Origin of the sequence: Deinococcus marmoris DSM 12784, assembly GCF_000701405.1 — a bacterium.
Taxonomy (GTDB): Bacteria; Deinococcota; Deinococci; order Deinococcales; family Deinococcaceae; genus Deinococcus; species Deinococcus marmoris.
Map to the genome: position 1 here is coordinate 1 of NZ_JNIV01000013.1, position 55,171 is coordinate 55,171.

A 55,171-nucleotide genomic window follows, 5' to 3' on the forward strand; every position below is an offset into this window, starting at 1 on the left:
GCTTTGTCGATCCAGTCGGTCAATGTCCGCTCATCCACCTTGAAAGCGGCCACCACGGCAGGAATCGGACAACCGAAGATCAGCAGGGTCAAGATGATGAACACCACATGGACATCAGTTTTGAGGCCATACAGTGGCGTCCCATACGTCTGGGTGAAGGTTTTCTTGCACTGGTGGCAGCGGTAGCGTTGATCTGCCTTGGAGTGAACGCCAACTTTGGTTGGCGTCGGGCAGAACGGGCAGGGCGGCGTACATTGAGCGGGCCGGGCGGCTTTGGTTGTCTTCACACACTCCAGATACCAGCCCGGCCCTCTTTTTGGCTACTCCACGCTGTCCTGTGGCCCTACCTGCCACCGGGTCTGACCCTTTATAAACGCGCTCTTAGACCCTTTGACCCTCAGACCCTTAGACTTCTCCCCATGCCCACCCTCTGGATCATTGAAAGCCGTTACACCAAGTCTGGCGACGAGCTGGCCGCCGTCACGCCCCGCCACCGCGAATGGCTGGATCAGCATTACCGTTCGGGCGTGTTCCTGACCTCCGGGCGCAAGCTGGACAATACCGGCGGCGTGCTGGTGGCGCAGGCCGAGAGCGAGGAACAACTCCGCGACATCTTCAGGGACGATCCCTTCGTGCTGGAAGGCTGTTCGGAGTACGCCTTCACGCCATTCACGCCTGTCAAGCGCGGGCGGGCGCTGGAGCTTGAGGGCGTGGCTTTGGTGGAGTGAATGGAGGACGCACAGTTTACGCTTGGTCCACTGAGTTTGAACGTCCATGCCTATCAATTTCAGGATGCTACCGACTACTGGGATGCCAACTGGGTCATTGTTACCGCTGAGGTCAATCTTCATGGTCAATCCTGGGTTCGCGCGCGTGGACCATTCTTGATGACTGCGGAGCTAGCTCGCTTTCGTGATGAATTGCGAATGGTATATGACTGTTTGGACGCTGAGGCTGGACTCTGGACCATTGAACCTGAACTCAAAGTTCGTATTGAAGCGAAGGCCACAGGAGCCATTGTTGTAGAGATTGAGCTTACTCCAGATCACATGACGCAGGAACATCATTTCTATCTGGAGTTAGATCAGACTTATCTTCCGCTGGCGATAACACAACTCAGTTCAATCCTCAATCAATTTCCCGTACGGGGGCAGCCCGATTAGTCAAGGAGTCTAACCATGAAATTCGGAGTCATCGGAGCAGGGCAGATGGGCGGCGGCATCGCGCAGGTGGCCGCGCAGACTGGATTTGACGTGATCGTTCAGGACGTTCAGCAGGAATATCTGGACCGGGGCAGGGCCGTCATTGAAAAGAGCCTCACCAAGTTGCACGAGAAGGGCAAGCTGAGCGACGCGCCCGCCGACGTGCTGGGCCGCATCAAATTCACCACGCATATGCAGGATTTTGCCGACTGCGATCTGGTGGTGGAAGCCATCGTGGAAAACCAGGCGGTCAAGAACGCCCTGTTTGAGCAGCTCGGCGGGATCGTCAAGCCAGAAGGCATCCTCGCCAGCAACACCAGTTCTATTCCGATCACGGCGCTGGCCTCGGCGTCGGGCCGCCCGGACCGTTTTATTGGCATGCACTTCATGAACCCGGTGCCGCTGATGGCGCTGGTGGAAGTGATTCGCGGCTACGCCACCAGCGACGAGACGGCGCAGTTCGTGATTCAGACTGCCGAGCAGATGGGCAAAACGCCCCTGACCTGTAACGACTTTCCCGGTTTCGTCTCCAACCGCATCCTGATGCCCATGCTCAACGAGGCCATCCAGTGTGTCATGGAAGGCGTGGCCGAGCCGGAAGCCATCGACGGCATCATGAAACTGGGCATGAACCACCCGATGGGACCTCTGACGCTGGCGGATTTCATCGGTCTGGACACCTGCCTGAGCATCATGGAAGTGCTGCATATGGGCCTGGGAGACGACAAATACCGCCCCTCGCCGCTGTTGCGGAAGATGGTGCAGGCGGGGCTGCTGGGCCGCAAGAGCGGGGAAGGGTTTTATAAGTATTGAGATAAAGTGCGGTGGTTGGTTCTGCCCTGCCCGTATCTAAAGGTCTCATCATTTCAGGTGATGAAACGGTCAGGCCGCCCGGCCTATGCTGCGGTATGAACGTTACCCGCCACTTCAGCGACACGCGGACAGACCAGGGCCGCGTAAGGTTTCTCCTGGCCTCTGGCCGCGCCTGTCTGATGGCGGAGGGGCCAGGGTGGACGCACCGCAGCGCCCACGACTCTCTCACCGACGCCGCAACTTTCCTGGCGGTGCTGCCGCGTCTGGACGGTGGCCTCTACCGCCAGTCGCTGGATGATCTGGAGCATCAACTGGAGTTCGAGCGCAGCTACCCCGGCGCAGCATAAAGTCAGAACAGTGATCGTCCATTTCTTCATCCGTCATCCATGCGACGGATGTTTTCTTTGATGCCCCTTATGATCGGTCCATGACAGGAATCGCGCGGCAAGTGACGCTGGTGCTGGCAACAGTGCTGACCCTGGTGATGAATTACCTCAGCAACGCGCTGCCGCTGTTTGGCAACACCAATGGTGGCATCAGCGACTCGTTGCCCAACGCGTTTACGCCTGCCGGGCTAACCTTCGCGGTGTGGGGGCCGATCTTCCTGGGGCTGGCGGTGTTCGCGGTGTATCAGGCTTTGCCCGCCCAGCGTGGCCCGCGCTATGACCGCCTGTTCTGGCCGTTCCTGCTGGGAAACCTGCTGAACGTGGCGTGGCTGTTCGCCTTTCAGAGCCTTAACTTTGGCATCAGCGTGGTCATCATGTTGCTGCTGCTAGGCAGCCTGATCTCGCTGTATCTGACTGTGCGCGGCCTGCAACCCCTGAGCGGCGAATTCTGGGCCTTGCAGGTTCCAGCCAGCCTGTATCTGGCCTGGATCAGCGTGGCGACGATGGCGAACATCACCGCCTTCCTGGTTAGCCAGGGGGTCACGGGCGGTTTGCTGGGCATCGGCGCGCAACTGTGGTCGGCGCTGCTGGTGGTGATCGCGGGTCTGGTAGGCACCTTCTTCCTGCTGCGCTACCGCGATTACGCCTTTGCCGCCGTGCTGCTGTGGGCCTTTCTGGGCGTGTATCTGGCCCGCCCGGACACGCTGCTGGTGGCGGTGGGCGTGATCGCCGGGGCGGTGCTGGTTGTGCTGGCTGGCGTGCGCGCCCTGCGTCAGGGAAGAATGGCCCTGTAGTCTGCTGTCGTCCGGGTCCGGCCCGCCGCGTCCGGCACCCACACATTGCTACACTGACCACAATGCAAGCGTCTGACACGCCCCTGGCCCTGATCGGCTACCCAGCCCCCGCCGCCCGCGCCCTGCGGGAGCTGGGGCTGGTGGCACTTTCTACCCCCACGGATCATCTGAAAGAGGTCATGGACGCCTGCATGACGCTGGGCTTCAGCGGCGCGCTGGTCCACCGCAGTCAGGAGGCCCGCGCCCTGGACGCCACCCAGGCAGACGCTGGCGCGCGGCGGGTGGGCCGCGTGGACGCGGTGGCCTTCACAGCGGGCGCGCACGGCACCTTTGCCCTGGCCGACGCGCTGGGAGACACGCTGGAGGCCAGCGGTTACGCCTCGCGCGGGGCCAGCGCCCTGCTGCTGGGAACAGACGTGCATGATCTGGCGCTGGCCCTGCCCCTGACCCGCATGGGCTTCTCGGCGGTGGGCGTGGCGGCGGCCAGCACCCCGGACGCCGAACGGGCGGCCCGTGACCTCCCGGCAGGTGTGCGCGCCTTCCCCGTCAGTCGTCAGGATTCGGCCCTAGTGGGTTTGGCCGAACGCGCGGACCTGCTGGTGCTGACCGGGGGCCACTTTCCAGCGGGTCTGGCCCAGCCGTACCACACCATCATCGATCTGACCGGCCAGCTTGGGACCGTTGCCGGCGGGGCTACCCTGCTGGATATGACCGAACTGCACGCCCGCCGTCTGGCCCGTCAACTGGCCCACGCCACCGGCCAGCGCTTCCACGCCGAGGAACTGAAAGCAGCCGTGGCCGCACTGAAATAACTAAAAGACCCCTCTCCGCAGGGGGAGAGGGGCCTTGCAAAGCAAGGGGGTGAGGTGGTCTCTTACTGCGTGCTGCGCGGGTCCAGCACGTCCCGCAGGCCGTCGCCCAGCAGGTTGAAGCCCAGCACGCTCAGGAAGATGGCGAGACCGGGGAAGATCATGGTCCACGGGTAATCGACGTAGTACGAGCGCGAGTCGCTGATCATGGTGCCCCATTCGGGCAGCGGAGGCTGCGCGCCGATGCCCAGGAAGCCCAGCGCGGCCACCTCAATGGTGGCGGTGGCAATACTTAGCGCGCCCTGCACGATCAGAGGCGAGAGGCTGTTGGGCAGCACATGCCGGAAAATCATGCGCCACTGAGACGCGCCCAGTGCGCTGGCGGCCTGCACGAACTCGCGCTCTCGCACGCTGAGGACCACGGCGCGGGCCAGACGCAGGTACACCGGAATCTGCACCAGCGACACCGCCAGCATGGCCGTGACCAGTTGCGGACTGTTGAGCGCAAATAATCGGTCCATCGCGGCTATCAAGATCGGCGGATTGTCCACGCTGAAGATGCTGGCAAAGCCAATGGCGAGCAGAATACTGGGGAAGGCCAGCATCACGTCGCTCAGGTAGCCCAGAATGTTGTCCAGCCAGCCGCCAAAGTACCCGGCCAGGACGCCCAGCAGCGAACCGATGACCAGCGCCAGCACCGTGGACACCACGCCCACCTTCAGCGAGATGCGGGTGCCGTGCAGCACGCGGGCGAATACGTCTCGCCCCAGATTGTCCGTCCCGAAGGGCGCGGTCCAGAGATTGACCTTGCCCGTCACGGCGTCGGTGTAGGTCTCTTTCGCCTCCGGGTTCCACAGCGCCGTGATGCTGGGGGGCTTGAGGTTCAGGCGGTAGTTGCGGTCCGTGGTGGGATCGTAGGGCCGCAAGACCTGCGCGAACACGGCCAGCAGTACGAACAGGATCACGACGATTCCGCCGATCTTGCCCGGCGTGCTTTTGCGGAACCTCCGCCAGAAGATGCTCTCCGACTTCCTGGCGGGCGCGGCGGTGGAGGGTGAAGTGGTGGTCATGAATTGGCCCTCCTGATCGTTGTGCCTGGATTCGTTGTCGGTGGATTGCAGTGTTCCATCAGCCGTACTGAATCCTGGGATCGAGGGCGGCGTAACTTAAATCCACCAGCAGGTTGACCACGCTGACCACTAGGGCCGCGAAGATCACGCCGCCCTGAATGATCGGGTAATCGCGCTGGGCGATGGCCTCATAGACCCAGGAGCCGATGCCCGGCCACGAGAAAATGGTCTCGGTCAGCACCGCGCCGCCCAGCAGAGCGCCCGCTTGCAGGCCGATCACGGTGACCACCGGCAGCAGCGCGTTTCGCAGCGCATGCTTGATGGTCACGGCGTTGGCGGCCAGTCCCTTGGCGCGGGCGGTACGGACATAATCCTGTCCCAGCACGTCCAGCAGGCTGCTGCGCGTGATGCGCGAGATGATCGCCAGCGGAATGCTGCCGAGTGCGATGGCCGGCAGGATCAGGTGTTTCAGGGCGTCCCAGAAGGCCCCGGCATTGCCCCGCAGCACCGAGTCGATCAGGTAGAAGCCGGTGATGGGTTCGATGTTGTATTCGTAGCCCAGGCGGGCGCTGGGGGGCAGCCAGCCCAGCTTGACGGCAAAGAAGTACGACAGCAGTAGCCCCAGCCAGAAGACTGGCATGCTGACGCCCACCAGACTGATGCCGGTGGCCAGATTGTCCCAGCCGCTGTTGCGCCGCAGGGCCGCCAGAATCCCGGCGGGCATCCCCACGACCAGCGCGAACAGCAGCGCGGCGATGCTCAGCTCGGCGGTGGCCGGGAAGCGCGATCTGAGTTCGCTGAGCACCGGGATATTGCTTTTCAGGCCCGCTCCCAGATCCCCCTGAAGGAGTGCGCCCATGTATTTGGGATATTGCGCGTCCAGCGGATTGGCCGGATTGAAAAACCACGGTTTGTTCAGGCCCAGTTGCTCGCGCAGGGCCGCCGCCGCCGCCGGGGTGGCCCGCTCGCCCAGCATGGCGACGGCAGGATCACCGGGAATGGAGCGCACGAAGACGAAGACCACCACGCTGATGCCCAGCATGACCAGCACGGTCCGCAGAATGCGGCGGATCAGGTAACTGCCCAAAGCAGACCTCCTTGGCTTCGCGTATGGGGGCGAAACCGGAATAAAGACGAAATCGGGAAGAAGCGTGTCAGCCCGTCGGTTCTGGCGTGGGCGCAGTGTATCCCGTGCCACAGGGCGGTGGGGGTTTTGCCGGGGGCACAGCAAAGGGGCAGACCTCCCAGTGGAAATCTGCCCCCTCCCGGCCCAGCGGGGTCCGTGTGTTACTTCTTGCCTGGAATGGTGATGGTGTTGAAGGCTTCGCTGCCCAGGGGGCTGGGCACCCAGCCCTTGAGGTAGCTGCGAGCGGCGGCCAGCGGCTGGCTGTGCGCGATGGGCACGCGGTAGTTCGCGTTGTAAGTTAGCTCATGAAGCTGGGCGTAGACCTTGGCCTTGGCGGCCTGGGTGGTCGCGGCGCGGCCCTGCTCCAGCAGCTTCTGGACTTCGGGCGGGTTCCAGTTGATGTCGCTGCTGCCGTTGGCACCGTAGTACGCGCCGTAGAAGTTGTCGGGATCGCCGTAGTCGCCGGTCCAGCCGATCATGTACATGTCGAAGCCGGGTTCGGCGTTGCGGTCCACGAGGTACTTGGCCCAGTCCTCGGTCTTCAGGGTCACCTTGACGCCGATGGCGCTCAGGTCAGCGGCAAGCGCCTCGGCAATCGGCTTGGGGTTGGGGAAGTACGGACGGCTGACCGGCATGTACCACAGGTCAATGGAGATACCGTTGGGGTAGCCGGCGTCGGCCAGCATCTTCTTGGCGGCGGCGGGGTCGAACTTGTAGTCGGCGGGCACCTTGCTGCTGTTGGCCCAGGCCAGCACCGGCGGCACGAAGCTGGCGTTGCTGACGGCCAGGCCATTCCAGAACGCGTCCACGATAGCCTTCTTGTTCATGGCCATGCTCAGGGCCTGACGCACCTTGTCGTTTTTCAGATACTCGTTTTTGTTGTTCATGCTGACAAAGCCCACGTTGAAGCTGGGGCGCTTGACGGCCACCAGGTTCTTATCGGCCTGCACGCTCTTGAGGCTGTCGGGGGTCAGGTCGTTGGCGAAGTCGATGGTGCCGGCCTTCAGCTCGTTCAGGCGCTGGCTGGCGTCTTTGATGTTGCGGATCACCAGTTCGTCGACCTTGGCCTTCTCGCCCCAGTACGTCTTGTTGGGGGTCAGGACCACGCGGTCCCCGGTGCGCCAGCTCTGGAAGATGAAGGGGCCGGTGCCGATGGCCTTGCTGGCCGGGGTGCCGTACTTCGCTCCGTCCTTCTTGATGGCGGTTGGGGAGGCAATGCCGAAGTAGCCGGCGGCCAGCACGTTGGGCAGCACGCTGCTGGACTTGGTCAGGTCCACGCGCACGGTCAGGTTGTCCACCTTGACGATGTCCTTGATGACGGCGGTGGGGTCACCCTTGTAGCCGCCCAGCAGGTCGCCGACGATCTCGAAGGTGCGGCCCTGGTCGCGGAAACCGTAGGGATCGGCCTTGTCCCACCAGCGGCGCAGGTTGAACACGATGGCGTCGGCGTTCATGGCGGTGCCGTCGTGGAACTTGACGTTCGGGCGCAGCTTGAACGTCCATGCGGTGGCGTTGGCATTGCTGGTCCAGGAGGTGGCCAGACCGGGGGTCAGGTCGGTGGTGCCGTTCTTGAAGTCGATCAGGGTGTCGTAGATCTGGCGCTGCACCAGAATGCTGATGCCGTCGGTGATGTTGCCGGATTCCAGGCTGATGGGTTCGCCGTTGCCGCCGAAAACCAGGGTGGCCGCAGTGGCCGAGGTGGTGGTGGCGAAGGCCGTAAGCAGGGCGGTCAGGATCAATTTCTTCATGAAACCTCCGGGGCCGGACATCCTAGTGGCGTTGTGACGCGCCGCTGGGGGATGAGGGCCGTGAGAAAAAGTGAACGTCCGCACAGGTTAGGGTTGGGAACAGGGGGTGTCAAGCTGTCTAGTCACTGAAAATTTCAAATGTTCGTGCAGTGGCTCACTGACCGCCGATCAGGGTCAGGCCGATCAGCGCTGGATTGGCGTTTTTGCCCTCGCTGACCAGCGTGACGCTCCTGATTGCCACTGTAGGTCTGGGGTTCTTCCATTCCAGGACGGGCACGTTGACTTCCAGTCCGTCTGCCGTCTGTCCGGCCCAGCCGGGAGCCGGGATCATGGAAGTGGGCAAGGTGTCGGTCCACGCGCGGATGTGCCGCCCGTATTCCAGCGGCTGCACCAGCTTGCTGCCGTCGGCGTACTCGATCTCGTAGCGCCCGATGTTCTCGCGCGCCACGGCGGACGGCCAGCCGGTGGTGTGCAGGAAAGCGAGGGCGTCGGCCCTGCGCCCGATCTCGATCCTGACTTTCGTGGGCAGATCGCTGACCGCTCCGCGCTGGCCTTTGAGCATCACTGCGCCGGAAACCTCGAACCTGTACGCGCCGATCTGCTGGACGCCCGTTTTCAGGTTCCGCAGGTCGATCTCCGGCCCCTTGCCGATCCAGCCTTTCTCGTCATCGTCGGTCAGGCTGCGCGTCGCCAGCGCCCTCAGGCTGACGGTTGCGCCCGCTGTGGCTTTGTATGCGGCAGGCGCGTACAGGTCACGGTAAAGCGCCTCGGCATTCGCCACGGCCTTTGCCTCCGGGTTCCAGAACGCGCCCGCCGCCCGCACGTAGGCCACGCCCTGCTGCGCCTGCCCGTCCCAGATGCTGGGGTTGCCGAAATACCCGGTCCAGCGCGTCTGGATCATGCCCAGCGCCCCCGACTTCTGCACGGCCTTCGCCACCCCCTCGGCATTGCCCGGCTCGTCCCAGGACGCGCCCAGCGCCGGAAATCCCAATTTGGCGATCTGTCCGACGATGGGATAGTCCGTGCCCGGCGCGTAATTCCAGTACGCCACCCGAATGTCTTTGGGCAGTTTGGCGGGCAGGCTGCCGATCACCGAATCTGAGAACGCCGAGTCGTGCCAGATCATGGTATTCACACCCAGAGTTTTCAGGTAATCGTGAATCTTGACCGTGTCGTCCACAAACAGCTTTTCAAACCCCACCGCCTTACCGTTGGCCCGCGCCGGGAAACGGTCCCGGTTGCGGACCTCGTCATGGCCGATGTGAATCGTCCTGGCCCCAAAGACTTCTGCCGCCTCCTTGAAAATGGGGAAGAGGACGCGGCTGTACGTGGCCGGGTTAAGGGTGTCGTAGGCGAAGGGATTCTGGCTCTCGGGGTCCTGATACAGATCCCTGTTCGCGCCGCCGTAATACATCCACTGCACATGCCCCAGCGTCTCGATCAATGGAATGACTTCCAGGCCGTGTTCGCGGGCCAGCGCCGCTACCCGCCGTGCCTCGGCCTTGCTCGCGCCGCCGGGATGGGCGTAGCCGCCAGTCCTGGCCGTATCCCACTGCACGTAATTGCTCATGACCAGCACCGTGTTGTATTTCAGTGCCGCCAGCAGGGGAATCAGCGCGTCGTTCACGCCCTTGCTGTACTGATCGAGGTAGATCATCGCCACCCTTTCCTTCAGCGTGGGCGAGTCGCTGATTTTCGCAAAGCGCAACCCCGCAGGCATCAGCAGTTGCCGCAGCGTCTGTGCGCCCAGGTACGCGCCTTTTGCGTCCGCGCCCACGACATATGCGCCGCCCGCATCCACCCACAGCGCGTAGCCCTCGGCGGCGGTGGTGGTCAGGCCCGCTGCCTTCGCTTTTGCGGCCAGATCAGCGTCGGCCAGTGTGCCGATCACGATGGCCGACTTGCCCGCCGAGGCATCCGGTAACGTCGCGCCCAGCCGCGTTTTCCACTCGGCACGCAGGTCACGGGCGGCCCAGCCCAGTTCGGGAGCCTTGCCCACGGTGCGGATGCCCAGACCCGCTAACGCCAGCGTCCCAGCCGGAAACTCCGCCCGCTTTGGCTGCGGCACAAGCTGGGAAGAAGGAACCTGGGCGCGGGCGTCGGGGATGGGGGTGATCTGGGCTTGGGCGCTGGCTAGGGCGAGAAGACTCAGGAGGAGAAGGGTTTTGGGCATGGTGGATGTCCTTTTGGAGATTGGAGGCTGGGGTTGTGGGTGGCTGCCACGGTTTAACCCCTCCGCCCCTACGGGGCACCTCCCCTTAGAAGGGAGGCAAGAGTCTCGGAATTGCTGAGCCAGTCGCGCTCCTTGGCTCCCTTTTGAGGGGAGCTGGCAGCGAAGCTGACTGAGGGGTTTCTTTTCGCCCTGCACTTGTCTCACTCCCCCAAATAAAAGCCGGGAGCATCCGGGCCACCCCGAACACCCCCGCCCACTTTCACAACGCTCAGAGGCTGGCGTTCCAGGCTTTCACGATGTCGTCCAGCGCAGCCTTGGCGGTTTTCTGTCCGGCCATCGCCGCCTCGATGTTGTCCTTGAAGACCTTGTTCAGCTTGCTGGCGTCGGGGTAGTTCAGGGTCAGGTCCTTGGCCTTTTTTAGCTCGGTGCTGGCCACCAGTTTGCCCTGATCGATGGCCGAGTCGCCGCCCTGCTTGAAAAACTTGTCTGTGCTGGACTTGACCGTGCTGGGAAAGGTGGTCTTGGTGACCTTGCTGAATTGCAATTGGTTGGCGTCGTTGGTCAGGAACAGCGCCAGCTTCTGCGCCAGCGCCTTGTCCCTGGTGCCCTTGGGCACGGTAAAGCCCATCAGCGGCGTGTGGATCACGTTCCCGGCCAGGTTGATCGGGTACGGCGCAACTTTGGTCAGGTTGTAGATGGCCTTGTTGTCGTTCTCCACGCGGATGATGAATTGCGGCCCGGTGATCAGCATGCCCAGCTTGCCGGAGGAATACAGTTCGGTGGCGGCGGTGTAGCCCCGGCGCATGGTGTCTTCCGGGATGTAGCCCGCCTTGAACAGATCGACATACTGCTGCACCAGTTTGATGTGTTCGGGGCTGTTGAACACGGCCTTGTTGCCACTCTTGTCCAGGATGGGCAGGCCCGCCTCCTGAAACAGATACAGCATATTGATGCCGCCGATGTTGGGCATGAAACCGTAATTGCCAGTCTTGTCCTTGATCTGTTTGGCGGCGGCGATGATGGTCTGGATGGTGCGCGGCGGGTTGTTGGGGTCCAGTCCGGCCTTTTTGAAGATGTCGGTGTTGTACGCCACCACCTTGGGTGCCCAGTACCACGGCACGCCCATCACCTTGCCATCGAAGGTGAAGGTGTTCAGGGGCGACTCGAAGTAGGTCTTCCTGGCTGCCGCGTCCAGCGTCAGCGGCTCCAGTGCGCCCTGCTGCACCAGCTTCACGGCCATATCCGAGGACAGGTTCACGGCGGCGGGCGGGCGGCCCGAGGCGACGGCGGCCAGCAGCTTTTGTTCCATCGCGTTGCTGGGCACGTCCACCCATTTCAGCGACACGTTGGGGTTTTCCTTCTCGAACTGCGTCACCAGCCGGTTCATCTCGTCGTTGAACAACGGCGCAAGGCTGATGGTCCAGAATTCCAACTGGGTCTTTTGCGCGTTTGCCATGCCAGCAGAAGCGGTGGCGAGCAGGGCGGCGGTCAGCAGGGCGGAACGTGCGGGCAGTTTTTTCATGGGTTGGCTCCTGGGCAAACGAAGAGGATGGATTGGGGTTTGATGCGGTGAATCTAGCGCCCCGTCAAGCCACTTGCCTGAGAAGTTGTCTGGCTTCCTCATCTGCGCCCCGTGGGTGTCCGTGCGCGTTACCCTGCGGTCCATGACTGCCCAACCTCTTCCCGGCGCATTTGCGATGGTGGATATTCCCGGCCCTGTGCTAGACGCCGACACCGCCGCACATCTTAAAAAGTACGGCGTCCGCAGCGTGTGCCTGTTCGGCAAGAACATCGAATCGTCCCAGCAGTTGCGCCAGTTGTGCGCCGACTTGCGCGAGGTGCTGGGGGAGGACGCCCTCATCGCTCTGGACCACGAGGGTGGCGCGATCCTTCGCCCCGAATTCTGGCCCTTCGCCCCCTCTGCGATGGGTCTGGGTGCGGCGAACGACACGGCATTGACGCAGGAGGTTTCAGCGGCTCTGGCCCGTCAACTCCGCAGTGTGGGCATCAACTGGAACTTTGCGCCCGTGCTGGACGTGAATGTCAGTCCGGCCAATCCGGTGATCGGTGAGCGGGCGTTTGGCGGGGATCCGGCGTTGGTCACTCGGCACGGGCGGGCGGCGCTGGCTGGCTATGCGGCGGCGGGGGTGGCCGCCTGTGTCAAACACTTTCCGGGCCACGGCGACACGCGCGTGGACAGCCATCTGGCCCTGCCGCGCGTGGACAGGACCCGTGCCGAACTGGACGCCACCGAACTGGCCCCCTTCCGTGACCTGCTGCCCCAGACCCCCGCCGTCATGACTGCCCACATCATTTATCCCGCGCTGGACGAGCAGTATCCGGCCACCCTTTCCCGCCGGATTCTGACCGGAGTGCTGCGGCAGGAATGGGGATTCGAGGGCGTGACTGTCACCGACAGCATGGGCATGAAGGCCATCGACGACAACTACGGGCGCGGCGAGGCCGGGGTGCTGGCGCTGGAGGCTGGCGCTGATCTGGTGATGGCCCTGGGCCGCCGTGAAGCGCAGGTGGCAACGCTGGAGGCCATTGGCGCGGCGCTGGAGGGCCGCTTGAACCGCCCGCAAATGGAGGCCAGTCTGGAGCGGTTGCACAGGCTGGCGCGGCAGTATCCGGCAGGGGCAGACAACTCGCTGAACCCACAGGATGACGCAGACCTTTTTCGCCATGGCTGGGCGAAAGGGTTAACCGCCTATCGCAACCCCGTGGCCCCACAGCCTGGTTCCCACATCACCCTGATCGCTCATCGCCAGCCCATGCGCGAAACCGTCAGCGAGGCCGGAGCGGACGCCGAAACGCTGGCCCGCGAACTGGGGCAGGTCTACGAGGTCACCCTCATGCCCTTCGAGACGCCGGATGAGATTGACTGGCAGGCGGCGCGTGCCACGGGCAACCCGGTGATGCTCGCCACTACCGCCCGCCACCGTCACCCGGCCCTGATCGGCGCGCAGCCGGACCTTCACCTGTCCTTCTACAACCCCTATGCCGTGCTGGACGTAAATGCGCCCGCATTGCTGGCCTACGGCTTTCGCCCCGAGGCCCGCGCCGCCGTGCTGGGGTGGCTGAAAGGGGAGACGGTAGCAGGTGGAATGCTCCCATTTGGTCCGTCCTGAATCCGGCAGATTACTGGTTTTCCCGTTCCCAGGGCCACTTTCCAGGCGCTGCCGCCACGCCCAGCGCACGTGGCCCGGTGTGGACATTCAACACCGGATTGATGCCCACTGCGCCGGACCACACGATGGGATGCCTTCCCTTCAGTTGTTCCAGTAGCACGTCGGCGTCCTCGCGCACGCTGCCGAACAGCAGGCCCACGCGCAGGGGCGTGCCCTCACCGTAGGTCCGGGTGACCTGCTGGCCCACCGCCTCGATACCGCCCTTGTAGCTGCGGGCGCGGCTGACGTTGGTGTACGCCCCCGTCGCCTTGTCCACGGTGATCACCGGTTTAAGGTTCAGCAGCCCGCCCAGCGTGGCCTGCACCCGCCCGATGCGTCCGCCCCGGCGCAGGTATTCCAGCGTTTCGATGGTGAAATACAGTTCGGTTTCCTTCTGCACGGCCCGCGCCCACTCCAGCGCCGTTTCCATCGTCTCGCCCTGCATTGCGGCGGTTTGCACGGCATGCACCTGAAACGCCTGCGCCGCGCTGAGGGTGCCGGAGTCGTGCAGGCGAACGTCTATTCCTTCCAGCACGCTTTTGGCCTGATCGGCAGCGTTATAGCTGCCGCTGAGGCCCGCGCTGATGGTCACGGCCAGCACCTGCGGCGAGTCTGCTTCCCGAATGGCATCGGCCCATTCCTGCGGCGTCGGCTGGCTGCTGGTGGGGTGCTGGGGATTGGTTTCCAGCTCCTTGAACAGATCGGCGCGTGAAATCTCGTTGGTGCGGAAGCTCTTATCTCCGAAGTTGACTGAGAAGGGGGCGACGGGGACGGCGTTGTTCAGACCCTCGAAGGCGTCCAGACCTCCATCGGTGGCGACGGCGAAGTGTTGTTTCTGGGCTGACTTTCCGGTTTGCTGTGTCATTTGATCTCCTGTCCGTTCATTTGCTCCACCAGTTTCAGCAGGGCGGTGTGGTCTTCATCTGGGCCGATCATCCGCGCGGCGGCGCGGGTCAGGGCGTCCACCTGCGCCAGTACGGGGGCGCTGCCCTTGACCGCGTGGACCACGTCCAGCGCAATGCCCGTATCTTTGGCCAGCAGCCCCAGCCCGAAAGTGGGCGGAAAGGCGCGGGTCAGCACGCGGGCGGGGATCAGGTTCTCGGTGGCGTTGCTGCGCCCGCTGCTGGCGTTGATGACCTCCAGCGCCGCGCCCAGATCCACCCCGCCCTTGCCCAGGACGGCCAGCCCCTCGCCCGCCGCCCACAGGTTGACGGCCAGCAGCGCGTTGTTGATGGCCTTGACCGCGAAGCCCGCCCCGGTATCCCCCACATGCACGATCTTGCCCGCGAAGGCCAGTTCGCCGCGCACCGCTTCCACCTCGTCTGCCGGGCCGCCGAGCATCACGGTCAGCTTGGCCGCCACCGCGCCGTTCACGCCGCCGCTGACCGGGGCATCCAGAAATTTCACGCCGCGTTCCAGCAGGCGCGCGCGCTGTGCATGTGCCGCGTCCGGGTGGCCGCTGGTGCAGTCCACCCAGACCGTGCCGCGTTTGAGGTGCGTCTCCAGTTGCCCGATCACCTCGTCCACGTCCGGGCTGGTGGGCAGGCAGGTCAAGATCAGCGTGGCCTGCCCGAGTTCCTCCAGGGTGGCGGCCTGCGTGCCGTACTCGGCGGCGTGGGCATGGGCCTTTTGCATATGGCGGTTCCAGACCAGCACACGGCCCCCGGTTTCGGCGGCGCGGCGGGCCAGCGCGGCGGCCATCGGCACGCCCATCTCGCCCAGGCCCAGAAATGCGGCAGTCTTCATTCTCTACAGGCTAGCGGCAGCGGGGGGATGGGCGGCTGAAATTGAACGCGGTGCAATCTTTAGAGGCGGGGCTGATATGCCTTCGCTCCCATGACTCCCCATTCTTTCGCCTGCCCGGAGCGGTAGGCTGGGGCATGACGGCGGAGCAATTTTGATGGAGGCCATCGCCTGGATCGTCCACCCGGCGGCGGGAATGGCGCTGGCGCTGTTCGCCACGGTGCTGTTTTCCAAACGTGGGCGGCAGTGGGAGGCGGTGGCGTTCGCCTCGGCCCTGCTGTTGCTGCTGGCGGTGCTGGGTGCCGACTGGGACGTGCATCCGGCGGCGGGGATGCTGCTGGGCTATTTCGGGTCCACGGCTTACGGCAACTGGCGCAGGCGCTGGCCCGCCCTGCTGGCGGCGCTGGTGGCCTCAGGACTGTTCATGCTGGGCGGCGCGGGCTGGATGATTTACCCGCTGGCTGTGATGGGTCTGATCTGGCTGTTCACCGCCGCCTTCTCGTTCGCTGGACGGGGCGAAAAGAACACAGACGACTCCAGGACGCCCGCCGAACTGCCGGAACACGCCGGGGGCTTTTCCTTCGGCCCATGGTTTGGCGAAAAGGAGAAAGAAGCGGTTCCGATGACTCAGACTCAGGGCAAAGTTCCACTGTCCAGAATCGCCACTCCTGTCCCCGATGCCTACGCCGACTGGATGCGCGACAGCCGCCTGCCCGGCGAGGCCCGCGCCCAGTTAATTGCGCTGAACCTGCGGACCAAAGAAGCACTGACGCATCTGCATGGGCTGGGCCAGCAGGGCAGCGAATCTGAATACCTGGCCCGCGCCATCCGCGAGGAATACGTTTCCACCGCCGTCAACGCCTACCTGAAGCTGCCGCGCACCCGTGCCGACACGGCCATCATCGAGGACGGCAAGACGGGCCGCGATCTGCTGCGCGAACAGCTCGATCTGCTGTTGGACGCGGTGCAGGGCATCATCGACACCACGCTGCTGGCGGGCGGGCGCGAGATGCTGACCCACAAGCGCTTTCTGGAAGACCGTTTCGGAAAATCGGCGGACGCCCGGAACGCGGACGATCTCAAGGTCTGATGCTGCCCGTCGTTCGCCCCGCCACCCGCTCCGACGTTCCCGCCACGCTAGAGATCTACAACCACGCCGTGCTGCACACCACTGCCTCGTATGACTTAGAACCCGTTTCACTGGCCACCCGGCTGGCGTGGTTTGACCACAAGCAGGCAGCGGGCTGGCCGATTCTCGTTTTAGAACAGTCAGACGAGATCATCGGCTGGGCCACCTACGGCCCCTTCCGCGAGAAGCCCGGTTACGGGGGCACGGTGGAACACAGCGTCTACATCCGTGACGGTCTGCGCGGCGCGGGTCTGGGAACACTCCTGATGGACGCACTGATCGCGGATGCCACGGCCAGGAACTTTCACGTCATGGTGGGCGGTGTGGCCGCCGACAACGCGGGCAGTCTGGCCTTTCATACGCGTCTGGGCTTTGTACAGGTGGCGCATTTCCGGCAGGTGGGGCGCAAGTTCGGGCGCTGGCTTGATCTGGCCTTCCTGCAACTGGTCCTGAACGGTGAAACAGATCAGCGGATAAACCACACGATCAAACGGCTGGCCTGCCCGGCGTCCTCCAGTGCCCGTGCGAAGGCGTCCCAGGCATTGATTCGGCCTTGTAACTCCGGCAGGGCGTGGGGAATCATCAGCGTAAGATCGGGGCGGGTCAGCCAGGTTTCCCCGGTGATGTCGCCGTCCTCGAACAGCAGATCGGCGCTGACCAGGGTACTCAGTTGCGGCGGGTGTGGGCGGCCCGCCACGCCGGAGACCTCGAGCAGTTCCAGCAATTCGTCGGCGTTGCTGACCATAAAGCGGGCCTCGGCCTGCCAGGGACTGGGGTGTTCCGGGATCAGCAGTTCCCCGGCTTCGGCAGCAGGCTGTTCCGGGTAAGACGGCGAATCCTCCTGCGCTCCGGCTGGACCACTCTCACAGATCACGACGGCCAGCGCCAGCATTCCCTAACCAGCCGCCCCGACGGCGCGCGCTTCTTCGGGATTGGCCGAGCCGTCTGGACCACGCTGTCGGCCCAGTGCGGCCTGCACGTCCGGCCATTCGATGATCTCGAAGCGGCTGTTGCGGATGGCCGGGGTGAATCCGGCGTCCACCGCGATCCGCACCAGTTCGCGCACGGTGGCCTTGTGGCGTCCGCCGCCCCCCGCCGCCGAGACCACGTTTTCCTCCAGCATGGTGGACCCCAGATCGTTGGCACCGTAATACAGCGCGGCCTGCGCCACCTTGAAGCCCTGCGCGGGCCACGACGCCTGGATGTTGGCGAAGTTGTCCAGCGCGATGCGGGCCACGGCGAGCTGTTGCAGGTATTCGTGCGCGGTTGCGCCGGGGGCCTTGCCGTGCAGCCGGGTGTGTTCGGTTTGCAGCGTCCACATGGCAAAGCCGGAAAAGCCGTTCCCGTCGTAATCGTGGTTGGCCTTGTCCTGCTGCTCACGGAGCTTGAGCAGGTGGCTGGTGCGCTGGGCGAAGGTTTCACCGAAGCCGATCACCATCGTGGCAATCGTGTACAGCCCCTTGCTCTGGGCCGCGTCGATAATGCGGAACCAGTCCTCGCTGCGGATGCGGGCGGGGGCGGCGCGGGCGCGCACGTCGTCTTCCAGAATCTCGCCGCCCGCGCCGGGCAACCCGTCCAGCCCCGCCTCGATCAGCGTATCCAGCAGCGCGTCCAGTGTCATGCCGAAGTTCTTTTCCATGAACAGCACTTCTTCCGGCGAGAAGGCGTCGATGCGGATGGTGGGGTGGTTGGCCTTGATGTGCCGCAGCAGGCCAAGGTAATAATCCAGCCCCAGCTCCGGGTTCACGCCGCCTTGCATCAGGATGCGGGTGCCGCCCACCTCCTCAAGTTCCACGATCTTGGCGCTGATTTCCTGGTAGTCCAGCGTGTAACTGTCTTTCTGGCGCTTGGTGCGGTAAAAGGCGCAGAAGTTGCAGCCCACGTTGCAGACGTTGGTGTAGTTGATGTTGCGGTCGATCAGGAAGGTCACGGTGTCCGGGTCACGGCGGTCCAGGCGCAGGGCGTTGGCGACTCCGGCGACTTCGGGCAGCGGCAGCCCGTACAGCGCCTCGATCTCGGCGGCGTTCAGTCGCTCGCCGCGCGCGGCCCTGTCCAGCATCTGCGTTTCGCCCAGGATCTGTGTTTCGTCCAGCACCTGTGTTTCGTCCAGCACCTGTGTTTCCGGCGTGTGGGCAGGCGGAGTGGGAGAGGCGGTCATGCGGTCAACTTATCACTCCGGGGTATGGGCTAATGCCCTTCTAAACACGCTCGGCAGCGGTGGGCACGCCGCACAGGGCGCAATGAAGATCGTCCCAAGTTTCTCTCAAGAAAGGCCGCGCGTATCATGCTTGCTGAAAAGTGAGAACAATGCCGGAAACCGCTGGAGAAGATTTGTGGAAGCGGTTCCCACACCCGGAAATAACACTCTGTCGGAGGTAACGCTATGAAAATGGGAATGATCGGTCTGGGCAAGATGGGCGGCAACATGGTCCTGCGCCTGACGCGCGGCGGCCAGGAAGTAATCGGCTATGACCGCAGCGAGGACAGCGTCGCCCTGATCGAGAAGCAGGGCGCGAAGGGCGCACGCACGGTGGACGAATTGATCGCGGCTCTGGGCGAACCCGGCAGCCGGGCCGTGTGGGTCATGGTGCCCTCGGGCAAGATCACGCAGTCGGTGATCGACGATCTGGCGGGCCGTCTGGCCCCCGGTGACATCGTGGTGGACGGCGGCAACTCCAACTTCAAGGACACCATGCGCCGCGCCGAGGAACTGGGCGCTAAAGGCATCCATATGGTGGACGTGGGCACCTCCGGCGGGGTCTGGGGTCTGTCCGAGGGCTACGCCATGATGGTGGGCGGCACCGAGGAAGCGGTGGCACGGATGCGCCCGGTGCTGGAAGTGCTGGCCCCCGCGCCCACCCAGGGCTGGGGCCGCATGGGGCCTTCGGGGTCCGGCCACTACGTCAAGATGGTCCACAACGGCATTGAGTACGGCATGATGCAGTCTTACGCCGAGGGCTTTGAACTGATGCGCCACAAGGAAGAATTCGGTCTGGACATGGCCCAGATCGCCGAGTTGTGGCGCTACGGCTCGGTCATCCGTTCGTGGCTGCTGGACCTGACCGCCGAGGCCCTCAAGAACTCGGCGGACTTCGATCAGCTCTCGGACTACGTGGCCGACAGCGGCGAGGGACGCTGGACCATCATCGACAGTATCGAGCAGGGGGTGCCGACCCCGGTGATGACGCTGGCGACGCAGATGCGCTTCCGCAGCCAGCAGGAGACCAGCTACGCCGGACAGATGCTCTCGGCTATGCGCCGGGCCTTTGGCGGTCACGCGGTCAAGACCCTGGAAACCCCCAAGAAAGAAGGCTTCGTGCCGGAAGTGGAGCCGGGGCAGCACCCCAGCGCGGCTGCGCCGGAAAACATCCCTTCCTCCAAAGGTAAAAATCAGGGTGACGGTTCCATGAAGGAGCAACTGGGTGAAACCGGACACGGACGCGTCAAGGGCGACGAATGACCGCGAAGCGCGGCAAGAAGGCGGTGGAGACTGACAAGGCCGCTCAACCGGCTTCCAGGGGGGCCACGCCCAAAAAGCCCGTCGCCAAAAAAGTGTCTGCCTCCACCACCAAAAAGGCCGTCAAGGAAAAAGTCGCCTCCCAGAAGGTGGGGGTCTCGCAGCCCGCACCATCGGCGGCAAAGACCCATGAAACTCCAGCACAGTCGCGCAAGCGCACGCCGGGTAAGCCTGGCGCGGACGGTCAGAATCCCTTCCGCGCCACCATGCGCCGCAGCCGCGCCCCGGAACCGGCCACGATGGTCATCTTCGGTGTGACTGGCGATCTGTCGCGCCGCAAGCTGCTGCCCGCCATCTTCGGGCTGTGGCAGGACGGGCTGCTGGGAAGTGCTTTCAACATCGTGGGTGTGGGCCGTCAGGAGATGACCGACGAGCAGTTCAAGGACTACGCCATCAAGGCCCTTCAGGACAGCAAGGAAACCGACGCGATCCAGCCGGGCAGCCTGGAGAAATTCCGCGAACTGCTGTACTACGAATTCGGTGAATTTGGCGAGGACAGCGTCTATGATCTGGTCGGCAAGGAACTGGACCGCGCCCAGGAAGCGCACGGCGGACGCAAGAACGCGCTGTTCTACCTGTCCACGCCGCCCAGCCTGTTCGAGCCGATCAGCAACGGCCTGGGCCGCCTGGGGCTGGCCGATCAGTCGGAAGGCTGGCGCAGGCTGGTGATCGAGAAGCCTTTCGGACGCGATCTGGACAGCGCCCGCGAGCTGAATGCCGCCATCCACGACACCTGGGACGAGTCGCAGGTCTACCGCATCGATCACTATCTGGGCAAGGAAACGGTGCAGAACCTGATGGCGATCCGCTTCGGCAACGCCATTTTCGAGCCGCTGTGGAACCGGGGTTACGTGGACCACGTGCAGATCACCGCCGCCGAGGATCTGGGGCTGGAGGGCCGCGCCGGATACTACGAGGAAGCCGGGATCGTACGCGACATGCTCCAGAACCACCTGATGCAACTGTTTGCGCTGACGGCGATGGAACCGCCCGCCGCCTTCGACGCCGAGGCCATCCGCGACGAGAAGACCAAGGTGCTGCGGGCGGTTAAACCCATTCCGCTGGGGCGCGTGAAGGACGTGGCGGTGCGCGGCCAGTACGGCGCGGGCAGTATGGACGGCGTGAAGGTACCGGGCTATCAGGAAGAACCCGGCGTCAAGGAGGGCAGCCGCACCGCCACCTACGTGGCCGTCAAGCTGGAGATCGACAACTGGCGCTGGCAGGGCGTGCCGTTCTTTCTGCGGACGGGCAAGCGGCTGCCCAAGAAGGTCACCGAAATTGCCGTGGTCTTCAAGCGTGCCCCGCTGGGCATCTTTCCCGGCGGCCTGGAACGCAACGTGCTGGCCTTCCGCATCCAGCCCGACGAGGGCGTGAGCCTCAAATTTTCCTCCAAATCACCCGGTCAGGAAATGGTGCTGCGCGAGGTGGTCATGGACTTCCGTTACGACGCCTTCGGGGCGCAACTGGAAAGCCCCTACTCTCGCCTGCTGCTGGACGCCCTGATCGGCGACGCCACCCTGTTTCCCCGCGAGGACGAGGTGGACCACGCGTGGCAGATCGTCAGCGGCATTCTGGAAGCCTGGGACGTGCGCCCCGGCAAGGGCCAGACCCCCGACTTCCCCAACTACGCCGCCGGAACCTGGGGACCCGAGGAAGCCGAGGAACTGATCGGCGAGGGCCGCCGCTGGAGGCGCTTGTGAGGGCGCTGCGCGGTCAAAGGGTCAAAGGGTCTGAGGGTCCAAGTCTCTTGGCTCCTCCACCCTTGCGGGGGAGGCTGGGAGGGGGGGCCACCGGGCAGGCCACAACGCCAGCAAGTTCTCCTGGCTCTTTTTCCATCACCCATCAACCATCATCTATCGACCGCCCATCCCCCACACACAGGCCCCGCCCATGACTGCCACACCCAAGACCCTCGGCCCCGTCGAAACCAGTGTCCGCAAGGCGCAGGTCACGCTGGACGAACTGTGGTCCCAGACCAACGTGGACACGCGGGCCTACACCGGGAACATCATCGCGCTGACCGTCCGCAAGCATCTGGAGCGCGTGCAGGAGGCGCTGGCGGGGCTGGAGGGCCGCTACGCCGGACGGCAGATCATCGGCGTGATGGACGGCACCGACGATCTGATGGTCCACGCCAGTCTGGTGTCCCAGCGCCGGGGGGGCTTCGTGGAGCGGCTGACCATCGATGCCAGCACCGATCAGCTTCAGGGCGCAATCCTGCCGCTGCTGCGGCCCGCCACCGTCAACCACGTCTGGTGGGGTTCGGACACCAAACCCGAGGGTCTGTTGCTGCGCGAACTGACCGACATTGCCGATCAGGTGATCGCCGACAGCCTGACGCTGGACATTCCCCCGGCGCGGCACTATGCCCTGGCCGATCTGGGCTGGAGCCGCTCGGCGAGCTGGCGCGAGGCACTGGCGCAGGTGTTCGACAGCCCCGACGCCGCCCGGCAACTGCCCCGCGTGGATCACCTGACGGTGCGCCATGCCGGGGGCAAGGACCTGCCTGCCCGCCTGTACGCTGGATTTATCGCCGATACGCTGGGCTGGAAGAACCTCAAGAACGTGGACCTCAGGGTGGCCCGCTGCGGACGTGAAAACGGCGACCTGTGCGGTGTGGAGCTGTCAGGCGAGGGCGTGAGCTTTACCCTGGCGGCGGGCAAAGGCGAGACGGCGCGTGTCGAGGCGGTTTGGGACGGCAAGAAGCACGTCACGGAAGTGAACATTCCCGCCATGTCGCTGGCCGAGGGCCTGGGCCGCGTGATGGCCCGCCCGGAGCGCGGCGAGATGTTTGAGCGCGCCTGGAAACTGGCGAAGGCCACGCTATGAACGTACCCCCTATGAACCTGCGCGTCTTTCCCACGGCCCAGGCGGCGGCGGACGCGGCAGCCGACGCGTTTGCCCGTGCGGCGCGCGAAGCAGTAACGGCGCGCGGAGCTTTCTATGTGGCCCTCTCGGGCGGCAGCACCCCCAAGCTGATGTACACCACCCTGCGTGAGCTGCCGGATGTTCCCTGGAAATCGGTTCACATCTATTTCGGAGACGAGCGCAGCGTCGGACCGGATAGCCCCGACAGCAATTACGGCGCGGCGCAGCGCGAGTTGCTGTCGTATATGCCGGTGCCACCCTCCCAGATTCACCGCATGGAAGGCGAGCGCCGCCCCCTGGAAGACGCCGCCGCCGCTTACGCCGCCCTGCTGCCCGAACGCCTGGACGTGAACCTGCTGGGCATGGGCGACGACGGCCACACCGCCAGCCTGTTTCCCGGCACAGCGGCGCTGAATACGGGGGCGCTGGACGCAGGTGAGCGCGTGGTGGCAAACTGGGTGCCCCAGCAGGACACCTGGCGGCTGACCATGACGTTTCCCGAGATCAACGCCGCCCGTCAGCGCTGGCTGCTGGTGGCCGGAGAGAAGAAGGCCGAAGCGCTGGCCGACGTGCAGGCTGGGCGCGGGGATCATCCCGTGGGGCGCATTCAGGACCCGGTGTGGTTCGTGGATGCGGCGGCGGCAGGCGCAACGGGGAATTGAGGACCAGCCACCGAACAAGGGCGGAAGTCTGAGTTTGGAGGTGAGCAGCACTTACTTTTACCCGGATTTAATGCTGGTTTGCGACAATACGATGACCGGGACAATGGCCGAAGTTGCGCCGTGTCTGCTGATGGAAGTCTTGTTCTCCAGTACGGCGGCGAGGTGCGGGTTCCCTACCTGGGCTGCGCGTTGAGCCTAGACGGGATTTACAGTGGGTACTGCAACGCTGAATTTCAGGGTCGCAGCCAGTAGGGGAGTTCGAATCTCTTCCCACGCGCCCACTCGAAGTCGAAGTTCTGCCGCACGGCCTTCACTGCGGCAGGGTCGCTGGTTGCCAGCGTGTACTCGTTGAGGCCGTGATTGTCGAATGACGAGAAATGCAGGTTGAGGCTGCCCACTGCCGCCATCGCGTCGTCCACAAGCGCGGCCTTGGTGTGCATGCCGCCCGCCGTGCCGGACCAGCGGACCTGCAAGCGGTCTTCCAGGCCCAGCGGCCTGAGCTGCCTCCACAGGCTGGACAGCAGTGCCAGCGGCTCGACTTGTAGCAGCGGGTCATGGTCCAGCACCACGCGCACGCGCACGCCCCGGTCCCGGACCGCACCCAGGATGGCCTGCCACACCGGGAGAACCTCCTGCGGAAACGGGCAGCCGCCCGGCGCGGTCAGGCTCAGGCTGCACTGCACGGTGCCGCTGATCTGAGACTGCATCAGGTCGATGCTGGACCCGGCGGCGGCGAACAGGGCGGGCAGCGCGGCGTCCTGCGTCTCATACCCGGCGCGGCGGTACAGACCGTAGGCGCGCGAGGTTCCGGCAGGCTGCGGCGGGGCGGTGTAGAACAGCGGGTAGGGGTTTCCGGCGTCTACCAGCACGCAGTCCTGGCGCAGATTGGCGGCAGTGACGCCTGCCCGACACCGCAAAGGACGGCTCAGGAGCCAGGAATCGCGGAAGGCGGCCACCGTCTGCCGCGCCACCGGTCCCTTCAGGGTCAGCAGCAGGTCAGTCAGGTCCAGACCGCCGGGGGTGCTGGCCGGAAGGTGAAAGAAGCTGATGTTGGCCCCGCCCGCCGTTGTTTCCTGCCCGTCAATGACCAGCACCTTGAGGTGGTTGTGCGGATAGGCATAGGTGTAGTTGGCGAGTTCCAGCGTGAATCCCTGCACCGGATCGTCGCCCAGCGGCACCCCGGCTTCCAGCAGGTGCTGCGCGGCGCTGTAGACGCTGCTGGTGGGGTCCAGCAGGCTATCCAGGCGCACGCTGTTGCCGAACATCAGGCGCACGGTCACGCCCTGCGGGTAACGCTCAGGGTGGTGGGCCACCTGCCGCCGCAACTGGGCGATGGAGCGGGCCAGCAACACGCCGGGAGAGCCGGGGCCGTCGTCCCACAGCATGTTGGCCAGCAGGACCTCGTGCCGTGCGCCCTCGATCTGGCGGGCCATCACGGCAAAACCGCCCATCGGGTTCGGCGGCTGTTCGCTCAGGCCGGAGTCGTCGTTGGGAAAGTGGATCAGCCCCACGAAGGCGTTGCCGCAGCTCAGCGCCGCGCCCTGGCCGCGCAGGTGGTCATACAGCACGCGGTCCAACGGGGCCTGTGGTTCGGGGCAGGTGGGTGCCAGGGCTGGGGCCACCTCTGCCAGTCCATCCAGCGCGGCCAGATCCGGGGGCGAGAGTGGGCCGCTCAGCAGGGTCAGGGGCGGCGTACCCGGGACAGCCTGCGAGATGCCCACGCCCGCCCCCAGCGTCAGCAGCAGCCCCAGCAGCAGCGCCACACCGAAGACCCGGAAAAACAGCAGCGTGCCCATCCTGCACAGCTTAGGCGGCGCGTCCGGGCCATATCTGACGGTGCCTTCACCACTCCTGATAGCTTGGACCCCATGACTGCCCCAGATCGCCAGATTCAGAGCGTCAATGCTGGTCAGCCTGCCCCTGTCCAGATTGGCGAGCGCCCGCACATCAGCGGTATCGACAAGCGTCCGTTGCCGGGCCGCGTGCGGATCACTGAAGCTGGATTGGAGGGAGACCATGTGATGGACACGCGCCACCACGGCGGCCCCGATCAGGCCGTGTACATCTACACCCGTGAGGACTATGACGTCTGGGAGGCCGAACTGGGGCGGGCGCTGCCCCCCGGCCTCTTCGGCGAGAACCTGCTGATCAGCGGGCTGGAATCCGCCGCCATGCGCGTGGGAGACCGGCTGGAACTCGGAGAGACAGGCGGCGCGCTGCTGGAAGTCACCGCCCCGCGCATTCCCTGCGCCACGCTGGCGGCGCACGTGGGCGATCCGGCCTTTGTCAAGCAGTTCAAGGGGCTGGCCCGTCCCGGCTTCTACACCCGCGTGCTGCGCGGCGGCGAGGTGGGGCCGGGCGACAGCGTGCGCCTGATTCCTGGCCCGGCAGACGCTCCCAGCATTGGCGATCTGTTCGCCCTGCACTACAAACGCTCTGCCGATCCCAGAAAGCTGGAGGCGTACCTGAACTTTCCGCTGGCGGTGCGGGTGCGGGCCGATTTACAGCATCGGCTGGCCAAAGCGGGGGCTTAACTTCAGTCCGTGAAACGCAGCAGATAACCGTCCGGGTCCTGCACCAGAAATTCGCGCTGCTGATGTTCGGTGTCGCCCTCCAGATACGCGGAGGTCTTCATGGGCACGGAGACGGGGTAGGCGTCGCCCTCCAGCCGCCCGTATAGAGCATCGATATCCGGTACCTGAATCTGAAAGTTGATGCCGCGTCCCAGGGGAGGCTCCAGCGGGCCGGTCTGCCAGGAACCGTCTGGGCGAATCTGCGAGAGCATCCATTGAATGCGCCCCAGGCTCAGGTAAGCGAAACCGGGGCGGGTGTAGTTGACGGTAAAGCCGAACAACCGGGTGTACACGTCCAGACTGCGCGCCAGATCGCTGACATCCAGCTCCGGCACGAGGGCGGCCCATTCGGTCACGGGAACGTGGGAGGTATTGGGTTCGGTCATGCGGGCAGGCTAGCGGAGAGGCGGCAAGGCTTGCCATGCGCCAAACGGCTCAACCGTCAGGCCAGCCCTATTCCGTGTACGGCAACTCCAGTGGAAAAATCCGCCCCGCCAGCGTCTCCAGCCCCTTGCGCCCGGCGCGGCCCTGGCAGGCTTCGGTGGCGGTACACAGGGTCACGTAGCGGCTGCGGCGGGCGGCCACCACCACGCGGTACAGGGCGGCCTCGCTGCGGCTGCGGGTGTAGTGGCATAAGTCGCAGTGCAGGGCATTTTTCCCCTTGGGGTCCAGCGGGGTAAATTCGGCCAGTTGATCGCCGTAGACCAGCGCCAGCCGGCCATCGGCCACCGGGTACAGGCCCAGGGTGGGTGGTGTATCGGCGTCATGGTTGCCGAACAGTTCGCGGTGCGTTTCGGGAAAGAGTTCCCGCAGCAGATCGCGGACACTGTGTTCCTGTGGGCGCGGGTCGTTCATCGCCTGTCAGTTTACCCGCCCGGCGCGGCCAGGAACGTGGAGAGCGGCACAGGCAGTGCAGACGGGAGCGCCTAGACTGCGGAGCGTGACGCGGCCCTCAGCGCAGGAAAACTCGGCGCAGGAGACTTTGATGCGAGATCGGCCATGAAGTTCCGTAGCGCCAACCGCAGCGGCATCGTGATCCGCCGCCGGGTGATGCCGTCCGGCGACATCATCGTGACGTTGCTGACGCCGCAGGGCAAACTCAAGGCGATTGCGCGCGGCGGGGTGCGCGGGCCGCTGGCCAGCCGCCTGAACCTGTTTCACCACGTCGGCGTGCAGGTGTACCAGACGCCCAACAACGATCTGGCCACGGTCAAGCAGGCGGTGCTGGAGGGTGCGCTGCCCAGCCTGGCCGAGCCGGAGCGGCACGCCTTCGCGCACCTGATGGCCGAATTCGCCGACGCGCTGTTTCAGGAAGGGGAATTCAGCGAGACGGCGTTTGAGCTGTTCGCGGCGGCCCTGCGCGGCGTGGCGCACCAGCCGGACCCAGAATGGGTGGCGCTGGTGATGAGCTACAAGTTGCTGGGACTGGCGGGAATCGTGCCGCAGACCGCCCGCTGCGCCCGTTGCGGTGCGCCGGACCCAGCCCACCCGGACCCAGTGGGCGGCCAGATGCTGTGCGCGGCCTGCGCCAGCCTGCCCGCGTATCCACCCACCTCGCTGGACTTTCTGCGTGGGGTGGTGCGCCGCACGGTGAGGGCCAACATGGAGGCCCCGGTGCCGCTGGCCGAGCGTCCGGCCCTGTGGCGGGCGCTGGAGCGCTTCGTGACCGTGCAGGTGGGCGGGGTTCACAGTTGGCGGCAACTGGTGCCCAGCGAACTGGGTGCGGCAGGGGCGCTGGGCTAGGCTTCTCCCTCGCCTGCCGCCGCAATCGCGCCCAGCAGCGCCACCGGGGCCGTCTCCGCCCGCAGGATGCGAGGCCCCAGCGTGACCGCGTGTGCGCCGCGTTCGATCAGCCCGGCCACCTCGGCGTCGGTCAGGCCGCCTTCCGGGCCGGTCAGGACGTTCACGGGCGCGGCCCAGTCCAGCAGATTCATGATCCTTCCGGCTGAACCGGGCTGGGCCACGAAAAGCTGACCGTTCCAGCGGAAGTCCGCCAGCGCAATGGGCGCGAGGACTTCGGGCACCACCGCGCGGCGCGACTGCTTGCTGGCTTCCTCGGCCACCCGCTGCAACCGCATCAGCTTCTGCGCGCCGATCTCGCGGGCGTCGGCGCGGGCCGTGATCAGCAGTTGCACCCGTGCCACGCCCAGTTCGGTGGCGGCGCGCACCACGTCCGAGAGCTTGTCGCCCTTCAGGAGCGCCACCGCCAACGTCAGGGGAAACGGGGTTTCCGCCGCGCCGCCCAGCGCCGCGCCCAGCGTGAGGACGGCGCGGCCCGCCTCCAGTTCCGCGATCTCGGCCCCGGCCTCCGCGCCCTGTCCGTCGAACACGCGCAGCATGTCGCCCACCTTCAGCCGCAGGACGTGCAGATGGCGGGCCTCGCGCGGTCCCAGCGTCATCTGCGCGGTCAGTTCCTGTACACGGATGCGCGTGTCGGTCATGCCTGGGGTGAAGTGGCCGTGACCAGCACCCACTCGCCGTCCTCGCGCACGGTGACGCCGCCGAAGCCCTCGCGGTCCAGCGCGGCGCGCACGAGGTCCAGCTTGCCGGTCAGGATGCCCGTCAGGATCAGTGGGGAGGCGGGGCGCAGCGCGGCGGCATATTCACCCGCCAGCAGATCGTGCAACTCGGCGTAGAGGTTGGCGACCAGCACATCGAACGTCTCGTCGGATTCGTCGCCCAGGCCCAGGCTGCCCTCCGCGAAGGCCACGCGCCCTGATGGCACCCCATTGATTTCTGCGTTCTCGATGGCGATGGGGATGGTCAGGGGATCGATGTCCAGACCCGTGGCGTGGTCCGCGCCCAGCAGCGCCGCCGCAATCGCCAGCACGCCGCTGCCCGTGCCCACGTCCAGCACACGCTTGCCATTTAATTGCAGCGCAGACAGCGCCTCCACGGCCATGCGTGTCGTGGCGTGGTGGCCGGTGCCGAAGGCCATGCCCGGCTCGATGATCAGCGCGACTTGCCCGGCCTCCACTTCATCCCGCAGCCACGGCGGCACGATGGTCACGCGGCCCGCGCGCACCGGCTTCAGCGTGGCCTTGAAGTGGGCCTGCCAGTCCTGATCGGCCTCGTCTCGCCATTCGCCGTCCGCGATCTCGGCGTCTAATTCTGTGCGTGCATCGAAATAGGCGCGGATCAGCCCGGCGCGTTCCTCCAGACCCGTTGCGCCCGCCTCCCACAGCAAATCCAGGTGCGCCTCGCGCGTTTCAAAAGTTCCGGGCAGGTGGTAGACCAGCATGGGCAGGAGTCTAGCGGGCCGCGAGCAGGTGGGAACACCGTCACTCTGCATGCAGCCAGAACTAGCTGTCGAACCAGAACACCATCCGCAAATCAGCAGGATTTTCAACGAGCGTTTGTAGCTGGGCCAATCCTCTGTTGACAAAGTTATTGTCTGACACAGCATCGCGGTAGGTCAAAAACTGCTCCGAATGTGGCCTGAGCGCTTCTTCGTCTCCTGAAACGCGGTGGATGAGTGACTGATTCCAATCAAAATCCAGCAGTTCCTGAAGGGACAGCCACGAAGGAGTGTGGACCTCTGGATACTTCTGAGCCGTGGCCCAAGCTGCCCGCACCGCCTCGCCCGCATCTCTGGGTATGCCGCGCGGTGGGGAGATCGGTTGAACTCTCAGGTGGTTTCGCACGCCTGCCAGGATGGCAAAAAGTTCGTAGTCACGCCCCATAAAAAGAGGCAGATTCCAGTAAGCCTCTTCCTCTTCCGGCGTTGCTGTGTCCCAGTCTATCGGGGGTAGCACCTGAATCCACGTCCAGCCACCGTCCTGGCGAGCTTCAAAATGTTCGTGTATATCGCAGCCCATAACGCTTGAAAGAATACGCGCCTCCCACGCGCGTCAGACAGCGCCGTCTGCCCGCCTGAGCCTCACCCCTATACTGCCGCGCATGGAACTTGCCATCGTCGGCGTCGGAAAATTGGGGCTGGCCCTGCTTGAAGGTGTGACCTCGCGCGGCGGGATCGCGCCCACGCAGATCGGCCTGATCGATGCCAACACGGCGCGGGTGCAGGAGATCGCCGCGCGGACCGGGGCACGGGTGATCGAACACGCGGACCTGCGGGACGCCCAGCGCATTCTGGTCAGTCTGCAACCGCGCGTGTTCCCGGAGACCAGCGAGTGGCTGGCGCAGGAGAACGCCGGGTACATCAGCACGATGGCTGGAGTCAGCGTGGCCAGCCTGGCGCGGCGGCTGGGCACGCAGCGGGTGGTGCGCGTGATGCCCAATCTGGCGGCCACCATCGGGCTGTCGCAAACCGCCATCACCGGGCCGCAGGAGGCCGCCGACGCGGGCGATCTGGCCTTCGCGCACCACCTGTTCGGCTCGGTGGGTGACGCCTACGATCTGCCCGAACACCTGTTCAACGCTTTTACTGGTATGAGCGCCTCTGGCCCCGCCTACGCCGCCGTGGTGGCCGAGGCGCTAGCCGACGGCGGCGTTCGCATGGGCCTGCCGCGCGTGCTGGCCAACGAGCTGGCAGCCAAACTGCTGGTGGCCAGCGGCGAACTGCTGCAACGCCGCGCCCACCCCGGCATGCTCAAGGACGAGGTGGCTTCGCCGGGCGGCACCACCATTGCCGGACTGGCCGCCCTGGAAGCGGCGGGCGTGCGCGGCGGCCTGATGCAGGCGGTGATCGAGGCCACCCGCCGTAGCACCGAACTGGGACTGGATCAGGAATAGGACATTGGAGGCAGAGCGCTGTCTTCTGCCCGCGTCAGAACACCGTCAAGGTCCGCGCTCTAAGCTGATCCTCAGATGCCTGCCAGAGACCTCGCCTTCCGCCTTCTGCCCGCCGCGCTGCTGGGCACGCTGGCCTGGGCCGCCGCACAGGCCGGGGCTTATCCTGATTACTACCCCAGCAAGCCCGGCACCCACTGGACCTACAGCAACGGCGAGACGCAGGTGGTGGGGCCAGCCGTGACCTACCGGGGCGTGCGGGTGGTGCCGATCAGCCATCAATTTGGCGGCAAGACCTTCACGCAGGACCTGCTGGAATACCGCCCGGACGGCAGCGTGTGGCTGCGCGGTGTGAACGCGGGCGGGCGGCTGGGCTGGTACGCCGCGCCGCTCAATGTTTATCCGCCCGCGCCGCTGACGCCGGGCCAGCGCTGGTCCAGCGGCAAGGGCACGCTGAAGTCCGTCAGCACCGTCACGGGAATAGCGGCCATCAATGGCGCGGGCCGCAAATACAATGCCTTCAGTATCCGCACCGAGACCAACGCGGGAGGGCAGATCAGCGCCCAGACCACGTATTTTGTCCCTGGCCTGGGCGTCGTGCGTTACGAGACGGCGGACGGCGTGCAGATCGATTTGGAGCGCTAGATTTCCTGCAACGGAAGCTCTGCCAGCCACTCCGGCACGTCATCCGGCGGGTAGGTGTCGAAGACCAGACGGGTCAGCGAGACCAGCGGATAGCCTTCCAGTGGACCCTCCACGGCGCGGCGGTCCACGATGCAGGCGATGGCGGCGCATCTACCCCCGGCAGCCTCGGCGGCGCGCACGGCTTTCAGCACGCTGCCCCCGGTGGTCAGCACGTCTTCCACAGCGATAAACGGCTCTCCAGGAGCAATCGTAAACGCCTCCCGGATTTTCATCCCGCCTTTCCAATCCTTCTCTGTAAAGATGGCGCGCACGTTCTCGCCGCCGTAATGTCGGGCCACCTCATAGGCCAGGACCACGCCGCCCATCGCGGGGCCGATGATCAGGCCAGCCTGAACGCCCGCGTCGGTCAGTTTTCCGGCCAGCGCGGCGGCGATCTGGCCGGTCAGGTGCGGGTATTGCAGCACGGTGGTGCTTTGCAGGAATTTGGGGCTGTGGCGGCCACTGGCAAGGAGAAAATGCCCCTCGTGGTAGGCCCCGGCCTGTCGGTACAGCGCGAGAACGTCCATGCGGGGAGTATCGCATTCCTGGCCGCGACGGCGCATCATGGCGTATGACCTCGCCCCCCTTTCCCGGCGCACTGGTGGTTCGCGTTCGGCGGCAACTTCTGGGCTTCTCGCAGGAAGAGCTGGCGCGTGAGGCCGGGCTGTCGGTGGCGCTGCTGCAAAAGCTGGAGCTGGGCGAATACGATCCGCGCAGCCTGCATCAACTGGCCCGGCAGGTGCTGGAGCGGAGATTGGACATCAGTTTGCTGTGAGCCACAGAGATAGGGAAAAGCCGCCTGGGGGGATGTCCTCCAGTGCGGCTTCTCGATTTCAGGAATGGCCTGATGCCCTATCGTCCGAGCCCAGACGTGTTCAGTTCAGCACGCCTGTCCCGAACTGGAAGTGGCCATCTACATACTCCACGTTCAGCACGCTGTTGTCCGGCACGTGGCCCCCCAGAATCTCGCGGGCCAGCGGCGTCTCGATCTCGCGGGCGATGGCGCGCTTGAGGGGGCGTGCGCCAAAGGCCGGGTCATAACCGATCTGCGCCAGCTTGTCCTTGGCGGCGTCGTCCACATGCAGGGTCACGCGGCGTTCGGCCAGACGCTTCCTCAGACCACCCAACTGGATGTCCACGATGCGGTGCAGATCAGCCTGAGTCAGCGCGTCGAACACGATGATGTCGTCCACACGGTTCAGAAATTCCGGGCGGAACTGGGCCTGCAACTCGCCCAGCACGGCGTCACGGATCTCGTCTGCGCTGTCGCCCCCCGCCTGCATCTCCAGAATCAGCGGGCTGCCCACGTTGCTGGTCAGCACGATCAGCGTGTTGCGGAAGTCCACCGTGCGGCCCTGTCCGTCGGTCAGGCGGCCATCGTCCAGCACTTGCAGCAGCACGTTGAATACATCTGGGTGCGCCTTCTCGATCTCATCGAGCAGCAGCACGCTGTAGGGGCGGCGGCGCACGGCCTCGGTGAGCTGCCCGCCCTCCTCGTAGCCCACATAGCCGGGGGGCGCTCCGATCAGGCGGGCCACCGTGTGCTTTTCCATGTACTCGGACATGTCCAGGCGTACCATTGCGTCCTGGCTGTCGAACAGGTACTCGGCCAGCGCCTTGGCCAGCTCGGTCTTGCCCACGCCGGTTGGTCCCAGGAACATGAAGCTGCCCAGTGGACGATTCGGGTCGTTCAGGCCCGCCCGCGCCCGGCGGATGGTGTCGGCCACGCTGGTGATCGCGCGGTCCTGACCGATCACGCGGTTGTGGAGCTGGTCTTCGAGGTGCAGCAGCTTCTCGCGCTCGCCTTCCAGCAGCTTGGTGACCGGAATGCCCGTCCAGCGGCTGACCACGGCGGCGATGTCTTCCTCGGTCACCTCCATGTGGGCAAATTCCGCGCCCTTGAGCTTTTTCTCCAGATCCTGCACATCCTTTTCAAGCTGCGGCAGTTGGCCGTATTCCAGTTCGGCGGCGCGTTGCAGATCGTAGTCGCGCTTGGCCCGCTCGATGTCGGTCCGCACGGTGTCCAGCGTCTCGCGTTTCTCGCGCAGGGCGGCCACCTCGCCGCGCTCGGCCTCCCAGCGCCCGCGCACCTCGGTCAGCTCGTCCGTAATCGCCTTGAGGCTGTCCTCGATGTCCAGCAGGCGGTTCTGCGAGTCCTGATCCTTCTCGCGCTTGAGGGCCTCGCGCTCGATTTCCAGTTGCAACTTGCGGCGCGACAGTTGATCGATGCGCTCCGGGCTGCTTTCCAGCGCCATTCGCAACCGGGCCGCCGATTCGTCGATCAGGTCGATGGCCTTGTCGGGCAGTTGGCGGTCCGTGATATAGCGCTCGCTGAGGGTGGCGGCGGCCACCAGCGCCGGGTCGGTGATTTCCACATTGTGGTGGACCTGATAGCGCTCCTTGATGCCGCGCAGGATGGAAATCGTGTCCTCCACGCTTGGCTCGTTGACCATCACGGGCTGAAAGCGGCGTTCCAGTGCGGAGTCCTTCTCGATCTCACGGTACTCGTCCAGCGTCGTCGCGCCGATCAGGTGCAGTTCGCCGCGTGCCAGCGTGGGCTTGAGCATGTTCCCGGCATCGGGGCTGCCCTCGGTCTTGCCCGCGCCGACAATGGTGTGCAGCTCGTCGATAAACAGGATGATTTCCCCTGCCGAAGCCAGAACCTCGTCGATCACGCCCTTCAGCCGCTCCTCGAACTCGCCCCGGTACTTGGCCCCGGCCAGCAGGCTGCCCATTTCCAGACTGACGATGCGCTTGTTCTTGAGGCCCTCCGGCACGTCGCCGCTGACGATGCGGATGGCGAGGCCCTCGGCGATGGCGGTCTTGCCCACCCCCGGTTCGCCGATCAGCACCGGGTTGTTCTTGGTGCGGCGCAACAGAATCTGCATGGCGCGGCGGATTTCCTCGTCGCGTCCAATCACGGGATCGAATTTGCCGTCCCTGGCCCGCTGGGTCAGATCGGTGCCGTACTTGTTCAGCGCGTCGAACTGGCTTTCACTGGATTTGTTGGTCACGGTTTTTCCTTTACGCGCCCCCGAAATGGCGTGGTTGAGTTCAGCTTCTTTCGGCAGCTCTTTCAGTTTGGACTCGCCGCGCAGGGCCAGCAGCAGGGCATCGGCGGCCACGAAAGAGTCGCCAAACTGCTCCGCGATGGTGTCAGCTTTTGCAAATGCACGGCTCAGCGCCGGATCGAGGTAAAGCTGCTCGCCGCCGCCCTGCACGCGCGGCAGCTTGCCCAGTTCAGCATCCAGCGCGGTGCGGAGATGTTGAAGAGTGCCCCCGGCGGCGGTGATGGCACGGGCAGCGGTGTCGTTGTCGGTTAACGTTCGCAGCACATGGGCCACGGTCAGGGTCTGGTGTCCACTCCCCTGCGCGAGTTGCTGGGCAGCGTTGATGGCGGTGGCACTCGCCTCGGTAAAGCGTTCTGGATTCAAGCGGAAACCTCCGGGGAATAGAAGTAGGACAGAACATTCAAGCTGCCTCTATTCTGAAACTTGAGCGTGGTCATGTCAAGTTTATTGAGGGTTTAGCTTTGGCTGCCAGGGAACGTTCTATGGGCGAAAAGGCTCCTCACCCTTCCACCGACGAGATGCCCCCCAATTGTCCCGCCCCGGACGTGTTGAAATAGGGGTCTGATGTCTGCCTCTTCTCCCTTTGATTCCCGGCAGGCCGAGGCCGGACGCACGCCCACGCTGGCGGTCCTGGTCGGCATTTTCATGGTCTCGGTGACGCCCTTTGTGGCCGGGCTGGTGCAGGGGCAGACGGAAGGTTGGGTGCGCGATCTGCTGTACGCCCTGGCCACCGCCGTGCTGCTGTTCAATGTCTGGCGCGGCAGCGTGTGGGCGTGGCGGCTGACCGTGGGATTTTGCATGCTGGCCGGTCTGGTGATTTTCGTGGTGGGAATGCTGGCGGGGTCGGTAGCGTGGCAGGGCTGGATCGTCAGCGGTGCGGGGCTGGCCTTCTTGCTGCTGGGCACGGCGCTGGTGGGCACCGCCGTGATCCGCGCCTTTCTGGATTCCCGCTGGGAGGCGCGGCAGCGTGCCATGAGGCGCAAGGTGTGACCGACACCGCCAGACGCCGCTTCACCGTGCAGGGCACCAACAACGCCTTTACCTGCCAGAACTGCGGCGCAGAGGTTCTGCCCCTGACCAATGGCAGCGTCCGCAACCACTGCCCTGCTTGCCTGCACAGCCTGCATGTGGACGTGCTGCCCGGTGACCGCGCCAGCACCTGCCACGGATCACTGGTCCCGGTGGGGGCGGAACAGAGCGGCAAGAAGGGCTGGATCATCGTTCACCAGTGCGCGAAGTGCGGCTTCACGGGCCGCAACCGCGCCGCGCTGGACGACGCCCAGCAGCCCGACGACTGGGACGCCCTGATTGCCCTGACGATGCGTGAAAGGTAGCTGCGCGAAAGGGAGATGTGGGCCAGCCTGCCCACCACCCGCCACTCTTTAGCCGCCAACCCCGTATCCTGGGCCGCATGGCTCTCTGGCTTTTCTGCGCTGCCGTTGCCCTCAGCGCCACCATCATCCTGTTTCTCACGCTGGGGCCGCTTAAGGCTGCCCAGAATGCGGGGACGCTGCGGATCTTTGCATTCGTCCAGTACGCCGCCGCCGCCCTGCTGGCCGTGGCGCGCGTCTCGGGCGTGGCATGAAGGGCGTCAATCTGATTGACCTGAACTTTCAGGACACCCCTGGCGTGATCGCCGCCTACATCCTGGACACCGGGGATGGGCTGGCGGTGGTGGATACCGGGCCTACCAGCACCCTGCCCGCGTTGAGTGCCGGGCTGGAGGCGCTGGGAGCCGGGCTGGACGATGTGCGCCACCTGCTGCTGACGCACATTCACTTTGACCATGCCGGGGCTACCGGGACCATTCTCGCGCGGGTGCCGCAGGCGCGGGTTTATGTTCATGAGCGCGGCGCGAAGCATCTGGCCAGCCCGGAACGGCTGGTGGCCAGCGCCACCCAGATTTACGGCGACGCGATGGACCGCCTGTGGGGCGAGATGCTTCCGATCCCCGCTGAGAAAATGACTGTGCTGGCGGGTGGCGAAACGCTCCAGATCGGAGACGCCAGTGTGGACGCGCTGTATACCCCTGGCCACGCGGTCCACCATCTGGCCTACCACGTCGGCCCCGATCTGTTCGTCGGGGATGTCGGCGGCGTGCGGCTGGACACCCACCAGACCCCGCGTGCGCCCACGCCGCCGCCGGACATCGATCTGGAGGTCTGGAGGGACAGCGTCGCCGCGTTGCGTCAACGGGACGCCCAGACCCTGCATCTGGCCCATTTCGGCAGCTACGCCCACAAGGACACCCACTGGGACGGCCTGCTGGAAAAGATGGAGCTGGATGCGGGGCGTATCCGCGCCGGGATGGAGGCGGGTCAGGAGTTTGAAGCGATCTCGGAGGCTTATACCCAAGTGCTGATGCAGGAGCTGCTGGCCGAGGGCGAGGACCTGCCCGCCCGCTACGACTTCGCCTGCCCGCCGTGGATGAGCGTGCAGGGGCTGATGCGTTACTGGCAGAAAAAAGCGGTTCGCAACTCGTGAAGGTGCTGATATGAGAGTCCTGGTGATCGGCGGCGGCGGGCGCGAACACGCCATCGTCCACACCTGTGCGCGGCAGGGCCATACGGTGCTGTGTACCCCTGGCAATCCCGGAATCGCGCAACTCGCCCGGATCCTGGACAGCGTCCAGGACGCCGATACGCTGGCTGGACTGGCTGTGAGCGAAGGGGTAGATGTGGTGATCGTCGGCCCGGAGGCGTATCTGGCGGCGGGTGTGGTGGATGCGTGTACAGCGCGTGGCGTTCCCGCCTTCGGCCCCACGCAGGCGGCCAGCCGTCTGGAAGGCGACAAGGGCTGGAGCAAGGCGTTCATGCTCCGGCACGGCATTCCCACCGCGCAGCACGCCACTTTTACTGATCTGGAGGGGGCGCTGGCGCATCTGGACAGTCAGGCCATGCCCACCGTCATCAAGGACGCGGCGTTGCGGGCGGGCAAGGGCGTCACGATTGCCCACACCCAGGCCGAGGCGAAGGCTGCTCTAAAAGACATTTTCAGCGTCCCGGACGCCTGCGCCGTCATCGAGGACTTCATGACCGGGCAGGAAGTCTCGGTGCTGGCGCTGACCGATGGCGAACGCTTTGCCCTGACGCCGCCCAGCCAGGATCACAAGACCATTTACGCGGGCGACACTGGCCCGATGACGGGGGGTATGGGCGTGATCTGCCCCTTTCCCCTCTTGGATGCTGATCTGGAGGTCATCAAGACCCGCATCATCGCCCCCACCCTGGCCGGAATGCGCGCCGAGGGACTGCCCTTCCAGGGCGTCCTATATGCCGGGCTGATGCTCACGCCGGACGGCCCGAAGGTGGTGGAATTCAACGCCCGCTTCGGTGACCCCGAGGCCGAGGCGGTGTTGCCCCTGCTACAAAGTGACCTCGCTCAGCACTGTCTGGATGCGGCGAACGGGAAACTGGACCCGCAGACCGTCCAATTCAGCGACGAGGCCAGTGCGGTCATCATCCTCGCTGCCCCCGGTTATCCCGGCGATCCGGTGCGCGGTGTGCCGCTGGTCCTGCCGGACGGGGGAGACGGCGAGATCATCTTCCATGCTGGAACCCGTGAAGTCGGTGGCCAATTGCAGAGCAACGGCGGGCGCGTGCTGGCCGCCACTGCCGTCGCTCCGACTCTGAACACGGCCCTGGCGCGGGCCTACGCGCTGGCAGACCGGGTGGACTTCGCGGGGGCGCAATTGCGGCGGGATATCGGCGGGCGGATTGGAGCGCGGGCGGTAGAGGAGTAGCGAGCGCAGAACGCGGGAAACGGTGCGCTGCCTCTGGCCTTCAGACGTTTAGATCTTTTGACGGCGAAGCCTCCAGCCCCCTCTAACCCGCCGCCCAGCCAATTCCCCCACACATGACATACTGCGCCCCGATGAAGAAGCGCATTCTGCTGCTGGCGGGCGGTCAGTCCGGGGAACACGAGGTCAGTCTGATGAGCGCCCGCAGCGTCCTGGCGGCCCTGCCCCGCGATCAATTCGATGTGACCCCTGTGGCGATCAGCAAGCAGGGACGCTGGCTGCCGCCCACCGATACCCGGCAGGCCCTGGAAAACGGCAGCGCGGAATCCGGCGGCGATCTGGTGCTGCACCGCGTCGCCAGCGCCGAGGGCTACGACGCTGTCTTTCCGCTGCTGCACGGCCCGATGGGCGAGGACGGCACCGTGCAGGGCCTGCTGACACTGGCAGGGATTCCGTTCGTGGGCAGCGGCGTGCTGGGCAGCGCGGTCAGCATGGACAAGGTGATGACCAAGCAGGTGCTGGCCTCGGCGGGGATTCCGCAGGTGGCGTGGCGGCTGGCCGTGCGCCGTGAGTGGGCCAATGACGCCGACGGCGTGCGGGCACGGGCCGCCGAGCTGGGCTTTCCGCTGTTCGTCAAGCCCGCCAACCTGGGGTCCAGTGTGGGTATCAGCAAGGTGCATGGCTCGGAAGAGCTGGACGCCGCGCTGGATCTGGCCTTCAGTCTGGACCGCCGCGTGATCCTGGAGGCCATGACCGCCAGCAGACCGCGTGAGCTGGAGGTAGGGGTGCTGGGCAACGATTCTCCCATTGCCAGTCCGGTGGGCGAGCTGCGCTTTGCCGCCGAGTTCTACGACTATGAGACCAAATACACCGAGGGCCGTGCCGAGGTCCATATTCCCGCTCCCATTCCCGAGGACGTGGCCCGGCGCGTGCGCGAGCTGGCGCTGACCGCCTTCCGCGCGCTGGACTGCGCCGGACTGGCCCGCGTGGACTTCTTTTATCTGGAGGACAGCGGCGAACTGGTCCTGAACGAGGTCAACACCATGCCCGGTTTCACGCAGACCAGCATGTACCCCAAGCTGTTCGAGGCAGCGGGCCTGGGCTACAGCGAATTGGTCACGCGGCTGGTGGAACTGGCCCTAGAAGAACGTTAGGTTCCGTCACTCAGCTACAGGCCAGATGTGTGGTGATTCACTCAGGCGTGGCATACCGGGGATGTGGTGGACTTCCCGGACATCGGCCCTGCTCGTGCTGCTGGCTGCTGTTCTGGCGTGACGGCGTGGACCGCTCAAGGGTTAGCGCGGGGACCAGAAGTCCGGTGTGTCTGGGATAAACTCGGCTCGCGAAGCCGCATCAGGGCATCTTCTCCCAGCGCCGGGACATTTATACCTCATTAATCCGACTTGTTTACTTAGGATTGGTGACATGCGTAACGCAATGCTCACCACCATCGCCCTGCTCCTGACGGGCACCACGCTGGCCCAGTCCAATACCTCTCTCACCCTGTATTCCGGGCGCGGCAAGACGTTCGTGGAACCGATTGTCCAGCAGTTCGAGAAACAGACTGGTATCAAGGTCAACGTGCGCTACGGCACCGACGCGCAACTGGTGGCCGCCCTGCGTGAAGAGGGCAGCCGCAGTCCCGCCGACGTGTTCTGGGGCAACTCCGTGGGCGCGCTGGGCGAACTGGCGGAGGAAGGGAAGTTCGTCAAGCTGGGCGCTTCGCAGACCCGCAACGTGTCAGGCGACTACCTGCCCGCAGACCGCGCGTGGCTGCCCACCACCGTTCGTTTCCGCACGCTGGCCTACAACACCGAGAAGATCAAACCCGAGCAGCTCCCCGACAGCGTGCTGGATCTGCCCAAAATGACCTCTCTGAAAGGCCGCATCGGCTGGACCGTGTCCTACCCCAGCTTCCAGGACTTCCTGGCCGGCATGATCGCCCAGCACGGCGAGGCCACCACCAAACAGTGGCTCGAAGGCATGAAGGCGCTGCAACCCAAGGATTACAAGACCAGCAACGTGGGGATGCTTGAAGCCATGCGCTCCGGTGAAATCGACGTGGGCCTGACCAACCACTACTACATCCAGCGCGTCAACCGCCTGAACTACCCTATCGATACCTACTTCTTCAAGAACGGCGATATCGGCAACCTGGGCAACGCCACGGGCGCGGGCATCCTGAAGACGGGGAAGAACACCGCCGCCGCCTCACGCCTCCTGAGTTATTTGGTGAGCAAGGACGCGCAGACCTTCTTCCTGAGCGTCAATTTCGAGTATCCGGTGATCGGCAACATCCTTCAGCCCACCACCATGCGCCCCTTCAGCGAGATGAGCAAGCGCGGCCCCAAGATCGATCCCACCGCCCTGCCCAAGAACATCGAGAAGGCGCAAAAGCTCCTGCGGGACGCTGGCCTGCTGTAATCTTCCCAACTCGCAATTCAACCCCGTTCCGGTTTTTGCTGGTGCGGGGCTTTTTATGCTCCACTGCGCTATGGGAATTCTGGGATTGCTGCTGGGCGCGGGCGTATCGGTGGGCGTGTTGCTGGCGATGACGGCTCTCCCACTGGTCTGGGCGCGTGGAGTGGCGGCGCTGGCCTTTGTGGCACTGCTGGCCGTACTGGGCAGTGTCCTGTTTGCCAGTGACAGTATGGGACGCAGTTTCGGCGCTGTTTATCTGGCGGTGGGTCTGCTGGCCGGAGCGGTGATGGCCCTGCCACGGTTGCTGCGTTATGCAGGTCAGGAACCCGTGTGGATCAGCCTGGGCCTGGGCCTGGCCGCTGTTTTGCTGCTGATCGCTGCTGGCCTGGGTGTGGACGCTGTGCTGGGAGCCGCCCTGCCTCCACCTGACCCGCAAACTGGAATTTCGGTCAAGGCCCAGATCTCGCAGGGCCTGAGCAACGGCCTCCTGATTGCCTCACCGCTAGTTCTGATTGTTCTGTCGTTGCTGGCGTGGCGGGGGCGCACGCCTTAAAGCACTTAAAGCAGTTGTCATAAAAAGGCCATTTTCATGACCGAGCGGGGCGGGCAAGCGTCCTCTCCTGCGGAGCTGTGCCAGTCAAGGGGACTTGCAAAGCTGCGGAGCAGAGGAACAGCCCCATACGGGTGCTATCCCATGACGACAGTCTGTTCTGCCCAAGACAGCGAGCGAATTTTGCTGAGCAGGACGGACTGGTACAGCTCGGAACGAGAGAATGGAGTCGCCGGAAGCCTTTTATTTCGGTGACGTAATTCGCAGAACTGCTCTGACGCCCTCAGTTCCCCGTTTTATCCGGTCTCCGGGACAAACCCGACTAATCTGATCTGTTAAAGTCTGGCGACTGGCCCGGTGCCACCCTGCCCATGAACCGAAGACTGCCCTTTTCCCTCTTGCTGCCCGCCCTGCTCACCTTGCTGGGCGTGCTGGTGCCGCTGTCGTACCTCGTAATGCGCGCCCTGGGGGCCGACCCGGGCGAGCTGCGCGAGATCGTCTTTCGCTCGCGCAATCTGACGCTGGCGGGCAATACGCTGCTGCTGGGCGCGTCGGTGCTGCTGACCACCACGCTGGTGGCCCTGCCGCTGGCCTTCCTGGCGGCCCGCACGGACCTGCGCCCACGCGGCCTGCTGACGCTGCTGGGCGTGCTGCCGCTGGCAATTCCGGGGTATGTGGGGGCCTACGCCTTTATTGCGGCGGGCGGGGCGGGCGGGGCCATCGACTCCCTGACCGGGCTGCGCGTGCCGGGGCCAGGGGGCTTCTGGGGCGCGCTGCTGGTGCTGACGCTGTTCACCTTTCCGTACCTGTTCCTGAACCTGCACGCCGCGCTGCGAACCCAGGACCCCGCACTGGAGGACGCCGCCCGCCTGCTGGGCCGTACCCGCTGGCAAACGTTCTGGCAGGTCACGGTGCCGCACCTGCGCCCGGCGTGGCTGTCGGGGGGCCTGTTGATCGGCCTGCACACCCTGGGCGATTTCAGCGTGGTCAGCCTGATGCGCTACCCCACCTTCAGCGCGGCCATTTATCAGCAGTACACGGCAGCGTATGACCGGGTGTATTCGGCGTGGCTGGCGCTGCTGCTGCTGGTGCTGACTGGAGCGGTGCTGTGGCTGGAGGCGCGGTTCATGCGCGGCGTATTTCTTTCGCGCGTTTCTCCGTCCACCGCGCGCAAACCCGGCACCGTCAAGCTGGGCCGTCTGCGCCCGCTGGCCTGGGGGTTCGTGGCGGTGCTGGCGTTCGTGTCGCTGGTGCTGCCGCTGGGTACGGTGCTGTACTGGCTGGGCCTGGAAACCAGCCCCTTCGCGTGGCCCAGCCTGCTGGACGCGTTGCAATCCGCGCTGGGGGCGGCGGCGCTGGCTGCCCTGACCACCACGGCGCTGGCCCTGCCGCTGGCCCTGATCGGCAGCCGCTTCAGCGGGCGCTGGCCGCGCGTCATCGAGCGGGCCGCGTACCTGGGCTACGCCACGCCGCCGCTGGCCTTCGCGCTGGCGCTGATCTTTTTCGTGCTGCGGGCCGCGCCGCCGCTGTACCAGACGCTGCCGCTGCTGATCATCGCTTACACGCTGCACTTTGTCGCCGAGGCCATCGGCCCGATTCGCAGTGGGCTGGTGCGGGCCACGCCCCGGTTAGAGGAAGCCGCCCGCGTGCTGGGGGTGTCGCGGGCGGGGGCGCTGCGGCGGGTCACGCTGCCGCTGCTGGGGCCGGGGCTGCTGGTCAGCGCGGCCTTCGTGTTTCTGAGCGTACTCAAGGAATTGCCGCTGACGCTGCTGCTCTCGCCCATCGGTTTCGAGACGCTGGCCCGCAACGTCTGGAGCTACACCGAGGAAGCGCAGTATGCCAGCGCCGCCCCCTACGCGCTGGCGCTGGCGGCGGTGGGGGCCATGCTGACCCTGCTGATCCTGCGGCGGGAACGGGAATGAGGAGACCTATATGACCGTCATCGACAGGCTTAAGCCTGAGGGAGGGACGGCTACTCACCCAGCCTCCGCCCCGTTCGCGCTGGAATTGCAGCATCTGGTCAAGTATTTTCATCCGCCGGGCCGCCAGGTCAGCAATCTGCCCCCGGTGGTCAATGACCTGTGTTTGCAGGTTGCCCAGGGCGAACTGCTGACCTTGCTGGGGCCGTCGGGCTGCGGCAAGACCACCACCCTGCGCCTGATCGCGGGGCTGGAGGAGCCGGACGGCGGGGCAGTCTGGATCGACGGGCGCAACATGACCCAGCCGCCGCAGCCCCCCGAGCGCCGGGGCGTGGGGCTGGTCTTTCAGGACTACGCGCTGTTTCCGCACCTGAGCGTGCTGGGCAACGTGCTGTTCGGATTGAACCGTCTGCCGCGTGCCGAGCGCCTGACCCGCGCCCGCGAAACCCTGTCGCTGGTGGGCCTGACCGTCTTCGAGACGCGGATGCCGCATCAGTTGTCCGGCGGGCAGCAGCAGCGCGTCGCGCTGGCCCGCGCACTGGCCCCGCGCCCCCGCCTGCTGCTGCTGGACGAGCCGTTTTCCAATCTGGACGCGCAACTGCGCCACTCCACCCGCCAGGAGGTGCGCGCCATCCTGCGCCGCAGCGGCGTGGCGGCCATCCTGGTCACGCACGATCAGGAAGAAGCGCTGGCCTTCAGTGACCGGATTGCCCTGATGCGCGCCGGGCAGATCGAGCAGATCGGCACCCCGCAGGAGGTCTACGCCCGCCCCCGCACGGCGTTTGTCGCCTCGTTCCTGGGCCGCAGCAATCTGCTGTCCGGCACCGTTCAGGCTGGGTTGGCCCGCACGGTGCTGGGCACCATTGAACTGGAGGGGGAGGCGGTCCCGGACGGCCCCGTGATGGTCAGCGTGCGCCCCGAGCATCTGGCCTTCACCGACGATCCTTCCGGGACCGAGGCAGTGGTGCTGGCCCGCGAGTTCAAGGGCCACGCCGTGACCTACACGCTGGCTCTGGGACAGCAGGAATTGCAGCTCCACGACACGGGTCAGGCGCTGCACGCCGAGGGTCAGGGGGTGCGCGTCTGCGCGGTACGGGCGGGGCGGGTGGTGCGCTGAGGACCAGTTTTCCACGGTCCCTCTCTGCCACGGTCTAAGAGCGTGTTTATAAGGGGTCTCCAGATTTTCTCGCGGCCCAGGAACACGCGCTTTTAGCTCCTCCCCCCCTGTGGGGGAGGCTGGGAGGGGGGAGCCGCAAACGCCTTCCCAGCGCGGCCTGAACGGAAAGATATCTATTTCCCGGCTCAAAATGAGACACCTTCTAAAACACGCTCTAAAGATCGCGTCAGCCCTTGCTCTGCGCGGGCAGCCTACAATGCGGCACGAATCACAGCGTCAGAAGGGCTGCAAGGCTGGCCCAGCACTCAAGGAGACACGACTATGGACTGGAAAAATCTTCCCGGCGGCGGCGGCGGCATCGAGGACCGGCGGGGTGGGGGCGGCGTTCCTGGCGGCGGAATTGCCGTGGGCGGCATCGGCGGCCTGATCATTGCGCTGGTGGCTATGTTCTTCGGCATTGATCCCAGCGCGATTCTGGGGGGCGGCGACGGTGGGCAGACCCAGACACAAAGTCAGTCTCAGGCGCAGAATCAGGCGCAGGGCACCCCGGCCACCGACGAGAACTATCAGTTCATGGACCGCATCATGACCAGCACCAATCAGGTCTGGGGCGGCGTGTTCCAGCAGGCCGGGCGCACCTACACCCCGGCGCGGCTGGTGCTGTACACGCGCGGCACCCAGGGCGGGTGTGGCGTCGCCAACAGCGCCTCCGGGCCGTTCTACTGCCCGCTGGACAACAAGGTCTACATCGACACCAGTTTCTTTTCCATGATGGAGCGGCAACTGGGCGGTGGCGGCGATTTCGCGTATTCCTACGTTATCGCGCATGAGGTTGGCCACCACGTCCAGAACGAGCTGGGCATCGCCGATCAGGTGGAACGCGAGCAACGCAGCGCCCGCACGGAAGCCCAGGCCAATCAGGCCAGCGTGCGTCTGGAACTCCAGGCCGACTGCTTCGCAGGGGTGTGGGGCAACCGCGTGAAAGATCAGGCCAGGATCACGCAGGCTGATATTCAGGAAGCCATCAGCACCGCGCAGGCCATCGGCGACGACAACCTGCAACGCCAGGGGGCAGGCCGGATCGTTCCCGACTCCTTCACGCACGGCAGCAGTCAGCAGCGCGTCAAGTGGTTTACCACCGGCTTCCAGACCGGCGATCCCAACAAGTGTGACACCTTTAACCAGAATTACAGCCAGTTGTAGACGGCAGCAGGTAGAAGCGGGGCGCGAGGCCAGGATGCTCGCGCCCCGCTCCTTTGTGGCGGGAAAGTGAAGCGTGTCGCCCCGCCGCCCGTCCAGATGCGCTTTCCTGCTGGGGATTTCAGCGCAGTTGTCGCCCTCATGGACCATTTCCGGCGTTCCCGTGACCCTCAGGCGCAGCGCGCGGCGGCGCACGGTGGCCTTGCAGGTCAGGCCCGGTGCGGTGACGATCTTTGCGCCCCAGCGGGTGCCCCTGCCACAGCTTCAGGACATTCTCCAGCAGCGCCGCGCCTGGGTGGAACATCATCTGGCGCAGTACGCAGCGCGCCCGCTGGCGGCTCAGGCATGGACGGACGGCGCGCAATTGCCATTCCTGGGTGAAACGCTGACGCTCCGGCTTGATCTGGCACGGAAAAAACCTGTGCGTCTGGGCAATGATCTCCTCCTCCCAGCAGATGAACCGGAGCGGGCGCTGGAAACATGGACGCGGGCGGCCTGCCTCGCCCCATACACCGCGCTGGTCACGGAATACGCCGCCCGGCTGGGCGCAGCGGACCGTCTGGGCAGGGTGCGGGTCAGCGACACCACTTCCCGCTGGGGCAGTTGCAGCAGCTCCGGCGACATCCGCCTGCACTGGAAACTGTCTCGCGCGCCGCTGGAGGTGCTGCGTTACGTCGCCCTGCACGAAGCGGCGCACCTGCTGGAGATGAACCACTCGGCCCATTACTGGGCGCATGTGGCCCGCATCATGCCGGAGTGGCAGACGCAGCGGCGCTGGCTCAGGGAGAACGGCCAGACGCTCTGATTTGGCTCGACATTAAACCGTAAGGTTCGTGTATGTCCCCTTCATCACCGCCACCTGTGCCCCGCTAGGCTGACGGTCATCAAAGGAGATTCATATGCCCCATGTCACTGTCGGCCAGGAAAACAACCAGCCCATCCAGCTCTACTTCGAGGACCACGGCGCGGGTCAGCCCGTCGTCCTGATTCACGGCTATCCCCTGAACGGCCATTCCTGGGAGCGGCAGGAGTCGGCCCTGCTCGCGGCGGGCTACCGCGTCATCACCTATGACCGCCGGGGCTTCGGCCAGTCCAGCCAGCCGACTGTGGGCTACGACTATGACACCTTCGCCGCCGACCTCAATACCCTGCTGGACCATCTGGACTTAAAAGACGTGGTGCTGGCAGGCTTCTCGATGGGAACGGGGGAGGTTGCCCGCTACCTGGGCAAATACGGCTCGGGCCGCGTGGCAAAAGCCGTGCTGATCGGCTCTATCCCACCCTTCCTGCTCAAGACTGGTGACAACCCCGAAGGCGTGGACCGCAGCGTCTTCACAGGGATCGAGGACGCCGTCCGCAAGGACCGCTTCGCCTACCTGACGGATTTCTTCAAGAATTTCTACAATACCGACGTGCTGGGTGGCACCCGCATCAGCGACGAGGCGGTGCGCGCCAGTTGGAACGTCGCGGCCCGCGCCTCGGCTACAGCCACGCTGGAATGTGTGGGGACGTGGCTGGAAGATTTCCGCCCGGACGTGGCAAAGATCGACGTGCCCACCCTGATCATCCACGGCGACGCGGACCGGGTGCTGCCCATCGAATCCACGGGCGCACGTCTGCCGGAATTGATCAAGGGCAGCGAATACGTGGTCATCGAAGGCGGCCCGCATAACATCCTCTGGACCTTCCCGGACGAGGTGAACGCGGCGCTGCTGGACTTCTTGAAGAAGTAGTCGGCGCAAAAGAGGAGCCACCCCATCTATCGGGGTGGCTCCTCCTTTTTGCTGCCTGCTCTACATCGCGGGCATGGGCATGGGGCTGGGCAGGCCCGGCGTGTCCGGGTTGTCGGTGGGGCTGGGAACGGGCATTCCGGGCAGATCGGGATTGACGGGCGGATCAATGATCGGGCCTGTTCCGTTCTCGCCGGGCATACGCTCGGGCATGGGGGCAGGGGTGTCGGTGGGTTCAGTCGCCGGAGCGGGCGGACGGTCATAGGGTCCAGTCATGGTTGACCTCCAGATTTGGAATACGTCCGACTCTGCGCCTTCATCCCGTGCAGCAGGGAAGATACAGGTAAAGGCGTCTTCACGCCTCCGCGTCAGGGATCACAGTCGGGTGTGCGGCGGCTGGGTCAAACTGGACCATGTCTAAACTCAACTCCCGTTTTCTGCTGGCCTGGGGCGTCACGGCGCTGCTGGCCTCCGCGCAGGCCGCGCCCGCCGTGGCGTTCCAGCCGTTCGTCAGTGGTCTGAAACAGGTCACGGCCCTGACCCACGCCGGGGACGGTTCAGGCCGCCTGTACGCCGCCCAGCAGGACGGACGCGTGCGCCTGATCGAGAAGGGCAAGGTCCGGGACAGCCTGTTTCTGGACCTCCAGAAGCTGACGCGGGCGGGCGGGGAGCGCGGCCTGATCGGGCTGACCTTCGATCCAGGGTACAAGACCAACCGCCGCCTGTACGTGCATTACAGCGATCTGAACGGCGACACGGTGCTGGCCCGCTACACCGCCGCCGCCGATTTCAGCCGTGCAGAGGCTGGCAGCGCCAAGACGCTATTCACCGCCAAGCAGCCCTACAGCAACCACAACGGCGGCCAGATCGCCTTCGGTCCAGACGGCTTCCTGTACCTGGGTCTGGGCGACGGCGGCAGCGGCGGCGATCCACAGAACAACGCGCAGAACCTGGGCACTCCGCTGGGCAAACTGTTGCGCTTCGACGTGTCGGGGGACGCCGCCAGACCTGCCGCCGGGAACCCGTTCGCGGGCCGTGCGGGGGCCAATCCCAACATCTGGGCTTACGGCCTGCGTAATCCCTGGCGCTTCAGCTTTGACCGGGACGGCGGCGGTCTGGTGATCGCGGACGTGGGCCAGAACGCCTTTGAGGAAGTGGACTTTCAGGCGGCCAGCAGCAAGGGCGGTGAGAACTACGGCTGGCGCGTGCGCGAGGGTCAGGTGTGTTACGAGAAGGGCTGCGCCGACAAGGGTTTCGTGGACCCGGTGCTGGTGTATGGCCGCAACGAGGGTCAGAGCATCACGGGCGGTTACGTCTACCGGGGCAAGGCAATTCCTGCGCTGAAAGGCCAGTACGTCTTTGCCGACTTCGCCACGGGCACGGTCTGGGCCGCGCCCACCGGGGGCAAGAGCTGGGCCAAGGAGGCGCTGGGCAAGGTGGACAACCCCAGCACCTTTGGCGAGGACGAGGCGGGTGAGGTCTACGTGGCTGAATACGGCAGCGGGCGGATTTTGAAACTGGCGGGGAAGTAACGGGCTTTTCCCCTCTACCCTTGTGGGACTGGTGCAGCTCCGCAGGAGAGAGAGGCGCTGCGACAGCAGCGGGGTGAGGGGGCCACCGGGCAGGCCATCAATGCAGACTCCTAAACCCTCAGCGGTACTCCACCAGCAGCGGCAGATGATCGCTTTCCTCTGCCGGGAGAACGGCGGCGCGTGTCGGCGTCACCCCACGCGCCATCTGGTGGTCAATCCGCACGCGCAGGGCAGGGAAGGTCCAGCCGGGGCCGCGTCCAGCCTGGGCAAAAGCGTCCGGGCCAAAGTCTTCCTGCAAACTCCGGTAGATCAATCCTCGCGGTGGCGTATTCAGATCGCCGCCCAGCAGCACGCGGCCAGAACTCTGGACCGCAATTCGCTTCAGCACCTGCGTCTGCGCTGAGCGGTTGTTGCGTGTTCTTTGCAGGTAGGCGAAATCCCCGGCCAGCGCGTCCATCACCTGCACCGTCCCCAGATGTGCATTCACAACGGTCAGGGGTTCGCCGCGCCACTGTAAGCGCGTGATCAGTACTTCACGCTGGTTTCCGGGTAGGTCCACTGTCTCCGATGTCAGGATCGGTAGCCGCGTCAGGGTCATGACCTCCAGTGCAGAGCGCGCCGTGTAGCCGGGCAGGGCGTCAGCCAGCGCCTCCCTGTAGCCAGGAGGCTGGAAGTTGGATTCCTGCAACAGAATCACGTCGGCATCGGCATTTTTCAGAATGGCGGCCAGTCGCGCTGGCGTGGACCTGTACCCGCTGTTGACGTTGTAGTCCAGCACCCGCAGTTCTCCACTCTGTTGCGGCGTCCAGTGCAGGAAACCCGCGCCCCAGGCCGCCAGCAACGTTCCCGCCAGCGCCACCGCGAAACCGCGTTTTCTCAGCGCGGTCCACAGCAATACGAATGGCGCGGGCAGCAGCCACAGCACGGCGGGCGCATAGGCCAGCAGAAGGGTGGGCAACGTCCTTTCGCCAACGAACTCACCCAGTCCCCAGACCAGCACGACGAGCAGGAGATAAAACCAGGCGAGGCGGGAGCGGAACATCGGGGCAAATCCTGGCACAGGCCGGTGAGAGGCGGCGTCAGTCCAAAGTCTTGTCTGTATCAAAAAAGAGGCGGGAGCAAACGCCCACGCCTCCCTTTTCTACGAATGCTTCAGCGGTACTGGGCCGCCACTTCTTTCGCTTCTTCGCGCTGGGCCATTTCCTGGCGTTGCACCTGCCCAATCGCGTCGGCTAGCGTCTCCTTGAGTTCAGGAATGCCGGTATTTTTCAGCGCACTGACCGGGACACCGTCCATGCGGTCTATCGCACGCGCCAGCAGGTCCGGCTCGGCAGCGTCGGCCTTGTTCAGCGCCACCACCGTGGGCATCTCCAGGAAGCCCAGGTCTTCCAGAATGCGGTTGACAGAACTCAGGCGGGTGTCCGCGCCGGGGCTGGCGGCATCCACCACATGCAGCAGCACGTCGGCGTCCCCGATTTCTTCCAGTGTGGCCCGGAAGGCGCGGGTCAGGTCCTTGGGGAGGTCGCGGATAAAGCCCACGGTGTCGGTAAAAATGACCGGACCAATGCCCTCAATAAAGCCCTGACGGCTGGTGGGCCGCAGCGTGGCGAACAACTTGTTGGCGGCCAGCACGCGCCGGGGGGCGTCGGTGGCGTGGGTGAACGAGTTCAGCAGCGTGGATTTGCCCGCGTTGGTGTAGCCCACGATGGACACCACCGGAATGTCGTTGCGCTCCCGGCTCTTGCGGCGTTCCTCGCGGCGCAGCGAGCCGCCCTCCAGTTGCTTTTCCAGAAAGCTGAGGCGGTCATTGATGCGGCGGCGGTCCAGCTCCAGCTTGGTTTCACCGGGACCACGCGTGCCGATTGCGCCCGCCCCCGCACTGCCCCCGCCCCCGCCGATGCGCGAGAGTTTCGCGCCCGCGCCCAGCAGCCGGGGCTTCATGTAGCGCAACTGCGCCAGCTCCACCTGAAGGCGCGATTCCACACCCTGCGCGTGCAGCGCGAAGATGTCCAGAATCAGTTGCGTGCGGTCGATGACCTTCAGGCCCGTCGCGGCCTCGATCTCGCGGGCCTGCGCCGCGCCCAGCTCCTGCCCGAAGATCAGCAGATCAGCGTCCAGGTGGTAGGCCTTGCTGGTCAGCTCTTCCAGCTTGCCCGCGCCCACCAGCGTTCCGGCTTTCAGGTTGCGGCGGAAGATCAGTTCCTTGTAGACCACCTCGGCCCCGGCGGTGCGGGCCAGTTCTACCAGTTCGTCCAGCCGTTCCTCGGCGTCAAATTCGCCCTGATCCACCTGCACTAGCAGCGCTCGTTCATGGTCCTTCTTGGATTCGCGGGTGCGGGCGGCGCGGGCAATTTCTTCCTCCAGTGCCGAGACCTGCGCGCCCAGATCAAAATCGTCAATCTGGAAAATCGGCACCGGGGGCAGAATGCGCCAGTCTTCTTCCTCCCCGATGGTGCCGGGGGGGGTCAGGTGCGCGGTATACACGGGGCCAGGCTGTCCCTCGTTTTTCGCGTCAATAGCCGAAACCGCGTCCAGTCGGCTCAGGAACAGCGCGGAGAGGTCCCCCTTGCTCAGCGGCCCGCCCTTGGGGTGAGCATGCAGCAGGTGGTAGCCCGCCAGCCGGTTCTCGCCCGCACGGATGGAGGGAAGTTCTGCGGCTTTGGCGTCGGCCACGGACACGCTCAAGATGCGTCCACGGCGGTCAATCAGGACGCTGACCTCGCGGCGAATCTCGTGCGCCAGTTCGGCCAGCGTGCGGGCCAGTTCGGGGGAACCCACGCGGCCCGGCTCCACGCGGCGGCGGTACAGGTTGCCCAGTGATTTCAGTTGTGCGGGGCGCAGGCCAGAAACATTTCCAAGAACTTTATCTATGTGAAGTCACATCCTTTTTTAAGGTTGGAGAGGTGGGCGCTGGATTTTGGAAACAGCCCAGCACCGGATAGCTCAGCGTCGCCAGGCCCGAACAAGGTTCGCGCGGCGGGTGGCTCCAGGGTTCTGTCATTGGCCTCAGAATAGCGTCCAGGCGCATTTGCAATGGTGTGCAATGCCCTCAGATGGCTATGGATTTGGGGGCGACAGAACCGGCGCGGGTTTTCAGATCTTGATCATCGTGGATGCAGCATAGGGGAGAGGCCAGGGCGGGCGCATCGGCATGGTGGCTTACTGATGTTCCGCCAGTATTTCCCCAATCGTGTACCAGCTCCGCTCCATGATTTCCGGGTTGGTGTGCTGGTAGTACGGCAGCGCGAACAGGGCTTTTGCCAGCGCTCTGGCCCGTCCGCGTGCCCAGGTGGCGTCGTCGGGTTGCAATTCGTTGCGGTAGATGCGGCGGCCCTCTGCACTCAGGGCATTCCAGGCTGGCATCAGATCAACTGCTGGATCGCTCAGTTCCAATGACGCGAAATCCAGCACGGCAGTCAGGCGTTCGCCGTCCCATAGCAGGTTGCTGCTGTGCAGGTCGCCGTGAACCCAGATGGGGGGAGCCGTCCAGCCCGGAAGCTGCATGGCGGCGTCCCAGACGGCGGTGATCTGTGCCCGCGTTGCAGCGTCCAACAGTTCCGCTGAAGCTTCAATGCCTGCCCGGACATACGGGTCCAGCTCGTGAAGTTCGGTGGCCGGATTCTCCCCGCACGGTGCGTCGGTCTGATCGCAAGCACGCAGCGCCAGCACGAAGTCGGCCAGTTGCCGGGCCAGCTCAGGCCGCGCCGCCATCTCCGATAAAGACAGCATCCTGCCCGGCAGCCAGCGGTAAATGCCCCAGGTGTACGGATAGCCCTCGCCCGGTTGACCCAGTGCCAGCGGCTGGGGCACGCGCAGAGGCAGGTGCGGCGCGAGTCGGGGCAGCCATTCCAGCTCTTTTTCCACCTGCCCGACGGCCCAGCCGATGTGGGGCAGCCGCACCATCAATTCGTCACCCAGGCGGTACAGCGCGTTGTCTGTGCCAAAGGACTTCACGCGGCGCACAGTTGATCCGGCCCACTGTGGAAACTGCGCGGCCAGCAGCTTCTGCACCAGCTCAGCATCGGTGTGGATCTCGTCAGGGTGCATCTTGAGGTCAGAGGACAGGTCAGCAGACATTGCGCCGAGCGTAACCCTGTCCCCTGCTACCCGGCATGGGCCGAACGGCTTACAGCGTTCCTGTGCTTCCGCCCCTGTCCCGCCCTACACTGACCCGCATGTCCACCCCCGCCATGTCCACTCCTGAAGTGCTGCGCGAGATGTTGCGCGAGGTGCTGTATGGCCCGGACGGTGGCCCGCTGGCCGTGGGTCTGTTCAGCGTGGGCGAGGCAGGACTGCTGCGAACCGCCCATGCCCTGACTTTCGCGCAGGCCAGCGCCCCCGCCGCCCCAGGACGGCCCACGCCCGCGCAGATCACCGTGCATCTGCGGCAATCGCTGGAACTGGCCGCCGCCCAACTGTCTGATCCCTACGCCCTGCTGCCCGAAGAGGAGGGCGCGTGGACCGTGCGTTTCGCCAGTCCGCAGGCGTGGCGGCTGGAACTCGTCGCTCTGGCCCGCGCCGGTCAGACTTTCTATGAGGCGCTGTACCTGCCCCTCTCGCCAGATGGCCTGAGAATCGCCTTTGGGGCCGTCGCGCACGCCGCGTACCACACCGGGGCCTTGCGGTTTCATCTGGCGAATCTGAGGGCCGATATGGGTGTGTCGGGGGCGGGTGGGTAGGGGGTCATGAGCAGCCTGCCCCGCCGACTGCTGCAAATCATCTTCGCGGCGCTGGGCGGGATCGCGGCCACGGCGGCGCTGGTTCGGCTGGCGACACTGGATGGGCGGCGGCGGCCCGTCTGGACGCTGTTTCTGACCCTGCTGGCGACGCTGGCAGGCATCATCCTGACCGTGAGTCTGGTGTGGTACGCCGCCGGGCCAGGAGACCGTGAAAGGAGGCCCGCCATGAGAGTTCTGATTTTTTCCGCCGTTTTCGGGGTTACCCTCACGCTTTTGCTGGCCCGCCTGCTGATCGGTCCTGCGGTGGAGGCGTTGCCTGACGCGCAGGTGTTTTTGCGGGCCTACGTCGCGGTTCTGGCGGCGTCGCTGGCCGTCACGGCGGGCTTTGCGCTGATCGGGGCGCTGAGTGCGGGGGCGCTGCCACTGACCAGACTGGGTGTGCCCTTCCGCGCCAGGCCGTACCGCGTGGGCGTGGCGCTGGCGGTGGCCGGGGGCGTGCTGATGGTCCCGGCGCTGCTGATCCTGGTGGGCACGGCGGTGTACCAGCAGGGCGCGCTGGGCGGCAACCTGCACCTCAGCGTGCTGCTGGGCCTGGTGGCCGCGCTGTACGGCCTGCTGTCGGGCGGCCTGCTGGGCCTGCTGACGGTGCGCGTGGGACAGGTCTGGCGGCCTGCGCTGGCCGGAGGGCTGGGGGCCGCGCTGGGCGGCGTGGTCTGCGGACTGCTGTTCCCGCTGCTGGGCGTGTCGAGCGTGATCCGCAGCGGCTGGGGTTTTGTCGTGATCGTCGTCCTGCTGATCGCGGTGATTCACCTGGGCTGGGGCCTGGGCGTGCGCCGCGCTATGACGCGCATTCTGGAAATGGGCGAGCGGACAGGCCAGCCGCTTCAGGCCGCCAGCCGCGTGCAGGTCAACGTCGTCGCCACCGTGTCGCTGGTGGCGCTGGCCGCCGCTCTGGGCCTGACCCGCACGCTGGGCGAGTTCGTGACCTCGCGCCCGGTCAATCCGGCCCCCCTGCGCGTGACGCAGCCGGCCAACCGCAGCGCCATGTCTGCCTGCGCCGAGCCGACAGCAACGCTGGAACGCGCGGTCTGGCAGGTGACCACCCAGGACAACCGCCCGGACCTGTCGTGTCAGAACGAGGTCTACCCGCTGATCCGCATGCCCGGTCCCAGCCCGCTGGGAATGCAGGCGGCAGACCCGACGGCCATTCAACCCGAGACGGCCCTGGAAGCCCGTGACCCGGCGGCGGCCAGCGGCTTCGACGACGTGGCCGCGCTGGTCCTGAGTGCCAGACGCGAGGTGCTGTTCACCACCATGCAGTGGGAGGAAGGCGAACTGAACCCTGGTCAGACGCTGGCAGGGGCGCTGGCCGGCCTGTACGCGCGGGTCAGGGCCGATCCCGCCGCCTACCCGGACGGCATAGACGTGCGCCTGACGCTGGGCAACTTTCCGGTGGTCTCCACCTTCGAGTGGGGGGCCGAGGTCTGGGGGGCATTGCGTGACCTGACCGAGGCGGGCGTGCCGCTGGATGATCCAGCCGCGAAGTGGCGGGTGCGGCTGGGCAACTACGTGGGCACCTTTCCGCACAGCCACGTCAAGCTGCTGGTCATTGACGGCGAGTTGCTGATGGGCGCGGGGTTTAATTACGGCTTCGGGCATTTCCCGCGCAACCATCCATCGGGCAAGGGCGACAACCTGTTTGATCTGGCGCTGGTCACGCGCGGCCCGGTGGCGCAGGAGGGCGTCACGGTCTTCGAGGACCTGTGGACCCGCAGCAAGGTGGTGGAGTGCGCCGCTGCCCCAGACCCCGCCGATCCGCAGAAGGGCTGCCGTTTGGGCGCGCGCGGCGTCCGGGGCGGCCCGCCCGAGGTCCGCGACGCGCAGCCAGCCGGGGCACAGCGCGTGTTCAGCCTCTACCGCCGCGAGGGCTTCACCGAGGCCGATCAGGCCGTGGTGGCCGTGCTGGGGGCCGCAAAAAGCCAGGTGGACCTGCTTCAGGTTAACTTCAGTATGGACGTGAGCTGCATCGTCGCGCTGCTGAACCCGGCGCTGTGTAC

General features: G+C 65.3%; 55 protein-coding genes and 1 pseudogene (1 of these 56 cut by a window edge). 34 read left to right on the top strand and 22 right to left on the bottom strand.

Features of this window, described 5'->3' with window-relative positions; genetic code table 11:
* Nucleotides 1–287 (bottom strand): IS1 family transposase (locus Q319_RS26850; RefSeq protein ID WP_162178619.1); only part of this gene is annotated, 287 nt, incomplete at its 3' end.
* 132 nt (nt 288–419) lie between these two features.
* On the opposite strand from Q319_RS26850, the gene Q319_RS0104530 reads away from it, so the two are divergent.
* The 6 genes from Q319_RS0104530 to Q319_RS0104555 all read left to right on the top strand — a co-directional run bounded on the left by Q319_RS0104530 (nt 420) and on the right by Q319_RS0104555 (nt 4,007).
* Nucleotides 420–728 (top strand): YciI family protein, encoded by a 309-nt coding sequence (locus Q319_RS0104530; RefSeq protein ID WP_029480810.1) that lies wholly within the window; start codon nt 420–422, stop codon nt 726–728.
* The gene (locus tag Q319_RS0104535) at nt 729–1,163 is read left to right on the top strand and encodes a WapI family immunity protein (RefSeq protein ID WP_029480811.1); all 435 of its coding nucleotides are present in this window, start codon (nt 729–731) and stop codon (nt 1,161–1,163) included.
* A 15-nt stretch (nt 1,164–1,178) separates the two neighbouring features.
* Nucleotides 1,179–2,015, top strand: coding sequence for a 3-hydroxyacyl-CoA dehydrogenase family protein (locus Q319_RS0104540; RefSeq protein ID WP_029480812.1), 837 nt, complete (start codon nt 1,179–1,181; stop codon nt 2,013–2,015).
* Between the two features lie 95 nt (nt 2,016–2,110).
* On the top strand, nt 2,111–2,362 hold the full coding sequence (locus Q319_RS0104545; protein ID WP_029480813.1) for a hypothetical protein: 252 nt from the start codon (nt 2,111–2,113) through the stop codon (nt 2,360–2,362).
* Between the two features lie 80 nt (nt 2,363–2,442).
* Complete coding sequence (locus Q319_RS0104550) at nt 2,443–3,195, top strand: tryptophan-rich sensory protein (protein ID WP_029480814.1); 753 nt, start codon at nt 2,443–2,445, stop codon at nt 3,193–3,195.
* A 62-nt stretch (nt 3,196–3,257) separates the two neighbouring features.
* Nucleotides 3,258–4,007: a hypothetical protein gene (locus tag Q319_RS0104555; RefSeq protein ID WP_029480815.1), complete on the top strand. Its 750-nt coding sequence runs from the start codon at nt 3,258–3,260 to the stop codon at nt 4,005–4,007.
* 62 nt (nt 4,008–4,069) lie between these two features.
* Here Q319_RS0104555 and Q319_RS0104560 read toward each other — a convergent pair whose 3' ends face one another.
* The 5 genes from Q319_RS0104560 to Q319_RS0104580 all read right to left on the bottom strand — a co-directional run bounded on the left by Q319_RS0104560 (nt 4,070) and on the right by Q319_RS0104580 (nt 11,643).
* On the bottom strand, nt 4,070–5,074 hold the full coding sequence (locus Q319_RS0104560; RefSeq protein WP_029480816.1) for an ABC transporter permease: 1,005 nt from the start codon (nt 5,072–5,074) through the stop codon (nt 4,070–4,072).
* Between the two features lie 58 nt (nt 5,075–5,132).
* On the bottom strand, nt 5,133–6,161 hold the full coding sequence (locus Q319_RS0104565; protein WP_029480817.1) for an ABC transporter permease: 1,029 nt from the start codon (nt 6,159–6,161) through the stop codon (nt 5,133–5,135).
* Between the two features lie 200 nt (nt 6,162–6,361).
* Nucleotides 6,362–7,948 carry an ABC transporter substrate-binding protein gene (locus Q319_RS0104570; protein WP_029480818.1) on the bottom strand — a complete coding sequence of 529 codons (1,587 nt, stop codon included), beginning with the start codon at nt 7,946–7,948 and terminating at the stop codon, nt 6,362–6,364.
* 154 nt (nt 7,949–8,102) lie between these two features.
* A complete protein-coding gene (locus Q319_RS0104575) occupies nt 8,103–10,121 on the bottom strand; it encodes a glycoside hydrolase family 20 zincin-like fold domain-containing protein (protein ID WP_029480819.1) in 2,019 nt (672 codons plus the stop codon).
* 268 nt (nt 10,122–10,389) lie between these two features.
* Nucleotides 10,390–11,643 carry an ABC transporter substrate-binding protein gene (locus Q319_RS0104580; protein WP_029480820.1) on the bottom strand — a complete coding sequence of 418 codons (1,254 nt, stop codon included), beginning with the start codon at nt 11,641–11,643 and terminating at the stop codon, nt 10,390–10,392.
* 142 nt (nt 11,644–11,785) lie between these two features.
* On the opposite strand from Q319_RS0104580, the gene nagZ reads away from it, so the two are divergent.
* Entirely contained in the window at nt 11,786–13,252 is a 1,467-nt protein-coding gene (gene nagZ / locus Q319_RS0104585) for a beta-N-acetylhexosaminidase (protein WP_029480821.1), read from the top strand.
* Nucleotides 13,253–13,262: 10 nt separating this feature from the next.
* Here nagZ and Q319_RS0104590 read toward each other — a convergent pair whose 3' ends face one another.
* Together Q319_RS0104590 and Q319_RS0104595 are read right to left on the bottom strand one after the other, a co-directional pair.
* Complete coding sequence (locus tag Q319_RS0104590) at nt 13,263–14,156, bottom strand: DegV family protein (RefSeq protein ID WP_029480822.1); 894 nt, start codon at nt 14,154–14,156, stop codon at nt 13,263–13,265.
* A complete protein-coding gene (locus Q319_RS0104595; protein ID WP_029480823.1) occupies nt 14,153–15,037 on the bottom strand; it encodes an NAD(P)-dependent oxidoreductase in 885 nt (294 codons plus the stop codon). Before Q319_RS0104595 ends, Q319_RS0104590 begins: the two co-directional genes overlap by 4 nt.
* Before the next feature lie 154 nt (nt 15,038–15,191).
* On the opposite strand from Q319_RS0104595, the gene Q319_RS0104600 reads away from it, so the two are divergent.
* The gene (locus tag Q319_RS0104600) at nt 15,192–16,124 is read left to right on the top strand and encodes a hypothetical protein (protein WP_051655102.1); all 933 of its coding nucleotides are present in this window, start codon (nt 15,192–15,194) and stop codon (nt 16,122–16,124) included.
* A pseudogene (locus tag Q319_RS28580) lies at nt 16,124–16,531 on the top strand (N-acetyltransferase family protein); the annotation flags it as partial. The gene Q319_RS0104600 and the pseudogene Q319_RS28580, both read left to right, overlap by 1 nt.
* 98 nt (nt 16,532–16,629) lie before the next feature.
* Here Q319_RS28580 and Q319_RS28585 read toward each other — a convergent pair.
* Nucleotides 16,630–17,055: a hypothetical protein gene (locus tag Q319_RS28585; RefSeq protein ID WP_029480827.1), complete on the bottom strand. Its 426-nt coding sequence runs from the start codon at nt 17,053–17,055 to the stop codon at nt 16,630–16,632.
* A gap of 3 nt (nt 17,056–17,058) precedes the next feature.
* A complete protein-coding gene (mqnC, locus tag Q319_RS0104615; RefSeq protein ID WP_051655109.1) occupies nt 17,059–18,222 on the bottom strand; it encodes a cyclic dehypoxanthinyl futalosine synthase in 1,164 nt (387 codons plus the stop codon).
* A gap of 324 nt (nt 18,223–18,546) precedes the next feature.
* On the opposite strand from mqnC, the gene gnd reads away from it, so the two are divergent.
* From gnd to pgl, 4 genes are all read left to right on the top strand, one after another.
* Nucleotides 18,547–19,623 carry a phosphogluconate dehydrogenase (NAD(+)-dependent, decarboxylating) gene (gene gnd / locus Q319_RS0104620; RefSeq protein WP_029480831.1) on the top strand — a complete coding sequence of 359 codons (1,077 nt, stop codon included), beginning with the start codon at nt 18,547–18,549 and terminating at the stop codon, nt 19,621–19,623.
* On the top strand, nt 19,620–21,380 hold the full coding sequence (gene zwf, locus Q319_RS0104625; protein ID WP_029480832.1) for a glucose-6-phosphate dehydrogenase: 1,761 nt from the start codon (nt 19,620–19,622) through the stop codon (nt 21,378–21,380). Before gnd ends, zwf begins: the two co-directional genes overlap by 4 nt.
* Nucleotides 21,381–21,570: 190 nt before the next feature.
* Entirely contained in the window at nt 21,571–22,509 is a 939-nt protein-coding gene (locus tag Q319_RS0104630; protein ID WP_029480835.1) for a glucose-6-phosphate dehydrogenase assembly protein OpcA, read from the top strand.
* A complete protein-coding gene (gene pgl, locus Q319_RS0104635) occupies nt 22,506–23,210 on the top strand; it encodes a 6-phosphogluconolactonase (RefSeq protein ID WP_029480836.1) in 705 nt (234 codons plus the stop codon). The genes Q319_RS0104630 and pgl overlap by 4 nt, the downstream gene beginning before the upstream one ends.
* 233 nt (nt 23,211–23,443) lie before the next feature.
* Here pgl and Q319_RS0104645 read toward each other — a convergent pair whose 3' ends face one another.
* Entirely contained in the window at nt 23,444–25,006 is a 1,563-nt protein-coding gene (locus Q319_RS0104645; protein WP_081845894.1) for a phospholipase D-like domain-containing protein, read from the bottom strand.
* A 72-nt stretch (nt 25,007–25,078) separates the two neighbouring features.
* Between Q319_RS0104645 and Q319_RS0104650 the strand changes: the two genes are divergently transcribed.
* Nucleotides 25,079–25,744 (top strand): MOSC domain-containing protein, encoded by a 666-nt coding sequence (locus Q319_RS0104650; protein WP_029480840.1) that lies wholly within the window; start codon nt 25,079–25,081, stop codon nt 25,742–25,744.
* Between the two features lie 2 nt (nt 25,745–25,746).
* Here the strand turns inward: Q319_RS0104650 and Q319_RS0104655 are convergent, their stop codons facing one another.
* The gene (locus Q319_RS0104655; protein WP_051655104.1) at nt 25,747–26,169 is read right to left on the bottom strand and encodes a bleomycin resistance protein; all 423 of its coding nucleotides are present in this window, start codon (nt 26,167–26,169) and stop codon (nt 25,747–25,749) included.
* Nucleotides 26,170–26,236: 67 nt separating this feature from the next.
* A complete protein-coding gene (locus tag Q319_RS0104660) occupies nt 26,237–26,638 on the bottom strand; it encodes a hypothetical protein (RefSeq protein ID WP_029480843.1) in 402 nt (133 codons plus the stop codon).
* Between the two features lie 144 nt (nt 26,639–26,782).
* On the opposite strand from Q319_RS0104660, the gene recO reads away from it, so the two are divergent.
* Nucleotides 26,783–27,526 (top strand): DNA repair protein RecO, encoded by a 744-nt coding sequence (gene recO / locus Q319_RS0104665; protein WP_029480845.1) that lies wholly within the window; start codon nt 26,783–26,785, stop codon nt 27,524–27,526.
* Here the strand turns inward: recO and Q319_RS0104670 are convergent.
* The 3 genes from Q319_RS0104670 to Q319_RS0104680 form a co-directional block, all read right to left on the bottom strand.
* Complete coding sequence (locus Q319_RS0104670; RefSeq protein WP_029480847.1) at nt 27,523–28,224, bottom strand: 16S rRNA (uracil(1498)-N(3))-methyltransferase; 702 nt, start codon at nt 28,222–28,224, stop codon at nt 27,523–27,525. The genes recO and Q319_RS0104670 overlap by 4 nt on opposite strands.
* Complete coding sequence (locus Q319_RS0104675; protein ID WP_029480848.1) at nt 28,221–29,024, bottom strand: 50S ribosomal protein L11 methyltransferase; 804 nt, start codon at nt 29,022–29,024, stop codon at nt 28,221–28,223. Before Q319_RS0104675 ends, Q319_RS0104670 begins: the two co-directional genes overlap by 4 nt.
* Before the next feature lie 61 nt (nt 29,025–29,085).
* Entirely contained in the window at nt 29,086–29,601 is a 516-nt protein-coding gene (locus Q319_RS0104680) for a hypothetical protein (protein ID WP_029480849.1), read from the bottom strand.
* 82 nt (nt 29,602–29,683) lie between these two features.
* On the opposite strand from Q319_RS0104680, the gene proC reads away from it, so the two are divergent.
* On the top strand, nt 29,684–30,475 hold the full coding sequence (gene proC / locus Q319_RS0104685; protein ID WP_029480850.1) for a pyrroline-5-carboxylate reductase: 792 nt from the start codon (nt 29,684–29,686) through the stop codon (nt 30,473–30,475).
* Nucleotides 30,476–30,550: 75 nt separating this feature from the next.
* Nucleotides 30,551–31,117 carry a hypothetical protein gene (locus Q319_RS0104690; RefSeq protein ID WP_051655105.1) on the top strand — a complete coding sequence of 189 codons (567 nt, stop codon included), beginning with the start codon at nt 30,551–30,553 and terminating at the stop codon, nt 31,115–31,117.
* Here Q319_RS0104690 and pyrE read toward each other — a convergent pair.
* On the bottom strand, nt 31,114–31,683 hold the full coding sequence (gene pyrE, locus Q319_RS0104695; protein WP_029480854.1) for an orotate phosphoribosyltransferase: 570 nt from the start codon (nt 31,681–31,683) through the stop codon (nt 31,114–31,116). The two genes, Q319_RS0104690 and pyrE, sit on opposite strands and share 4 nt — an antisense overlap.
* Nucleotides 31,684–31,727: 44 nt before the next feature.
* On the opposite strand from pyrE, the gene Q319_RS0104700 reads away from it, so the two are divergent.
* Complete coding sequence (locus tag Q319_RS0104700) at nt 31,728–31,931, top strand: helix-turn-helix domain-containing protein (protein ID WP_029480856.1); 204 nt, start codon at nt 31,728–31,730, stop codon at nt 31,929–31,931.
* A 100-nt stretch (nt 31,932–32,031) separates the two neighbouring features.
* On the opposite strand, the gene clpB is transcribed toward Q319_RS0104700, so the two are convergent.
* Complete coding sequence (gene clpB, locus Q319_RS0104705) at nt 32,032–34,590, bottom strand: ATP-dependent chaperone ClpB (RefSeq protein WP_029480858.1); 2,559 nt, start codon at nt 34,588–34,590, stop codon at nt 32,032–32,034.
* A gap of 201 nt (nt 34,591–34,791) precedes the next feature.
* Here clpB and Q319_RS0104710 point away from each other — a divergent pair, with 201 nt between their 5' ends.
* The 13 genes from Q319_RS0104710 (at nt 34,792) to Q319_RS0104770 (ending at nt 46,906) form a co-directional block, all read left to right on the top strand.
* Nucleotides 34,792–35,217 (top strand): hypothetical protein, encoded by a 426-nt coding sequence (locus tag Q319_RS0104710; RefSeq protein WP_029480859.1) that lies wholly within the window; start codon nt 34,792–34,794, stop codon nt 35,215–35,217.
* The gene (locus Q319_RS0104715; RefSeq protein ID WP_029480861.1) at nt 35,214–35,561 is read left to right on the top strand and encodes an RNHCP domain-containing protein; all 348 of its coding nucleotides are present in this window, start codon (nt 35,214–35,216) and stop codon (nt 35,559–35,561) included. Before Q319_RS0104710 ends, Q319_RS0104715 begins: the two co-directional genes overlap by 4 nt.
* Nucleotides 35,562–35,638: 77 nt before the next feature.
* Nucleotides 35,639–35,812 (top strand): hypothetical protein, encoded by a 174-nt coding sequence (locus Q319_RS28090; protein WP_169816503.1) that lies wholly within the window; start codon nt 35,639–35,641, stop codon nt 35,810–35,812.
* Nucleotides 35,809–36,711 carry an MBL fold metallo-hydrolase gene (locus Q319_RS0104725; protein ID WP_029480862.1) on the top strand — a complete coding sequence of 301 codons (903 nt, stop codon included), beginning with the start codon at nt 35,809–35,811 and terminating at the stop codon, nt 36,709–36,711. The genes Q319_RS28090 and Q319_RS0104725 overlap by 4 nt, the downstream gene beginning before the upstream one ends.
* A gap of 10 nt (nt 36,712–36,721) precedes the next feature.
* Nucleotides 36,722–37,969, top strand: coding sequence for a phosphoribosylamine--glycine ligase (purD, locus tag Q319_RS0104730; protein ID WP_029480864.1), 1,248 nt, complete (start codon nt 36,722–36,724; stop codon nt 37,967–37,969).
* 131 nt (nt 37,970–38,100) lie between these two features.
* The gene (locus Q319_RS0104735; protein WP_029480866.1) at nt 38,101–39,120 is read left to right on the top strand and encodes a D-alanine--D-alanine ligase family protein; all 1,020 of its coding nucleotides are present in this window, start codon (nt 38,101–38,103) and stop codon (nt 39,118–39,120) included.
* 271 nt (nt 39,121–39,391) lie between these two features.
* Entirely contained in the window at nt 39,392–40,390 is a 999-nt protein-coding gene (locus Q319_RS0104740; RefSeq protein ID WP_029480867.1) for an iron ABC transporter substrate-binding protein, read from the top strand.
* 70 nt (nt 40,391–40,460) lie between these two features.
* Nucleotides 40,461–40,940, top strand: a complete 480-nt coding sequence (locus Q319_RS0104745) for a hypothetical protein (protein WP_029480869.1) — start codon at nt 40,461–40,463, stop codon at nt 40,938–40,940.
* Between the two features lie 368 nt (nt 40,941–41,308).
* Entirely contained in the window at nt 41,309–42,859 is a 1,551-nt protein-coding gene (locus Q319_RS0104750) for an ABC transporter permease (RefSeq protein WP_029480871.1), read from the top strand.
* A gap of 10 nt (nt 42,860–42,869) precedes the next feature.
* The gene (locus tag Q319_RS0104755; RefSeq protein ID WP_029480873.1) at nt 42,870–43,973 is read left to right on the top strand and encodes an ABC transporter ATP-binding protein; all 1,104 of its coding nucleotides are present in this window, start codon (nt 42,870–42,872) and stop codon (nt 43,971–43,973) included.
* 321 nt (nt 43,974–44,294) lie between these two features.
* Nucleotides 44,295–45,176 carry a KPN_02809 family neutral zinc metallopeptidase gene (ypfJ, locus tag Q319_RS0104760; protein ID WP_029480874.1) on the top strand — a complete coding sequence of 294 codons (882 nt, stop codon included), beginning with the start codon at nt 44,295–44,297 and terminating at the stop codon, nt 45,174–45,176.
* A 160-nt stretch (nt 45,177–45,336) separates the two neighbouring features.
* Nucleotides 45,337–45,978, top strand: coding sequence for a M48 family metallopeptidase (locus tag Q319_RS0104765; RefSeq protein WP_245618975.1), 642 nt, complete (start codon nt 45,337–45,339; stop codon nt 45,976–45,978).
* Nucleotides 45,979–46,072: 94 nt separating this feature from the next.
* Nucleotides 46,073–46,906, top strand: coding sequence for an alpha/beta fold hydrolase (locus Q319_RS0104770; RefSeq protein ID WP_029480878.1), 834 nt, complete (start codon nt 46,073–46,075; stop codon nt 46,904–46,906).
* Nucleotides 46,907–46,966: 60 nt separating this feature from the next.
* Here the strand turns inward: Q319_RS0104770 and Q319_RS0104775 are convergent, their stop codons facing one another.
* Nucleotides 46,967–47,179 (bottom strand): hypothetical protein, encoded by a 213-nt coding sequence (locus Q319_RS0104775; RefSeq protein WP_029480880.1) that lies wholly within the window; start codon nt 47,177–47,179, stop codon nt 46,967–46,969.
* Nucleotides 47,180–47,316: 137 nt separating this feature from the next.
* On the opposite strand from Q319_RS0104775, the gene Q319_RS0104780 reads away from it, so the two are divergent.
* Nucleotides 47,317–48,435, top strand: coding sequence for a PQQ-dependent sugar dehydrogenase (locus Q319_RS0104780; protein ID WP_029480882.1), 1,119 nt, complete (start codon nt 47,317–47,319; stop codon nt 48,433–48,435).
* 118 nt (nt 48,436–48,553) lie between these two features.
* Here Q319_RS0104780 and Q319_RS0104785 read toward each other — a convergent pair whose 3' ends face one another.
* The 3 genes from Q319_RS0104785 to Q319_RS0104800 form a co-directional block, all read right to left on the bottom strand.
* Nucleotides 48,554–49,477 (bottom strand): endonuclease/exonuclease/phosphatase family protein, encoded by a 924-nt coding sequence (locus Q319_RS0104785; RefSeq protein WP_029480883.1) that lies wholly within the window; start codon nt 49,475–49,477, stop codon nt 48,554–48,556.
* Between the two features lie 110 nt (nt 49,478–49,587).
* Nucleotides 49,588–51,306 carry a GTPase HflX gene (gene hflX, locus Q319_RS0104790; protein ID WP_029480885.1) on the bottom strand — a complete coding sequence of 573 codons (1,719 nt, stop codon included), beginning with the start codon at nt 51,304–51,306 and terminating at the stop codon, nt 49,588–49,590.
* Nucleotides 51,307–51,594: 288 nt separating this feature from the next.
* Nucleotides 51,595–52,512 (bottom strand): aminoglycoside phosphotransferase family protein, encoded by a 918-nt coding sequence (locus tag Q319_RS0104800; protein WP_029480887.1) that lies wholly within the window; start codon nt 52,510–52,512, stop codon nt 51,595–51,597.
* Between the two features lie 98 nt (nt 52,513–52,610).
* Between Q319_RS0104800 and Q319_RS0104805 the strand changes: the two genes are divergently transcribed.
* Together Q319_RS0104805 and Q319_RS0104810 are read left to right on the top strand one after the other, a co-directional pair.
* The gene (locus Q319_RS0104805) at nt 52,611–53,114 is read left to right on the top strand and encodes a hypothetical protein (protein ID WP_029480888.1); all 504 of its coding nucleotides are present in this window, start codon (nt 52,611–52,613) and stop codon (nt 53,112–53,114) included.
* Between the two features lie 6 nt (nt 53,115–53,120).
* Nucleotides 53,121–55,171: the 5' portion of a phospholipase D-like domain-containing protein gene (locus Q319_RS0104810; RefSeq protein ID WP_051655107.1), read on the top strand. 424 nt of this gene lie beyond the right edge of the window; 2,051 of the gene's 2,475 nt are visible here — the first part of the coding sequence; it begins with the start codon at nt 53,121–53,123; its stop codon lies beyond the right edge, outside the window.

Coding starts and splice junctions, on each gene's coding strand:
- Q319_RS0104530 (WP_029480810.1), top strand. CDS start 420: ATGCCCACCCTCTGGATCATTGAAAGCCGTTACACCAAGTCTGGCGAC.
- Q319_RS0104535 (WP_029480811.1), top strand. CDS start 729: ATGGAGGACGCACAGTTTACGCTTGGTCCACTGAGTTTGAACGTCCAT.
- Q319_RS0104540 (WP_029480812.1), top strand. CDS start 1,179: ATGAAATTCGGAGTCATCGGAGCAGGGCAGATGGGCGGCGGCATCGCG.
- Q319_RS0104545 (WP_029480813.1), top strand. CDS start 2,111: ATGAACGTTACCCGCCACTTCAGCGACACGCGGACAGACCAGGGCCGC.
- Q319_RS0104550 (WP_029480814.1), top strand. CDS start 2,443: ATGACAGGAATCGCGCGGCAAGTGACGCTGGTGCTGGCAACAGTGCTG.
- Q319_RS0104555 (WP_029480815.1), top strand. CDS start 3,258: ATGCAAGCGTCTGACACGCCCCTGGCCCTGATCGGCTACCCAGCCCCC.
- Q319_RS0104560 (WP_029480816.1), bottom strand. CDS start 5,074: ATGACCACCACTTCACCCTCCACCGCCGCGCCCGCCAGGAAGTCGGAG.
- Q319_RS0104570 (WP_029480818.1), bottom strand. CDS start 7,948: ATGAAGAAATTGATCCTGACCGCCCTGCTTACGGCCTTCGCCACCACC.
- Q319_RS0104575 (WP_029480819.1), bottom strand. CDS start 10,121: ATGCCCAAAACCCTTCTCCTCCTGAGTCTTCTCGCCCTAGCCAGCGCC.
- Q319_RS0104580 (WP_029480820.1), bottom strand. CDS start 11,643: ATGAAAAAACTGCCCGCACGTTCCGCCCTGCTGACCGCCGCCCTGCTC.
- nagZ (WP_029480821.1), top strand. CDS start 11,786: ATGACTGCCCAACCTCTTCCCGGCGCATTTGCGATGGTGGATATTCCC.
- Q319_RS0104590 (WP_029480822.1), bottom strand. CDS start 14,156: ATGACACAGCAAACCGGAAAGTCAGCCCAGAAACAACACTTCGCCGTC.
- Q319_RS0104595 (WP_029480823.1), bottom strand. CDS start 15,037: ATGAAGACTGCCGCATTTCTGGGCCTGGGCGAGATGGGCGTGCCGATG.
- Q319_RS0104600 (WP_051655102.1), top strand. CDS start 15,192: ATGGAGGCCATCGCCTGGATCGTCCACCCGGCGGCGGGAATGGCGCTG.
- Q319_RS28585 (WP_029480827.1), bottom strand. CDS start 17,055: ATGCTGGCGCTGGCCGTCGTGATCTGTGAGAGTGGTCCAGCCGGAGCG.
- mqnC (WP_051655109.1), bottom strand. CDS start 18,222: ATGCTGGACAGGGCCGCGCGCGGCGAGCGACTGAACGCCGCCGAGATC.
- gnd (WP_029480831.1), top strand. CDS start 18,547: ATGAAAATGGGAATGATCGGTCTGGGCAAGATGGGCGGCAACATGGTC.
- zwf (WP_029480832.1), top strand. CDS start 19,620: ATGACCGCGAAGCGCGGCAAGAAGGCGGTGGAGACTGACAAGGCCGCT.
- Q319_RS0104630 (WP_029480835.1), top strand. CDS start 21,571: ATGACTGCCACACCCAAGACCCTCGGCCCCGTCGAAACCAGTGTCCGC.
- pgl (WP_029480836.1), top strand. CDS start 22,506: ATGAACGTACCCCCTATGAACCTGCGCGTCTTTCCCACGGCCCAGGCG.
- Q319_RS0104645 (WP_081845894.1), bottom strand. CDS start 25,006: ATGGGCACGCTGCTGTTTTTCCGGGTCTTCGGTGTGGCGCTGCTGCTG.
- Q319_RS0104650 (WP_029480840.1), top strand. CDS start 25,079: ATGACTGCCCCAGATCGCCAGATTCAGAGCGTCAATGCTGGTCAGCCT.
- Q319_RS0104655 (WP_051655104.1), bottom strand. CDS start 26,169: ATGACCGAACCCAATACCTCCCACGTTCCCGTGACCGAATGGGCCGCC.
- Q319_RS0104660 (WP_029480843.1), bottom strand. CDS start 26,638: ATGAACGACCCGCGCCCACAGGAACACAGTGTCCGCGATCTGCTGCGG.
- recO (WP_029480845.1), top strand. CDS start 26,783: ATGAAGTTCCGTAGCGCCAACCGCAGCGGCATCGTGATCCGCCGCCGG.
- Q319_RS0104670 (WP_029480847.1), bottom strand. CDS start 28,224: ATGACCGACACGCGCATCCGTGTACAGGAACTGACCGCGCAGATGACG.
- Q319_RS0104675 (WP_029480848.1), bottom strand. CDS start 29,024: ATGCTGGTCTACCACCTGCCCGGAACTTTTGAAACGCGCGAGGCGCAC.
- Q319_RS0104680 (WP_029480849.1), bottom strand. CDS start 29,601: ATGGGCTGCGATATACACGAACATTTTGAAGCTCGCCAGGACGGTGGC.
- proC (WP_029480850.1), top strand. CDS start 29,684: ATGGAACTTGCCATCGTCGGCGTCGGAAAATTGGGGCTGGCCCTGCTT.
- Q319_RS0104690 (WP_051655105.1), top strand. CDS start 30,551: ATGCCTGCCAGAGACCTCGCCTTCCGCCTTCTGCCCGCCGCGCTGCTG.
- pyrE (WP_029480854.1), bottom strand. CDS start 31,683: ATGGACGTTCTCGCGCTGTACCGACAGGCCGGGGCCTACCACGAGGGG.
- Q319_RS0104700 (WP_029480856.1), top strand. CDS start 31,728: ATGACCTCGCCCCCCTTTCCCGGCGCACTGGTGGTTCGCGTTCGGCGG.
- Q319_RS0104710 (WP_029480859.1), top strand. CDS start 34,792: ATGTCTGCCTCTTCTCCCTTTGATTCCCGGCAGGCCGAGGCCGGACGC.
- Q319_RS28090 (WP_169816503.1), top strand. CDS start 35,639: ATGGCTCTCTGGCTTTTCTGCGCTGCCGTTGCCCTCAGCGCCACCATC.
- Q319_RS0104725 (WP_029480862.1), top strand. CDS start 35,809: ATGAAGGGCGTCAATCTGATTGACCTGAACTTTCAGGACACCCCTGGC.
- purD (WP_029480864.1), top strand. CDS start 36,722: ATGAGAGTCCTGGTGATCGGCGGCGGCGGGCGCGAACACGCCATCGTC.
- Q319_RS0104735 (WP_029480866.1), top strand. CDS start 38,101: ATGAAGAAGCGCATTCTGCTGCTGGCGGGCGGTCAGTCCGGGGAACAC.
- Q319_RS0104740 (WP_029480867.1), top strand. CDS start 39,392: ATGCGTAACGCAATGCTCACCACCATCGCCCTGCTCCTGACGGGCACC.
- Q319_RS0104745 (WP_029480869.1), top strand. CDS start 40,461: ATGGGAATTCTGGGATTGCTGCTGGGCGCGGGCGTATCGGTGGGCGTG.
- Q319_RS0104750 (WP_029480871.1), top strand. CDS start 41,309: ATGAACCGAAGACTGCCCTTTTCCCTCTTGCTGCCCGCCCTGCTCACC.
- Q319_RS0104755 (WP_029480873.1), top strand. CDS start 42,870: ATGACCGTCATCGACAGGCTTAAGCCTGAGGGAGGGACGGCTACTCAC.
- ypfJ (WP_029480874.1), top strand. CDS start 44,295: ATGGACTGGAAAAATCTTCCCGGCGGCGGCGGCGGCATCGAGGACCGG.
- Q319_RS0104770 (WP_029480878.1), top strand. CDS start 46,073: ATGCCCCATGTCACTGTCGGCCAGGAAAACAACCAGCCCATCCAGCTC.
- Q319_RS0104775 (WP_029480880.1), bottom strand. CDS start 47,179: ATGACTGGACCCTATGACCGTCCGCCCGCTCCGGCGACTGAACCCACC.
- Q319_RS0104780 (WP_029480882.1), top strand. CDS start 47,317: ATGTCTAAACTCAACTCCCGTTTTCTGCTGGCCTGGGGCGTCACGGCG.
- Q319_RS0104785 (WP_029480883.1), bottom strand. CDS start 49,477: ATGTTCCGCTCCCGCCTCGCCTGGTTTTATCTCCTGCTCGTCGTGCTG.
- Q319_RS0104800 (WP_029480887.1), bottom strand. CDS start 52,512: ATGTCTGCTGACCTGTCCTCTGACCTCAAGATGCACCCTGACGAGATC.
- Q319_RS0104805 (WP_029480888.1), top strand. CDS start 52,611: ATGTCCACCCCCGCCATGTCCACTCCTGAAGTGCTGCGCGAGATGTTG.